Below are 56938 nucleotides of genomic sequence, written 5' to 3'. Positions count from 1 at the left end.
ACCTGACGGTGCTGTTTGCGGTATGGGGCATGGCAATCATGGCAATTGGTTTGTCGATGCAGGCCAAAGTATTGAACCTGGCCCCGGACGCTACCGACGTGGCGATGTCGATCTATTCCGGGCTGTATAACTTCGGCATCGGTGCCGGCGCACTGTTGGGTAACCAGGTCAGCCAGTATCTGGGTATGGGCAACATTGGCTTTGTCGCTGCCCCGCTGGCGTTGATCGCCCTTGGCTGGTGCCTGCTGAACTTTTACCGTAGTGAACGCCTGCAACACCACCAAATCCGCTAACTTCCTGCGCTCTGATAGTGGGCCGCCGGCTCACTATCAGGCATCTCCCCACGGCTTAAATTTTCTCTCAGCAAAACAGATTGCTGCAGTTTTTTATGCTTAATTACCTTTCATAGCCTGCTAATTAAATATTTAACTCCGACGCTGAGCCTATAGCATAGAAAAATAATAATTATGTTATGACGAGGTTAATGGTGGGTGATTTTTTGGTTGCAGGAAGCGATGCGGTGGCCCAGTCACCGATCCATGAACAGGATTTGTCAGCAAGAATTGATGCGTTGCCGACCTCGGCCGGCCTGTGGAAGTTTATCGCTTTGCTGGCGTTGGGCGGTTTTTTTGAGCTTTATGACCTGTTCCAGACCGGTTATATCAGCACTGGTTTAATTGCCGAGGGGATATTCCATACCGGCGCGCAAGGCGTATTCGGCGTCTCCGACCAGGCGGCGTTTGCCTCGGCCACCTTCCTTGGCCTGTTTATCGGTGCCAGCCTGCTCAGCCCCTACGCCGACCGTTTTGGCCGCCGCACCACCTTTATGTTTGCGCTGGCCTGGTATGGCGTGTTTTCGCTGTGCCTGGCTTTTCAGCATCAGGCAGAGTGGGTGATCTTCCTGCGCTTTCTGGTGGGAGTCGGATTGGGTATTGAACTGGTCACCATAGATACCTATCTGACCGAGTGGGTGCCTGCGCATCTGCGTACCCGGGCCTTTGCCTTTTCGTTTTTCATTCAATTTCTGTCGGTGCCAACGGTCGCGTTGATGTCGTGGTGGCTGGTACCACAGACCATTTTGGGTCTGAGCGGCTGGCGTTATGTGGTGATCGCCGGTGCCGTGGCTTCGCTGGTGATTTGGCTGGTGCGTAAAGGCTTGCCGGAATCCCCGCGTTGGCTGGCGCAGCAGCGACGTTACCCGGAGGTCAGGCAGGTAATGCTGGCGATGGAGCGTCGTTGCGGTGTTACCCAGGTGACGGAATTCCCGTTGCGTGATGCCGAATCAGCGAGCGAAACGCCCGCGCAGGGAAGCTTTAAAGATATCTGGTCGCCTCGTTACCGGGGCCGCACGCTGATGCTGGTGGTGATGAATTTCTTCCAGGCGATTGGTTTCTTCGGTTTTGGCAACTGGCTGCCGGCCTTACTGGCCGGAAAGGGCGCTTCAATCACCCACAGTCTGCTGTACGCCTTCTTTATTACCCTGGCTTATCCGCTGGGATCATTGCTGTGCAGTCGCTATGCCGACAAGATGGAAAACAAATGGCAGATTGTTCTTTCCTGCCTGGTGACGGTGATTTTCGGCTCGCTGTTTGCCATGCAGAATAATCCCCTGTGGCTGATTCTGTGCGGGTTCTTCATTACCTGGTCCAATGCCTGGCTGACCTACAGTTACCACTCCTACCAGTCAGAAGTGTTCCCGACTTATATCCGCGCCCGTGCGGTCGGATTCTGTTATTCGTTCAGCCGATTGTCGACGGTATTCAGCAGCCTGATTATTGGCATGATCCTGCAATACGGCGGTTCGGTAGGGGTGATTGCGTTTATCGTTGCCAGCATGCTGATTGTGATGGTGGTGATCGGGGTGTTTGGTCCAAAAACTCGCGGTATCGATCTGGAAAATATCTGACCGAGCCACCCGGCGTTGCGCATTGAGACAACGCCGGGATCTTCATGCTGTTATTACTTAGGCCAGATCAAAACGATCGAGGTTCATTACCTTATTCCAGGCGGCGACAAAGTCGTATACAAAACTCGCCTGAGCATCCGAGCTGCCATAGACTTCCGCCAGCGCGCGCAGTTGGGAATGTGAACCGAAGATCAGATCGGCGCGGGTTGCAGTCCATTTGAGTGCGCCGGTTTGGCTATCCTGGCCTTCAAACACGCCATCTTCGCCTGCCGCTTTCCAGGTGGTGCCCATATCAAGCAGATTGACGAAGAAGTCGTTGCTCAGTGTCTGCGGCCGTTGGGTCAGCACGCCGTGCTGGCTCTGGCCAACGTTGGCGTTTAACACCCGTAGCCCGCCCACCAGTACCGTCATTTCCGGTGCCGTCAGCGTCAGCAATTGTGCTTTGTCGACCAGCAAGGCTTCGGCCGGAATGTTGAACTGGCGCTCCAGGTAGTTACGGAAACCATCGGCAACCGGCTCCATCGCTTCGAAGGAGTCGACGTCGGTCTGTTCTTGCGTGGCATCCATACGGCCCGGAGTGAAGGGCACGCTTACCGGATGACCGGCGTTGGCTGCCGCCTGTTCGACCGCCGCGGCACCTGCCAGCACGATTAAATCTGCCAGCGAGACGCGTTTGTTGCCCGACTGGGCATTATTGAACGCCTGCTGGATATCTTCCAGCTTGGCCAGCGTTTGCGCCAGTTGCGCCGGTTGGTTGATTGCCCAATCCTTCTGCGGCGCCAGACGAATGCGCGCACCGTTGGCACCGCCACGCTTGTCGGACCCGCGGAAAGTGGAGGCTGAAGCCCAGGCGGTGGACACCAGTACCGAGATCGGCAGACCGGAAGTCAGGATGCTGGTTTTGAGATCGGCGATATCCTGATCGTTGATCAACTGATGATCGACGGCCGGGATCGGATCCTGCCAAATCAGCTCTTCGGCTGGCACTTCCGGGCCGAGATAGCGGGCGCGTGGCCCCATATCGCGGTGGGTCAGCTTGTACCAGGCGCGGGAAAAAGCATCTGCGAGCTGGTCAGGATGTTCATAGAAGCGACGCGAAATCTTTTCGTATGCCGGATCGAAACGCAGCGACAGGTCAGTGGTTAACATGGTTGGGCGCTGTTTCTTCGCCGGATCGAACGCATCGGGAATGGTCTCGCCAACGTCTTTGGCCACCCACTGGTGGGCACCTGCCGGGCTTTGCGTCAGTTCCCACTCGTATTCGAACAGGTGTCTGAAGAAGTCGTGGTTCCACTGGGTCGGCGTGGTGGTCCAGGTGACTTCCAGGCCGCTGGTGATGGCGTCCTTACCTTTACCGGTACCAAAACTGCTCTGCCAGCCGAGGCCCTGTCGTTCGAGACCTGCGGTTTCCGGATCGTCACCCACATGCGAGGCCGGGCCCGCGCCATGAGTTTTACCGAAGGTGTGGCCGCCGGCGATCAGCGCCACGGTTTCTTCATCATTCATCGCCATTCGGGCAAAGGTCTCGCGAATGTCACGGGCGGCAGCGACCGGATCCGGGTTACCGTCCGGCCCTTCCGGGTTAACGTAAATCAGGCCCATTTGCACCGCTGCCAGCGGATCTTCCAAATCGCGATCGCCCGAGTAGCGGCTATTCTGACCGCCGCTCAGCTCCAGCCAGATTTTTTCCGACCCCCAATAGACGTCATCCGGCTCCCAGGTATCGGCGCGGCCGCCCGCATAGCCGAAGGTTTTAAAGCCCATGGATTCGAGTGCGACGTTACCGGTCAGGATAATCAGGTCGGCCCAGGAGATTTTGCGGCCGTATTTCTGTTTGATTGGCCACAGCAGACGTCGGGCCTTATCGAGGCTGACGTTGTCTGGCCAGCTGTTGAGCGGTGCAAAACGTTGCTGGCCTTCACCTGCGCCGCCACGGCCATCGCCGATACGATAAGTCCCGGCGCTGTGCCAGGCCATACGAATGAACAGGCCGCCATAGTGGCCGAAGTCTGCCGGCCACCATTCTTGTGAGTCGGTCATCAGGGCGTGCAGATCTTGTTTAACGGCGGCCAGATCCAGACTGTTAAAAGCTTTGGCGTAATCGAAGTCGGGGTCCATCGGGTCGGAGAGGGAGGAGTGCTGGTGCAGTGGCTTCAGGCTGAGTTGGTTGGGCCACCAGTCCTGATTCGAAGGGCCACGGCGTGGCGTGTTCGGTTTACCGCCACCCGAAAATGGGCATTTGCTTTCAGTTGTCATGATGCGCTCTCTGCTTCTGTAGGTTCGCTCGCCAGGCCCTGTCTGCAGTCCCTGGGGAGCCGTTAGCTTGATATCGCGGGCTAATGCTCGCGTCGGGTGTTGCGCTAATGGTTTGTCTAATCAACTGATTTTAAATAATAAGAAATGAGGCTTAGCCAACCGCTGATGGGGCTCGCACTGACACTCAGTTCTAAGCTTAGTCAGTGGATGCAGATAGATAAAATAGGAATGGTTGAATGTTGTAATAGTCTATGACTATTGAAATGGTATTAATTGATAGGGTCTTTATGGTGATAAGGCCGGACGGGTTTATCGAATAGTCAAAAATAGCATTATCACCTGCCAGCCAAATGGAATCATTCGTCCTCTATCTATAGGCTATTCCCCCTATAATTGCTGCACGGGTCTAAACTATCAGCTTTGAATATATGTATTTTTTGACTTGCCGATTAAACAGGATGAAAATAATTTATTAGTCATTGCCCACCACTATCACTAAATAAATCTATGCATTGATAATAAATATCGAAACCAGGGAATTTGCTTTCAGCCAATTCTGGAACCCAATAAAGAGGAGTTTGAATATTGAGTTAATTATACTCATTATATAAGGAGGGGTCATGCTTGGTAATATTCATAACGTTGATATCCGATTGTTACAGATATTTTTGACCATAGTGCAGTGTAATGGATTCTCGGCCGCTCAGGCACAGCTGAATATGAGCCAGTCCGCCATCAGTACATGTATGTCGACTCTGGAGACGCGTCTGGGCTTTCGCCTCTGTGAACGGGGTAAAAAAGGATTCAGTCTGACAGCGGAAGGGGAACAGGTGCTGTGTTATACACAACAACTGTTCGCCAAATTAGATGCTTTTGTTTTACAGGTTCATAACCTTTCAGGGCGGTTACGCGGCGAGTTAATGATCGGGCTGTTAGACAGCACATTGACGTTGCCCGAAGCAAAAGTAGTTGAGGCAATAAGACGTTTTTATCAGCGTAATCATGAGGTAAGTCTGCAGGTTTTTATTAAATCACCAACGGAACTTGAACAAGAAATTATCAGCGGCGAACTGCATGCGGCGATATCTTATATTGGACACAGATTAGAAAACCTTGAGTATATCGATCTCTTCAGTGAAAAAATTTCAATCTATTGCGGAAAGCACCATCCGCTGTATTTATCATCAAAGGTAACCTCCGAGGACTTACTGCGCTTCAGTTGGGTGAAGCGTGGCTATCTGATGCCGTCGGATTTGGTGCCTGTAATGCCACCACTAATCACTGCCACAGCCCACCAGATGGAGGCTGTCGCCTTACTGGTTTTGGCAGGGACACACATTGGTTATCTGCCGCAACATTATGCTCAGCAGTGGGTCGATAAACAGGAAATGTACTTGCTGAAATCTGAAGAATTAAGCTATGAGGTGAATCACTGCCTTATTCTTAACCGAAGTCGCCCGCATAATGAAGCACTCGAAGCCCTGGTTTCTGACATTCTTCTGGAACATGGATGACCCTACTAAAAATAATGCATATCTATATTACAACGCTTTCCGGTTAAACATTCATAAATTATAAAGTCAGCTTTGTTTTATATCTATTGTTAGCAATGTATTTCAGTCTTACGCTCAGTGGCACATCAGTAAATATTCAGATGGGTACAGTGGCTGGAATGCTGCTATCCGTAAAATGGGCGTTTTACCAAACATCGAGGGATATGAAATGAGAGATAAATTTCGCGCCAGACACTATCTTGCCATGCAGGATTATACAGCGGAAGAGATCCGTTATTTGGTCGAGCTGGCAGCTGATTTAAAACGCAAATGGACTATGCGTGAGCCACATGAATATTTACGTGGGCGTACCTATGGCATGATTTTCGAAAAAAAATCTACGCGTACCCGTAATTCCTTCCATGCCGCCGCAACGGCGCTGGGGGCTCAGTCTATCTATCTGCGCCCGGATGAAATGCAACTCAGCCGTGGCGAGCCAATTAAAGATACCGCACGCATTATTGATCGCTATTTTGATGGTTTGTATATCCGAACTTATGGACAGGAAATTGTTCAGGAGTTTGCGCAATACATGAAAAATCCGGTGATTAACGCGTTAACGGCGCTGGAACATCCTTGCCAGGGGCTGGCCGACCTTCTGACCATTAAAGAAAAATTTGGTGAATGGAAAGGGGTAAAAGTCTGTTATGCCGGCGATGTCTATAACGTCTGTCATTCCCTGATGATCGGCTGCGGCATGATGGGAATGGATATTTACGTTGCTGCCCCTGAAGGGTACGAACCCGTACCGGAAATTCTGGCCTGTGCGCAGCAACACGCGGCGAAAAGCGGTTCTAAAGTCATCGTGACCCGGGACTTCGACGAGGCGCTGCGTGGAGCTGATGTGGTATATGGCAACACCTGGCACAGCATGGGTGAAAACGAAGCCCAGAAAGAAAAGCGCATTCAAGACTTTATGCCGTACCAGATCAACGCCCAGGCAATGGCGAAAGCGCGTAAAACGGCGGTCTTCATGCATTGCCTGCCGGGTTACCGTGGCGAAGATATGACAGACGAAGTCATTGAAGGGCCACAGTCCGTGGTGTGGGATCAGGGTGAAAACCGCATGCACACCGTGAAGGCCGTTATGGTGGCTACGGCGGTCTAGCATTCCGGCTCAAAGGCGAGGGAGCCAAAATTCTGGCTCCTCCGCGTAATGCCGTCAGATATCACTTCTACTTTTAGTCGCCATCCGTACTTCACTAAGGAGTTTGTTATGAGCCAATCTGTGGAGAATAAAACACATCTAAAAAAAGCCATTACCTTCAATGGTTTCTTGGGGATGGGTATTGGCTGCGTGTTTGGTGCTTCCTGGTTGGTACTTACCGGCACCTGGCTAAGCACCGCCGGTGGCCCATCCAATGCGGCACTGGCCATTTTGCTCTGCCTTCTCATTGAGCTTCCCCTGGCGCTGGCTTATCTGGAAGCCATCTCGGCGGTTCCGTTGGCAGGCGGAGAGGCTGCGTATTCTTACCTTGCCTTCGGTAGTTTTGCCGCGATGATTGCCGGATGGTTCGGCGTGTTGGTGAATATCATTTTATGCGCCTGGGAAGCGCTGGCGATCACTACCATGCTGGGCTACCTGCTGCCTTCCATGAAGAGTGCGGCGATTCTCTATGAGGTCGGCGGGTTTGCGGTCAGTGCTCCATTATTGATTATCGGGCTGTTACTTGTCGCGGGGATCGGCATGATGCAGCACCGGGGGGTAAAACTTTCATCAACGTTACAGACGGTCATTACAGTGACTGTTTTAACCCTGGTTATCGTCTCGCTGATTGCATGTTCATTCTATATCAACCTTGAAAATCTCAGCCCGTTACAGAGCAAACCGACCTTTGCCGGCGTGGTGGCTCTGCTGGCGCTCCTGCCATTTTCTATTGCCGGATGGGAAACCATAGCCAAGGGGGCGGAAGAAGCCTCTGCCAGCCTAAGCCGTAAAAAAACTGCTCTCGCTTTGATTATCTCTCTGGTCATCGCCACCTTTATGTATCTGATTACCATGCTGGTTCCTTCGGCCATTGTGCCGTGGCAAAGCCTGATGACCATGGATATCCCCTTTGCTCATGCAGCAGAAATAGTGACAGGTACGCCAGTTTGGGGGTTGGTATTAACGGCGGCTGCTTGCTGCGGAGTCGTGGGTGTTTATAACGCCTGTTTTTATGGCGCAACTCGTTTACTCATGTATATGAGCCAGGTGGGTTTAATTCCGGCCGCTTTCTCCCGGTTGCACCCGGTTTACCATACGCCAACGGTAGCCATCCTTTTCGTTTCATTAATAGCCGCTTCTGCCTGTCTGCTGGGTAAAGCCGTGTTTCTCCCACTGGTCACCGTGGCCGCTTTTTCCTATATCGTCTTGTGGGGGTCAACGCTGTTTTCCGTGATGCGACTGCGGAAATTGCGCCCTGAGCTTCCGCGCCCACTTCCCACTCCGGGAGGAAAATTCACCCTGGCTGTGGGGGCCATTGTGACTCTGCTTATGGCTGCGGCCATGTTGGTTCCTGGCAGCCCGGCGTCGCTTAAGTGGCCCTATGAGCATCTGCTATTGGGTGTGCTGCTGGTGATTGGCATGATCCTCTATTTGTTGCGGGATAAATCTGTTTCCGGAGAAGAACAGGCCAAATTGATACTGGAAAATATTCCTACCGAAATAGTGAAAAAAGACTGACTACTCAATATAGGCATTCGGATTAATTCTGTACTCATATCGATGAAAATACCCTGAATGTATCTTGTGAAATAAAGATAATTAAGAGGTTAAAAATGGAAAGAAGCTATGTAAAAATGCAACTAATAGACTGAAGAAGGTTTTATTATGTCCACCAAAACATTTTTCATTCCAGCCTATTAATGTCATTACTGAAGACTGGCTGGAAAAAGGCGAGTCAGCCGATATTAGCGCATTTCGGCGCGAACATGATGCGCTGGTTCAGGCTTATCGTGAAAACGGCGTTGAAGTGGTATTGATGGATCCTGATCCTGACCTTCCTTATCAGGTTTATGCGCGCGATTTCGGTGCCTGTGTCGCGGAAGGCTTCATTATGGGGAGGTTCCGCGAACCTTGCCGGCAGGGGGAAACGGCAACTTATGAGGCCAAGATGAAACAGCTTGGTATCCCCTGCGTTGCACGCTGTACCAGTGGGGCATTTGAGGGCGGTGATTTCTGGATGATAGATGAGCACACTATTGCTCAGGGCGTGGTGGCAAGAACGGACTATGACGGCTACAAGAACATTGAACGCCAGATGTGGGAACTGGGTTACACCATGGTACCTATCTTCTGTAAACGTGAAAATCTTCACCTGGACATGTGCTTTAATATTGTTGCAGAGAAAGTCGCGGTCGTTTGCAAAGCCGCGCTTCCCGATGAGTTTTTAAATCTGCTTGCCAGAAGAAAATTCACCCTGATTGATGTTCCGCAACAGGGGGTATTCCGCCATCATTGTAATTTGCAGGCATTGGGTGATGACCGGGTACTGACCTTCAAAAATAATAAAGAGACCAACCAGCAACTTGCTGCTTTGGGAATTAAAACCATTGAAATTGAATTGGAGGAAATTCTCAAAGGTGGCGGTGGGCCTCACTGCATGACTTTCCCATTAGAACGGGCATGAAATAGTCAACCATCTAAAGGGGAGGGTAGGGCTTCCCCTTTCTTATCTGTCAGGGAACAGGAGAGGATAATTATGAGAATACTTATAGCATTAGGCGGCAATGCGCTATTAAAACGTGGGGAAGCCATGACTGCGGAAAACCAGCGGAGAAATATCGTTATAGCCTGTGAAGCTATTTCCCGTCTGGATGGCAAACACCAGATAATTATCAGCCATGGAAATGGGCCACAGGTAGGATTATTAGCACTGCAGTCTGAGTCCTACGCCGATAAAGTTGAGCCCTATCCTTTTGATGTTTTGGGCGCGGAAAGCCAGGGGATGATTGGTTACATGCTGGAGCAGGAGCTACGTAATCATATGCCCGGCAGGCAGGTTGCCTGTTTGCTGACTCAGGTAGAGGTTGATATCAACGATCCTGCAGTCAAACAACCCAATAAATTTATTGGGCCGGTTTATAACGAAGAACAGGCCAAAAAATTAATGCAGGAAAAAGGCTGGATAATAAAACCAGATGGTAAATATTACCGCCGCGTTGTTCCCAGCCCACAGCCATTGGCGATCGTCGAAATTGAGACATTACGCACGCTGGTAAACAATGATGTGATTGTTATTGCCGGCGGCGGTGGCGGTATCCCGGTCACCATCCTCAGTTCGCAAAGCCGTGGGCTGGAGGCCGTTATAGACAAAGATCGTTGCTGCAGCCTAATGGCTCAGCAGCTGGATGTTGACTTACTGATTATCGCGACCGACGTCAGCAGAGTTTTCACTGATTTTGGCACGGCGGACAGCAAAGCAATTAAAGCCGCTAATCCACACGCACTGCTTGAAATGGATTTTCCGGCAGGTTCAATGTGGCCCAAGATCCAGGCTACGTGTGAGTTTTCTATCAATAGCGGCAGATCGGCAGTGATCGGATCGCTGGAGGACATTGTTGATATGGTCGATGGACGGGCGGGAACCTTGATCAATAAAGATATTGATGGCGTGGCGTTTCACTGACGAGCACCTTAAAGCTCGTTGATTACACATGGGTGTACCAGATATTGGCACCGCGGCTATTCCGGGCCATCAGCCAAAGCGACATGGCAAAGGAGACAATTGTGGTTATTGATCTCTCCCTCATTGGGCTTTACTTGTTATTGGTGTTAGGCGTGGGGTGGCTGGGCTGGAAGCGCGCAAAAACGCGAGATGATTATGCCGTGGCGGGCAGGCGTCTCGCGCCGTTGATGTTCACCGGGACTATGGCCACGACGGTGCTTGGCGGTGCGGCAACCATGGGCAGCATGGGACTTGGCTATCAATATGGTATCTCTGGGTTATGGCTGGCAACCAGCCTGGGAATGGGGCTCATTGGTCTGAGCTTGTTTCTGGTTACCCCGTTGTTGAAACTCAATTTGCACACCGTAACTCAGGTTCTGGCGATCCGTTATCGTCCCCGTGTTCGTTTGTTGGGAGCGGCTATTATGATGGTCTATGACCTAATGGTTGCGGTTACTTCCATTATCGCCATAGGCAGCATTATCGAGGTTTTGTTGGGCATCCCCTTTCTGTATGCCATTTGGATCGGTGGCGGGGTGGTGGTTATTTATGTTTTTCTGGGGGGGATGTGGTCATTAACCATGACTGATATTTTTCAGTTTATTATGATGACGGTCGGAATACTTTTTATCTTAATGCCTGCCAGTATTATTCATGCCGGTGGTTGGCAAAATATGCAGGATATTTTACCCGAGGGTTTCTTCTCTCTGAACAATATTGGCTTACCGAATATCGTTACTTATTTTTTAATCTACTGCCTGGGAATGTTTATCGGGCAGGATATCTGGCAACGCATGTTTACCGCACGAAGTGCCGGCGTTGCTCGCTGGGGAGGCTTCGTCGCCGGGGTTTATTGTATTGTCTGGGGCGTGATGGGTGCAGTTATCGGCATGAGTTGTCGGGTGTTTTTGCCCGATATTGGCAACCCGGATGCCGTATTCATGAGCGCCGTACAGACGGTGCTTCCCGTAGGCCTTCGGGGGATTGTCATTGCTGCTTCACTCGCGGCACTCATGTCTACAGCCAGCGCCTGCATGATGGCGACCTCAACCCTGTTTGTTTATGATATTTATGCCGCTTTATTCAAGAAAGAAAAATGTTCAATTAAAACAGATCGCTGCGCAACCCTGGCCTTTGGTTTCACTATACTGATCATCGCCAGTTTGATTGGCGATGTTATTACTGCGCTGACTGTCGCTTATACCATTCTGGTTGGCGTGCTGTTGGTCCCCCTGATTGGAGCCATTTGTTGGCAAAGGTCTTCAACCACCGGGGCGATATCGGCAATGGTGTCCAGTGCTGTCATCATCATCTATTTTATGGCCAGATACGGAATGCAGGCTAACAGTGTGACCTATTACGGGCTGTTGGCGAATCTGGTGACCTTCGTGACAATAAGCCTGTTATGGCCTGATTTTCGGGCACCAACCCCGCAGAATTAATCGGAAACTCAATTCTCGTGGGCTTCCTTACTGAGAATTCGGGAGCGGCAAACGTCCAAAATCTCATCTGCCAGCGCGGAGTCATCAGGGCAGGCGCGGGACAGCACCAGAGCACCGACAAGATGTGCGATGGTATCGATCAGGTCGGCACGCGTTAAGTCACCTTCGCCATTTTCATTGGCTAACAGAGCCAGCTGACGTTCAATGCCAGCCGCAAACGTCGCCTTAATCGATTCAGATTGGCGCGCCGTATCAGTACCTAGTGCCGACATCACACAACCCTTGCCCATATCATCACGATGCTGGCGGGAGAGATAGTTTTCAACAAATTGTTCCCGGTTCACACCCGCCGTATTTTCTGCGGATTGCGTAAAACCACAGCTCATCGCCTCCGCCATCAAATCAGCCTTGGAAGCAAAGTGCTTATAGAACCCGCCATGAGTTAAACCTGCCGCAGACATCAGCTCTGCTACACCCACGCCGTCATAGCCTCGCTCACGAAACAACGCTGAAGCTGTTTCAACAATACGTATTCGGTTTGCACGAACCTGCTCTTTAGAAACCCTCATTGCTCTGCCTCTTCTCCTAAAACTCATGTCGTAAGTATACATTGATGATGATCGTAATCAAACGGATTGACTTTTTAGATTATGATCATCATCATTGAGATGATCCCGTTAGCCACCACTATCAGGGTTCTACAGACATCGCAGTTTGCGAATTTTATTTACTCATTGATAAAGAAGGGTATTTCATGACCAAACCAACAGTTCTGATTACAGGCGCTTCCACAGGCATTGGCGCCGTATATGCTGAACGGTTCGCACGCCGGGGCCATGACCTGGTTCTGGTCGCCCGCGACAAGACAAAACTTGATAGCCTCGCCGAGCAGTTGAGACAAGAAAGGGGTATTGCCGTCGACGTTTTGCCTGCTGACCTCACGCAAGCGGATGATTTAGCGGCTGTTGAAGCTCGTTTACGTGATGACACGCGGATAGGCATTCTTATCAATAACGCGGGTATCGCGCAGTCGGGCAGCTTTATAGAGCAGACGTCTGATTCGATTGAGCAGCTTATCGCGCTTAATGTAACGGCTTTAACCCGACTGGCTAATGCTGTGACGCCACGGTTTGTGCTGGCTGGCGAGGGCGCTATCGTCAACATCAGTTCCGTCGTCGGGCTCGCCCCTGAATTTGCAATGTCGGTTTATGGCGCAACCAAAGCCTTTGTCCTGTTCCTGTCTCAGGGCATGAATATTGAGCTGTCGCAGAAGGGGGTTTATGTTCAGGCGGTGCTCCCTGCCGGGACTTATACGGAAATTTGGCAACGTGCAGGTATCGACACCAACACTTTGCCCCAAATGATGGAAGTGGGCGAATTGGTTGATGCAGCCCTGGTTGGGTTTGATCGGCGTGAACTCGTTACCATCCCACCTTTGCAGAATGCCGCACGTTGGGACAACCTCGATGCTGCGCGTCAGGCCCTGCTATCGGATATCAAACAAGATGAAGCCGCAGAGCGATATAAAACCCTTTAGACAATAAAGGGTCCTGCTCAGAACAATCGTTCAGCTGCCTGCACGGCAGGGGAAAAATAAATGAATAATAAGACGATGAAAGCCTTCACGTTTAAGCGTTACGGTAAATCTCCTGAATTAGGGTTTGATAACGTAGATTATCCTTCGCTCAAGGCTAATGAAGTCTTGGTTAAAGTTTACGCTGTGGGCCTAAATCCAATCGACAATGTGATCCCAACCGGAATATTTAAGCCGGTTCTGCATTTTAAGCTTCCCGCAACATTGGGTAGCGATCTGTCTGGGGTTGTTATTGCCGTGGGAAGTCGCGTGACTCGTTTTTCCCCAGGCGATGAAACCTTCGCCAGCATCTTCGATACGGGAACGGGGTCTCTTGCCGAATTTGCCGTGGTGCCTGAGAGCGCTGCGGCTATAAAGCCGGCAAATCTGGATTTTGTGCAGGCGGCTTCGCTCCCTATGGTTAGCCTCACGTCCTGGCAAGCTCTGACCGAGCGTGTCAGGCTACGGCCTGGTCAGAAGGTTTTCATCCCGGCAGGTTCTGGAGGGATAGGCACCTTTGCTATCCAACTGGCGAAGCAATTGGGCGCAACCGTGGGGACGACAACCAGTACGGGCAATATCGAATGGGTGAGGAGCCTGGGGGCTGACGAAGTCGTTGACTATAAAAAAGAAGAGTTCGAAAAAGTATTGGCTGGCTATGATGTGGTACTTGGCACCACCAGGGGAGATACGATTGAAAAATCCACCCAGATCCTTAAGCCTGGAGGAAGTATTGTTTCTCTCGTCGGGCCGTTAGATGTCAAATTTGCGCGGGCTAGAGGGTTAAATTTCTTTCTGACTTTTATCTTCAGGCTTATGAGCCGCAATATTATGCGTCTTTCAAAAAAGCGGGGCTTAACCTATACGTTTCTATTCGTTCGGCCAGAAGGTGATCAACTCAGCCAGATAGGTAAACTGGTAGAAACCGAACAAATCAAACCCGTGATCGACAAGGTATTCCCCTTTGCTCAAACAAAGGAGGCTCTTGCCTACCTTGCCCAGGGGCATGCAAAGGGAAAAGTGGTTATCAAGATGCAGGATTAATTCCTTATTCTATGCTGCCGTGTTGCCGTTGTCGGATAAGTGGCTATCATCTTTCCTTTAAACCCTTGCCGCTGCTGAAAGGATTGCCTGTCACTATGCCCGTGAATTTTGATCTCAACGATCTCTACGCCTTCCGCGCGTTGGTTGAATACGGCAATTTTCGGCTTGCCGCGGAGTCCATCTGCCTTTCTCAGTCAGCATTGAGCCGCAGGATAGAGAAGCTGGAATCCGCGCTGGGCATTAAGCTGTTCGATAGAACCACCAGACGTGTCACGCTAACCCTTTATGGACAGACCTTCGCCGAGCGTTCAGATCAACTATTGATGAACGTTGAGTTGGTATTAGCAGATATCAATAAAGTCAGTCAGGACAGAACGGGCCTGGTCACCGTCGCCACGGTGCCTTCAGCGGCCTACTACTTCATGCCCGACGTGATTCGCCGCTTCCAGGCTCGCTATCCACGAGTGCGCGTTAAGCTTATCGATAGCAGTGCAGGCAATGTCATCGAAGCGGTTACCAGTGGCCAGGCTGACTTCGGCATCTGTTTTGCGAGAAACCTGCAACCCAATATCGAATTTTTGCCGTTGATTGGGGATGTTTATGTGGCCGCCTGCAGGCGCGATCACCCTCTGGCCACTAAAAAAAGCCTGACCTGGCGCGAGTTTTATCAGCAGGATTATGTGGGGCTGGATAAAACCTCCGGCAACCGCAATCTGCTCGATCAGATGCTGGCGCATATCATCCCTGAGCGTCCCAGCCTCTGCGAAACCCGCCATGTGACGACCCTGCTGGGCATGGTTGAGGCGGGTATCGGCATTGCCGCCGTACCCGCTATGTCTATGCCGGGATCAGATCATTCGGTGCTGACTCACCTGCCGCTGACCGAGCCGGTTGTAAAGCGTACCGTTGGCCTGATCAGGCGCAGCGGACGTATGCAATCCTATCTTGCCGCTGAGTTGGAAAAATTGATTACTGAACAGTATCACTCTGCCTAGCCGGTTGTTCAGCCTTCACGGTTCTCATCCCGGTGGTGTGAATGGTTTTTTGCGCCTGCGAGGAGGACAGGAAATCCAGTAGCGCTTTGCCTTCCTGACGGTGTTCGGCTTTGGCGGTGACCGCACCGGCAAAACGGGTAATGTACTGGACATTGTCAGGCAGTTCGCCAATAAAGGTTACGCCCGGGACAGGGAGCAGTTCACTGACCTGCTGGAAACCTAGCGCATATTTTCCTTTTGCCACCTCGGATACTACCGGAATGCGTTCAACCTTATGCGCTTTCTCCTTCACCTGGTCTTCAATACCCAGTTTTTGGAACAGCTGGCTGCTGACATATCTGCCGCTAGCACTGTCAGAATAGGCAATGGATTTAGCCTGCAGCAGGGTATTACGCAGCTCTGCATCATTTTTGATATTGGGTTTAGGGTCACCTTGTTTGACCACCATGCCAATCGGCGAGTCGGCCAGTTCCACGCGCGAACCCGGCTGTATCCAGTTATCTTTTTCCAGCTTTTTCAGCGCATCGCCCACCATAATCACCACGTCGGCATTTTCGCCGCGAGCCAGACGTGCTGGGATCGCCTGGGGCGTATTGCCCATCGAGGGGCCGGACACCAAAATGATTTTGTCGCCACTCTTTGCTTCAAACTGTGGCGCCAGTTTTTCCAGTGCGGCTTTAAAGCCACCTGAAATCATGACGGTCACTTCTTTAGCTTGTACTCCCGTGCTGACAGAGAAAATCATCAACGTGGCGAGCAATGAACGATAGATTTTTTGCATGACGCAATCCCTGATTTAAGCGGCTGTTTGTAAAGATAATGGGCTGCGACGGTACAGATAGAACGTCGCCAGCAATGCACATAGCGCAGCAAAACTCATCCAGTAGCCGGGGGATGCCTTATCGCCGGTGTACTCGATCAGTGCGGTAGAAATGACCGGTGTAAATCCGCCAAAGACAGCGGTCGCCAGGCTGTAGGCCAGTGAGAAACCGGCAACCCGGACCTCCGTCGGCATGATCTCGGTTAACGCCGGGATCATGGCACCGTTGTAGAGCCCATAGATGAAGGAGAGCCATAACAGCACCGTGAGCATCATGGAGAAACTGGGGGCTTCAGCAAGCAGGCCAAGTGCCGGATACGCAGTAACCAGTGCCAGCAGGGCCATGGTAATCAGGACAGGTTTACGACCAAAGCGGTCTGACAGAGCGCCCCCAACCGGCAGCCAGAGGAAGTTGGATATCGCTACCAGCAAGGTCACCAGCAGGCTGTCAGAGGCGCTTAGCATCAGCACTTTTTTACCGAACGTCGGTGTATACACGGTGATCAAATAAAACGCGGTGGTGGTCATGGCGACCATCAGCATGCCGGCAATAACCACCTGCCAGTTCGCCAAGAGGGTTTTAAACACCTCGCGCATCGCCAGGTGGTTGCGACGGGCGTTAAACTCCTGGGTCTCTTCCAGTTTGCGGCGCAGGAAAAAGATGAAAGGGACAATCAGGCAACCGAACAGGAAAGGCAGACGCCAACCCCATTCGCGAATGGCGCTTTCTTCCATGACGGCATTCAGGGCGAAACCCATCGCCGCAGCCACCATAATGGCTACTTGCTGGCTGCCAGACTGCCAACTGGTGTAAAAGCCTTTACGGCCAGGGGTGGCAATTTCGGCCAGGTAAACGGATACGCCACCCAGTTCAGCACCGGCTGAAAAGCCTTGCAATAAACGGCCCCCCAGCACCAGCAACGGCGCCCAGATCCCGATCGTCTGATAGGACGGAATGAGTACAATCAGGAAAGTCCCGGCGGCCATGATCAACAGGGTAACAATCAGCCCTTTACGTCTGCCGACTTTATCAATGTACGCACCCAACACGATTGCACCGATAGGACGCATCAAAAAGCCCGCGCCAAAGACCGCGAAGGTCATCATCAGCGAGGCAAATTCACTGCTGGCCGGAAAAAAGGTATGGGCGATGTAGGTGGCATAGAACCCGAACAGGAAAAAATCAAACTGCTCCAGAAAGTTGCCAGAGGTAACTCGCAGTATCGCGCTGATTCTGGCCCGGCGGGTCATGGGGGCGTTAGAGGAATGCATCTTAATCTCCAGTTTGTCATTGACGCTTTTACTGCGCCTGTTTCTGCAGACTGGATCAGGTCAATAAAGTAAATAAGCGCAATAAACGCATCAGCTGATGCGTTTGCCGCATGAATCAACGTTAACAATTGAATGCGATAGGCTGTAACGGGTCGTTAACAATGATTCCCCTGTGCCGACATGTTCGCTGGACGCTAAAACTTCATGCGCGTTTTGTGACAAGCCTCATACAGGGAAAAGGGCGGAGAACGCTGAAAGGGAGATCGTGGGGAAGTTTACTGGTTGGCAAACTCACTGCCGCGATCAGATTTGATTCTCCTGATGACTATTTTCAGCCGATCTCTGCGTCTCTTTCATGTAGTCAATAAAAGCGCGTAATGGGCCGGACATATATTGGCGATTAGGATAATAGAGTTGCAGGGATGGGCGTTCGGGGAGCCAATCGTCCAGGACCTTGGCGAGCTTGCCGCTTTGCAGATGTTCTTTCACCTGTTCGTAATAGAGATAGCCCAGCCCGGCTCCGCACAGAACCGCCTCAAGCGCTGAATCCATATCGTCGAGCATGATATTTCCAACCGGAGCCACTTCAAGTTTCCCTGATGGGTTTTCAAATTCCCAGAGATACGGACGGCCGCTCTGGAAACGAAAAATGACGCTTTGGTGATGAATCAGCTCGCACGGATGCGTCGGTGCGGGATGATGCTTAAGGTATTCAGGCGTGGCGACCACCACCAGTTTGATTTTCGGCCCGATAGGGACGGTAATCATGTCTTTTTCTACCCGGTTATTCAGGCGGATCCCGGCATCGAACTCCTGTCGGACAATGTCCACCAGCTTGTCATCGGTGGTGATCTCCACTTTTATGTCCGGATATTTGCGGCTAAATCCGGCGATTATCGGCAATAGAAAAAGACGTGAGGCCAGGCGTGAAGTATTGATTTTGAGAGTGCCCATCGGGGCATCGCGAAAGCAATTCATTTCGTCGAGTATGGTATTGAATTCATCAAACACCGGGCGCAGCCGTTCAAAAAGGGTTAATCCCGCTTCAGTCAGTGCCACGCTGCGAGTGGTGCGATTAAATAAACGGACCTTTAATCTCTGCTCCAGCTGCTTGATGGAATGACTCATGGCGGAGGGGGATAACCCCAGCTCATCACCCGCCTCCCGAAAACTTTTGTAGCGTGCGACGGCAATAAACGAAGCAAAGTCTGAAAAGTTCGGCTGCATTAGTGAATTTTCCTCAATAACCCATCTCAAATACTACGTTTTACACAACTATCCTGCGGCCGTAAAGTAATAGTTCTTTCACGGAGAATTATGGTAATTATATGAAATTAAATAATATTTACTTTATCTGGGCCCATCCGCGTCCCGATTCTTTAACCGCGCAGGTGGTGGGTGAGATGCAGAGCGAGGCGGCGTGTCAGGGCTACAATGTTTCCAGCCTTGATCTCTACCGCAGCCATTTTGATCCGATACTCAGGGTGGAAGATGAGCCGGACTGGGATAATCCGCAGAAAACCTATTCTGAAGAAGTGCATCGGCTTTTCAATGAGCTGGAGGATAAGGACACACTGGTTCTGGTGTTCCCCGTATGGTGGTATGCCTTTCCGGCAATGCTTAAGGGTTATCTGGAACGCGTCTGGAACTATGGTCTGGCCTACGGCGCAGGGAGTGGCCTGAAGGATAAAAAGATCCGCTGGCTGGCTTTGGTGGGCGGTTCACAGTCAGGATTCATTAAGTACGGCTGGGAAAAGAACATGACCGATTACATTAATGGCAGCATGGCCTATCTGGGTGTGGAGGATGGAAGGATCGATTTTCTCTATAACACGATTGGCGTGGAGGAGGGGATCACCGACGGCGAGGCCCACTACCAAAAACTATTCGCCGAAGCGCGTGAGGTTGTCAGTTCTCTGAGAGCAACCAGTGAAGCCTGAGCACTAACGCCTGGCTAAAATACCAAAAGCAGACTTCCGGAGAAGTCTGCTTTTCTAATTTGGTGGGGTTATTTAGCGGCGAGTTCTCTGCGGATGATCTCAGCGCCTGCGCTTAACGCATTGAGCTTGCCTGTGGCTACCCGACGAGACAACGGGGCCATGCCGCAGTTGGTTGAAGGGTAGAGCTTGTCGGCGTCAACAAACTGCAGTGCCTTGCGTAAAGTATTGGCGACTTCCTCCGGTGTTTCTATGGCATTGGTTGCCACATCAATGGCACCTACCATCACTTTTTTACCGCGGATCAGTTCAAGCAAGTCCATTGGAACATGCGAGTTATGACATTCCAGTGAGATTATATCGATATTGGATGTCTGCAGTTTGGGGAAAGCTTCTTCATATTGCCGCCACTCTGACCCCAGCGTCTTTTTCCAATCGGTATTGGCTTTGATGCCATATCCATAGCAGATATGTACGGCCGTTTCACATTTAAGCCCTTCGATGGCTCTTTCTAAAGCGGCGATCCCCCAATCATTCACTTCATCAAAGAAAACATTAAATGCCGGCTCATCAAACTGGATAATATCGACACCGGCCGCCTCTAACTCTCGGGCTTCCTGGTTGAGAATTTTAGCGAATTCCCAGGCCAGTTTTTCGCGGCTTTTATAGTGGCTATCATAAAGCGTATCTATCATCGTCATTGGGCCTGGCAGGGCCCATTTAATCGGCTGCTTGGTTAGCTGACGTAAAAAACGGGCGTCTTCAACAAACACTGGCTTTTGACGGGCCACCGCACCGACGACAGTGGGTACACTGGCATCATAGCGATTACGAATTCTGACCGTCTGCCGTTTTTCAAAATCAACGCCGCTCAGGTGCTCAATAAAGGTCGTGACAAAGTGTTGGCGCGTTTGTTCGCCATCACTGACAATATCAATGCCTGCCCGTTGCTGATCTTCCAGGGACAAGCGCAGGGCATCTTGTTTACCCTCAATCAGTTCCTCATCCTGCAGTTTCCAGGGTGACCAAAGTGTCTCTGGTTGTGCCAGCCAGGAAGGCTTGGGTAAGCTGCCGGCAGTCGAAGTAGGTAATAATATTTTCAAAATGGATGACCTTTTATTTTTTGGTTAATCAAAGCGCGCAGTGAGCAGACCATTGCTCAAAAATAGTCTTATAGGGTTTGATAAAGTGTTCTTCAGTAAATTTCCCCTGCTCAATGGCCAACTGGCTACGCTCTTCACGGTCATAAACAATTTTTGTTAATGAATGATCCTGGTGATTCAGGGCCGGCTGATAGTATTGTCCGGCTGCAGAGTTTGCATTGTAAATCTCAGGGCGGTAAATCTTTTGGAAAGTCTCCATCGTGCTGATGGTACTGATAAGTTCAAGATCGGTGTAATCACTAAGTAAATCACCAGAAAAATAAAAGGCCAAAGGCGCAACGCTATTTTTCGGCATAAAATAGCGAACCTGCAAGCCCATCTTGCTGAAGTACTTTTCAGTCAAAGAAGAATCGTTTTGCTGGTATTCAATGCCTAATACAGGATGCTGATTCCCAGTCTGGTAATAGGTGTCTTTACTTGAAACACTTAAGCATATTACCGGTGATTTTTTAAAGTTATCTCTGTACTCATTTGAGTTGACGAAATATTTAAATATATTCCCGTGCAAGTTGCCAAAGTCATCTGGAATGCTAAATCCGGCTTGGTTATTATTGTGCTCTAACAGCAACACACTGAAGTCATAATCTCGCACGTAAGAAGAGAAATTATTCCCTACGATACCCTCAGTACGTTTGTTGGTTTTTTTATCAATAATGTTGGTTTTTAATATCTCAATGACGGGGAAGCTATGGTCATTGTTTTTAATATTCATCTCAACAGAAATGATTTCAAGTTCGACAGAATAGCGATCGCCTTTGGGGTTATCCCAATGCGCCAGGGTATTGAAACGATTGTCAATCATCACCAGAGTATTGCGCAGGTTCTCCTGACGGTTCTTGCCTCTGGCCAAATTGGCAAAATTGGTCGTGATGCGCGTATTTTCGGAAGGGTTATAGTTTTCATCGAAACTACTGCTCTTGATAGTAAATGTAAAATCTTTGTTCATCGTGATCTTGCACCCTGATTTCTGGTATGAAAACTGAATCTAACTTTTTGATTTACCAGAAACTACTGGGTTTCTCATTCGTCAGTCTTCATGTTGTCAGTAAGTTAACATTGCATCTTTTATGCCAGAGCCACGGAATGAGTGAAAGCGACTTAATTTCATTACCACATGAGGTATCTTCATGATCTGGGGTATGGAGGGGGGAAGTGTCGATAGTGGGGGCAGTGACGGGTCAAAAAGCTTTGAGAAACGCCCCCTACAAACGCCGTTGGTGTTTAGCGCTTCAACCCGGCCCCTCGCTTCCTGCTGCCAACAAAGGAACCAGGATGTCACTAATGGGGGTAGGAATACCCTGCGCATGGCCATAACGCTGCACGACGCCGTTGCGTATCTCCCATTCCAGCGGGCGATTGGCCTGGCGATCGGCGAGAATGGAGGTACCCAAGTCCGCAGGCGCACGATGAAAACCGTCAACGATCTCCTGGGGAACGTTATCGCTAAGTACCGCACCTTCGGCTCGTGCGACAGACAGACATTCATGCAGATAAGCCAGTGCCAGTTTCGTGATATCCCCGCGTGAGAACATTCCCGCACGGCGGTTTGCAAGAACCATCAGGCCCGCGACCGCATTCTGCAATAGTTTGCGCCAGGCGATCGAGAGGAAATCGGATGACAACTCAACGCTGCAGCGGCTACCGCTGAGCGCATCAACGACCCGTTTTACCTGCGGCACATCCGGGAGTGTCAAACGCGGTTTAGCCCGCAGGCGGACAGAGGAATCTGGTTCGCGCTGTGCCGGGAACCATACGACCGAAGGCAGTACCGTTGCTCCGTTAACATAGGGTTCCAACAGAGTTTTCTGTTCGACGCCGTTTTGCAGCGCACACACGACAGTGTTTTCATTGCATAACGCGGCAAGCCAATGGGCGCTCTCAGCCACCTGGGTCGTTTTCACCGCCACAAAGACCAGATCGAAGGGTTGGGTGCTGGTCGGCGGCCTGCTCAATACCGGACCAGGAACCACCACTTCACCTTCATCGTAACGAAGAATTAATTGTGGGTGCGCGGTGCGCCCGCAAAGTAGTGGCGTGCGGTCTACTTCGTGCAATGCAGCAGCGATAGTAGTACCAATCGCACCGGGACCAATCAGAGCAATAGTAGGGGAGTCAGGCATTTCAAGTCCTCCTGTTATCGTCAATCCATCAACAGCGTGCCGGTAGCACTCACCGTGCTCGCCAGTATTTTGCTGAACGTGAGTATTTCACCGAGAAACAGATAACCCAGGACTGCGGCAAACAGCAAGCTGATTTCGTGTCGCACCGATACGGCACTCATCACCTCTGGTAACCCACAAGCGAGCCTCACAGAGCCGTTGCTTTGGGATGTGTTGAGAATAGAGGGGAAAAATTGCTTAAAGCCAGGAGATGAGCATGTTTTTGCCTGGCATGTGCGATATCTGGAAAAGCAAAAAGCCCGCTTAAGTTTCCTTAAGCGGGCTTCTCTAATATGGCTCCTCTGACTGGACTCGAACCAGTGACATACGGATTAACAGTCCGCCGTTCTACCGACTGAACTACAGAGGAATCGTTTGAACGGCCGGAATCATAACGGGGTGTTGGCAGCATGTCAAAGGCGGATTACGCATTCTGTGACTGTTTGCTTACAGAATGCGCAACCCGTTGAGCTTTTGGCAGATTTAGCCCTGTTCTGCACGTTTTAGACGCAGTTGATAATGGTAATGGCTGCCGCTGAGCAGGTAGTCCTGATTAACGCTCGGGCTCCAGGAGTCGTCACCGCCCACCCCCATGTGGAAACCGTCCAGGCTGAGCCAGGTGCCGGCTTCCGGTTGCAGCAGGTGCTGGTGGCTGCACTCCATCAACTGGCGCAGGCCGTAGCGGCTGAGCGAGAAGTGGAACCGTCCGTCGATGTGCCAGCCACCGTACTGCAGGCTGCGGGTCTCGCAGCGCAGCCCGTTCTCGCCGGGGAAGATATACGGCGTGTGCAACGCTTCCAGCGGCTGCTGCCAACGTCCAAATTGCGCGGCGAGGCGGCGGTCCGGGTAGTTCTCATGTGGGCCCAGTCCCAACCATTGCGCCTGTGGATGAATTTCTTTCAATTGGCAGCTCAGGCCAATACGTGCCGGTGGCGGCAAACTGGCGGCAATATCGACGTCGACGCTGATGCTGACGGCGCCCTGGCTGTCGAACAGCCACTGTTTGCGGCTGCGCAGCAGCGTTTGCCCCTCGGCTTCGAACAGGTGTTCACTCACCACCCGCACGCCGTCACTCAATTGATCGGCCTGCAACAGCGTGCAGCGCTCCTCCAGCCGGTACATGCCTGCCAGTTTCCAGCGTTCTACCCAGGCGTTGGGATCGATGCGCTCAACTTCGCTGATGCCGATGTCGTTATCCAGCGGCGCACGGATAAAGTTATCGCGCAGTGGCGTCAGCAGTTGAGAGTGGTCATGTTGCCACCATTGGCTCAGGCAGCCGTCGTGGCGCGTAAACTGCCAGCGTTGATGGCCATGGGTGATGTCGATAGTTTGGTCATTTTGGCTCAGCTGTGGCGCTGAACCGGCCACTGCTGGTGGTGCAAAATGCAGCGTGCGTGGCACCAACCATTGGTCCCAGGCGCAGCGATGGTTGGCTTCGGACCAGTCGGTGGCCAGCGGTTGCACCACTTCGACATTCAGCCACAGTTCGCCGGGTTGATGGAGCATCGGCAAGCGTTCGAGCAGTGGGAAGCTGGCGCTACTCTGCGGTAGCAGGCTGAGATCGAAGCTGCCGCTGGCGCGCTCCGTGCCATCGAGCTCCAGCCGCCAGTTCAGCCGTTCATTATCGGTTTGGCGGAACAGATACTCGCTGTTGACGGTCAGCGTCAGCGTTTCGGCGTCGAAGGTAAACTGGAAAAATTGCTGTGCGCGTTGCGCTTCAAACAGCGCAGGGTGGGGTGTGCGGTCGGGGAATACCAGACCGTTAAGGCAGAATTGTCGATCGTTCGGCGTGTCGCCAAAGTCGCCACCGTAAGCCCAGTAAGGGTTGCCGTTTTCATCACTGCGGGTCAGTGCCTGATCGACCCAGTCCCAGACGAAGCCACCCTGCAGGCGCGGATACTGACGGAAGGCCTGCCAGTAGCGGTCAAAACCCCCGAAGCTGTTGCCCATCGCATGAGCGTATTCACACAGGATCAGCGGGCGATGCTCATCCGGCAGGCCGATCCACTTTTTGATTGACCACTTGGGCACGGCGGGGAACGGCTGCTCCTGATCCACCCGCGCATACATCGGGCAGATAATATCGGTGGCGGCGCTGTTGGCCCCGCCGCCTTCGTACTGAACCGGGCGGGTAGGATCCTGAGTTTTCACCCAGCGATACAGCGCGTCGTGGTTGCAGCCGTGACCGGATTCGTTACCCAGCGACCAGATAATAATACAAGGGTGGTTGCGGTCACGCTGCACCATGCGGGTTACGCGTTCGCTCATTGCCGGCAACCATAGCGGATCGTCAGACAAGCGGTTCATCGGCTGCATGCCGTGGGTTTCAATATTGGCTTCATCCACCACATACAGCCCGTAGCGATCGCATAACCGGTACCACAATGGATGGTTCGGGTAGTGTGAGCAGCGCACCGCGTTGAAGTTGTGTTGCTTCATCAGCAGGATGTCATGGCGCATGGTGGCCTCGTCCATCACCTGGCCGTGCTGCGGATGATGTTCGTGGCGGTTGGTACCGCGGATCAACAAGGGCTGGCCGTTAAGCTTCAGCAGTCCATTGCTGATTTCCACCTGGCGGAAGCCGACGTCATAGGCCTCCACCTCAATAATTTTTCCTTCCGGCGACAGCAGGGTGACGGTTGCGCGGTACAGCGTGGGTGTTTCCGCGCTCCACAACGCCGGTTGTTCCATTGGCAGGCGCAGGGTAGTGCGATCCTCATAGGCGCCGCGTTCGTCGATAATTTCACTGCCGAATGCCTGAGTTTTTTCCCCAACCAGCTGGCCATCACGCCATAGCTGCAACTGTACCCGGTGCTGCGCGGGCTGGTTGATGTGAACTTCCGCCACCAGTTCGCCACGGCGGAAACTGTCATACAGCGGGGTGGTGATGCGGATATCGCTCAGATGCGTGGCGGGTTTATGCAGCAGACTGACGTCGCGGAAAATACCGCTCATGCGCCACATATCCTGATCTTCCAGATAGCTGCCATCGCACCAGCGCAGCACCATCACCGCCAGTCGGTTCTCACCGGCCTGCAACCAGGGGCTGAGATCAAACTCGGCGGGCAGGCGGCTGTCCTGTGAATAACCGACCCAGTGGCCGTTGCACCACAGATAAAACGCCGAGTTGACGCCGTCAAAAATGATGCGCGTCTGGCCTTCCGCCAGCCAGGCAGGGTCGACGGTAAACTGCCGCGAATAGCAGCCGGTCGAGTTTTCCTCTGGTACCTGCGGCGGATTGACCGGGATCGGGTAGCGGACGTTGGTGTAGATCGGCGCGTCATAAGCGGCAAGTTGCCAGTTGGACGGCACCGCGAGAGTATCTGCGTCGGCCAGGTCCTGTTGCAACCAACTGTCGGGTACCGCCTGGGGCTTATCGAAATAGCTGAACCGCCAGTCGCCGTTCAATATTTGCCGGCTCTCGCTGCTCTTGTCCTCACGGGCGGCATTCAGGTTGCGCCAGCTCGAGAAAGGCGGATGTGCAGCCAGCCGCTGATAATGGGTACAGGCCGGATTTTGCCAGTCCCGGCGGGCGAGGAGGTCTTTCAGGGAAGGAAGGGGCAGGCTACTCATCGGCGATCGTCCTGTCGGCAGATTATAGAGGCATCATGCCGAATAAGATGCTGATGAGTACCAAAAAAGTAAAGCGGTTACATTCAACCTTGCAGGGGCGATCAAATAACCGCTTATTCTGGCAGGTTGGGGCGATAAATCCGCTGCGGACGGCCCACTTTGCCGTAAATGATTTCTGCACGCAGCTGCTGGGCGGCGGTACAAAACTCCAGATAGCGGCGTGCGGTGGTCCGGCTTAGCCCCATTATTTGCGCAACGCTTTCAGCGGTGTGGCTGCTGGAGGCGTGCTCGAACAAGGCGCGGACTTTTACCAGCGTCAGTTCATCAATGCCCGCTGGTAGTGCCGCCTGCTGTTCACCGCGTGCGTAGGTGTTGAACATCTGATCGATGCGGTGCTGGCTAAGTCGCGCTTTGTCTTTCAGCGCCAGACGCCGCTGGCTAAAGCGCAGCAGCGTGTGGGCCAGACGATCATAGGCCAAGGGTTTGATCAGGTAATCGAACACCCCGTAACGCAGCGCTTCGGCTACGGTATCCATATCGCTGGCGGCGGTGATAAACACGATGCCGCCGACATAACCACTCAGGGTCAGCTCACGCAGCAGCTCAATGCCCTGGCCATCGGGCAGGAAGTTATCCAGCAGGATCAGATCCGGTTTGAAGCGCTCAGTCATCATACGGGCTTGCGCCAGGGTACCGGCCAGCCAGATTTGCCGACAACCGCCGTTCTGCCGGATAAACTCCGCATGCATCTCCGCCAGCGGCGTCTCATCTTCGACGATCAGTATATTCAACCATTCCATAGTGAATCTCGTCTCCCCATCGTCTTTAAATATGCAATCAACATGCTAATAAAATGTAAGTTAATTGCCGCGTAAAATAAAGATTATCTCAATAATAAACACCATTAAAATAATTAAGTAAATAAAGAACATTAAATAACTTATTAACCAGAGGTGGTTTGTGAAACAGGTCAATAATTGGCTATTTTTTTCTGATTACTATCGTTTAATCAAATGCGGGTCATGATTTTAACTGTTTTATCTTTATGGTTTTTAAGGTTTTAATTCCTCGTCGAAATATTAATTGATGTTCGTTTTCTGTTTTATTTGTTATTTATTAGTTAACCCAGAGAGTGTGATATGTTGGGCGATGCCATATTTGACCGAGTGAAAAGATCAGATCATAAAAATATTGCGCAGATTAATGCCTTCCTGCGGAGTAACGATCTGAATATTGATACGACGGTTGAAATATTTATTACCGTTACACAGAACGATAGGTTGGTCGCCTGCGGCGGTATTGCGGACAATATTATCAAATGCGTTGCCATCAGCCCACAAATGCGCGGCGAAGGCTTGGCACTGCGGCTGGCGACCGAACTGGTGAATCTGGCGTATGAACGCCACCACACCCAGCTATTTATCTATACCAAAATCCAAAATGAACCGCTGTTCCGCCAGTGTGGTTTTTATCCGATAGCCCAGGTGCCGGGCATCGTGGTGCTGATGGAAAACAGCCCGTGCCGCCTGAAGCGCTATGCCGCCCAATTGGCGGGTCAGCGGCAGCCGGGCAAGCGCATTGGCAGCATTGTGATGAATGCCAACCCCTTTACCCGTGGTCACCAATATCTGGTGCGCCAGGCGGCCGAAAAGTGCGACTGGCTGCACCTGTTTTTGGTCAAGGAAAACACCTCGCGTTTCAGCTATGAAGACCGGCGGCGACTGGTGCTGGCAGGCACGGCAGACATTGCCAATCTGACGGTGCATGAAGGCTCGCAATACGTCATTTCCCGCGCCACTTTCCCTTGTTACTTCATTAAAGATCAGGGCATTGCCGACGACTGCTACACCGAGATCGATCTGAAGATCTTTCGTCAGTATCTGGCACCCGCGCTGGGCATCACCCACCGTTTTGTCGGCAACGAACCGTTCTGCGCGGTCACCGCGAAGTACAACCGCGATATGCGTTATTGGCTGGAAACCCCGGCGTTATCCAGCCCGCCAATCGCGCTGGTAGAAATTGAGCGTTTGCAATATCAGGGCACGGCAATCTCCGCCTCCTGGGTGCGCAAGCTGTTGGCCGCGGGTGATTTTCACGCCGCCGCGCCGCTGGTGCCACCGGACACCCTGTATTACCTGCAAGATTTGCAAACGCAGCGCCGGGCCAAACCGGCGGCCACCCCCTTTGAATCCGCACAATCAGGTGAAAGATGAAAATTATCCGAGAAGCAATGGCCGGCACGCTGGAATCCAGCGATGTCATGGTGCGCATCGCCCCCGCCGAGGGGCCGGAACACGACCTGCTGATCGCCAGCAGCGTGGAAAAACAGTTTGGCGAAGCCATCCGCCAGACGCTGTTGCAGGTGCTGCAGCACTACCAGGTGGAGCCGGTGCAGGTGATGGTGGACGACAAAGGGGCGCTCGACTGCGTACTGCGGGCCCGACTGGAAACCGCGCTGATGCGTGCCTGCGACAATGGCCAACTGCCTTGGGGAGCGCCTAATGAAAACGCTGAATAAACACCGCCTGCGTCGCAGCATGCTGTTCGTGCCCGGTGCCAACGCGGCGATGGTAAGCAACGTCTTTATTTATCAGGCCGATGCGCTGATGTTCGATCTGGAAGACTCGGTGATCCTGCGTGAGAAAGACGCGGCGCGGCGGCTGGTTTACCACGCACTGCAACATCCGCTGTATCAGGAAGTGGAAACCATTGTGCGGGTTAACGCGCTGGATTCCGCCTACGGTCTGGCAGATCTGCAGGCGGTGGTGCGGGGCGGTGCGGACATTGTGCGCCTGCCGAAAACCGACAGTGCGCAGGACGTGGTGGACATGGATCGCGAGATTGCCGCCATTGAAGCCGACTGCGGACGCCCGGTCGGCAGCACCGGCCTGCTGGCGGCGATTGAGTCGGCGGCGGGTATTACCCAGGCGGTGGCGATTGCCCATGCCTCACCACGGCTGATCGGCATTGCGCTGGGAGCGGAAGACTACGTGCGCAACCTGCGTACCGAGCGTTCTCCGGAAGGCATCGAACTGTTGTTCGCACGTTGTTCATTGCTGCAGGCGGCTCGGGCGGCTGGCATTCAGGCGTTCGACACGGTTTATTCCGATGCCAATAACGAAGCCGGTTTCCTGCAGGAGGCGGCGCTGATCAAACAGCTCGGCTTCGACGGCAAATCCCTGATTAACCCCCGGCAGATCGAACTGTTGCACAACCTGTATGCACCCACCGCCAAAGAGGTGGCCCATGCCCAGCGGGTGGTGGATGCCGCCGCAGCGGCGGAGCAGGAGGGGCGCGGCGTGGTGTCGCTCAACGGCAAGATGGTCGACAGCCCGGTGATTGAACGCGCACGGCTGGTGTTGCAGCGTGCAGCGCTTTCCGGCATCCGCGAAGCCTCGGTTCAGCATGGAGAGGAAGCATAATGAAACGCCAACAACGACTGATGACCCTGAATAACCTGGCGGAATTACGCTGCTATCAGGCGTCCTCCAAGGCTAACCAGCAGGCGAGCAAACCCCGTGATATCAAACGCTGCGACACGCTGGAACAGGCGGTGCGCCGCAGCGGGTTGCAGGACGGCATGACCATTTCTTTCCACCATGCGTTTCGCGGTGGCGATCTGGCGCTAAATCAGGTGATGGAAACGCTGGCGGCGATGGGGTTCCGTAACCTGACGCTGGCTTCCAGCTCGCTGAGCGAATGCCATGCGCCGCTGGTCGGCCACATCCGCAACGGGGTGGTGAGCCGCATTTATACCTCCGGCGTGCGCGGTCCGCTGGCGGACGCCATCTCACGCGGCCTGTTGGCCGAACCGGTACAAATCCACTCCCACGGCGGTCGGGTCAACCTGATCGAGTCCGGCGAATTGAGCATCGACGTTGCCTTCCTCGGGGTACCGGCCTGCGATGAGTTCGGTAATGCCAATGGCTACAGCGGCGAAGCCTGCTGCGGCTCGCTGGGTTACGCCAAAGTGGATGCCGACGCGGCGGGCACCGTGGTGCTGCTGACCGAGGCGATTGTGCCTTATCCGCATCATCCGGCCAGCCTGGCGCAGGATCGGGTGGATCTGATCGTTCAACTTGAGCGAGTGGGCGACGCCGACAAGATTGGTGCCGACGCCACGCGCATGACCTCCAACCCGCGTGAACTGCTGATTGCCCGCCGGGCCGCCGAAGTGATCGCCGGTTCCGGCTACTTTACCGAAGGTTTCTCGCTGCAAACCGGCACCGGCGGCGCCTCACTGGCGGTGACGCGTTTTCTGGAGGACAAGATGCGCGCCCGCGGTATCCGCGCCGGTTTCGCACTCGGTGGCATTACTTCGACCATGGTGGATTTGCATGAAAAAGGGCTGATTACCCGCTTGCTGGACGTGCAGAGCTTTGACCGTGCGGCGGCGATGTCGCTGGCGCGTAACCCCAATCACATAGAAATCAGTGCCAATCAATACGCCAACTTCAGTTCGAAGGGGGCTTCAGTCGACAGGCTTGACGTGGTGGTGCTGAGCGCGTTGGAAATCGACACCGGTTTTAACGTTAACGTGCTGACCGGTTCCGATGGTCTGCTGCGCGGAGCTTCCGGTGGCCACTGTGACACCGCAGCCGCGGCGCGGTTGGCAATCATCGTGGCACCGCTGGTGCGCGGGCGTATCCCAACGCTGGTTGAGCAGGTCACCACCTGTGTCACGCCCGGCTCCAGCATCGACATTTTGGTTACCGATCATGGTATTGCCGTTAACCCGGCGCGGCCGGAATTGGCGCAGCGGTTGCAAGCGGCCGGTTTGCCGGTGGTCAGCATCGACTGGCTGCGCCAGCGCGCGCTGCTGCTGACCGGTGAACCTGAGCCGATCGTCTTTACCGACAAGGTGGTGGCGGTAGTGCGCTATCGCGACGGTTCGGTGATCGACGTGGTGCATCAGGTGGCGGAGTAATCCTATGGCTAACGTCCCTCCCGAACTGGCCGCCAACCGCGCAGTCAGCCTGCCGGAATTGCTCACCAGCCGTGAATGCCGTCAGGCCCGCCAGCAGGCATGGCTGGCGCAGCATCAGTCCACCTTGCTGGTGCTGACGCTGGTGGTGCCCGGCGCGGTAAAAGACAGCGCGCTGACGCGCAATATCTTCAACCTGGGCTGGCAGGCGCTGCAGCAAATGTGGGGCGAGCAGGGCTGGCACTGCCTGCAGGCAGAAACGCTGGCGTTGTCCACCGGCTGCGAGGGTTTTGTGGCGTTGCAGGCAGACGCACAGCGGGTGAAAGACTGCGCTATCCAGTTGGAGGTGCAGCAGCCGATTGGCCGACTGTGGGATATCGACGTGCTGGACTCACAGGGGCGCATTTTGTCGCGCCGCGATCTGGGGTTGGCGGAGCGTCGCTGTCTGCTGTGCAGCCAACCGGCCAAACTCTGCGCCCGTCAACGGCAGCACGGCAGTGAAAAGCTACTGCAGGAAATGGAAAGGATGCTCAATGATGCACTCGCTACCCGCTGAGCCGGTCAGCTATGCGCCGCAAACGAAGATCGGTGACTTCGCCCACGCCGCCTACCGCGCGCTGTTGGTGGAAGTGAATCTGACCCCCAAACCGGGGCTGGTGGATCGTCACAACAACGGGGCTCATCGGGATATGAACCTCGGGCATTTCTACCGTAGCGCCCGCGCCATTGGCATCTGGCTGCCGCGCTTTGTCCGCCAGGGCCGCGACGATGCCTTCCGCCCGGTGGCCGAGCAGCTATTGCGGCTGCGGCCGCTGGGGCTGGCCTGTGAAACCCACATGTTCCAGGCCACCGGCGGCGTCAACACCCATAAAGGCAGCGTGTTTTCTCTCGGCCTGTTGTGTGCCGCCTTCGGCCGTCGTTACCAGCGACAACACCCTATTAACGCCAAAACCTTGTGCGCCGAGGTGGCGGCAATGTGTCACGGGCTGGTAGCGCGTGAGCTGCAACAGCACAACGCGTTACAGACTGCCGGTCAGCGACTGTTTGCCGAACATGGCCTGAGCGGCGCTCGCGGCGAGGCCGAGTCCGGCTTCGAGCGGGTGATCAACGGCGCGCTGCCGCTGTATCGACAACGGCTGAACACCGGCTGTGATGAGCAGACGGCGCTGATGGACAGCCTGCTGTGGTTGATGGCCCACAACGATGACACCAACGTCGCGTCACGCGGCGGCATCGAAGGCTTGCGCTGGTTGCAGCAACGCGCCGCAGAGTTGTTGGCTAAGGGCGGGGCGCAGGGCGAGCAGGGCATTGATCGCCTGCGGCAGTTCGACGCCGAATGCATCACGCGCAATCTCAGCCCCGGCGGTAGCGCCGACCTGTTAATCGTCACCTGGCTGCTGGCGCAGTTAGCGAACTAAAAACAATAACCCGTCTTCAGGAGAATTTTATGTCCGAAACCAAGGAAAAAGTCTGGAAAACGCTGGCACCGCTGCTGGTGTTGGCGATCCTGCTCTGGATACCCGCCCCGGAAGGGATGCCGCCGCAGGCCTGGCGTTACTTTGCCATTTTTGTGGCAATGATTGTCGGCATGATCCTGGAGCCGATCCCGGCGACGGCGATCAGTTTTATCGCCGTGACCCTCAGCGTGTTGAGCGCCAACTGGGTGCTGTTTGGTGCGCAGGAACTGGCAGAACCGGGCTTTAAGGCCGGTAAGGAAGCGCTGAAATGGGGGCTGGCGGGGTTCTCCAGCACCACCGTTTGGCTGGTGTTCGGTGCCTTTATCTTCGCGCTTGGCTACGAAGCCACCGGGCTGGGGCGGCGTATCGCGCTGTTTATGGTGAAGTTTATGGGCAAGCGTACCCTGACGCTCGGCTATGCGGTGGTGATCATCGATATCCTGCTGGCGCCTTTTACGCCGTCCAATACCGCGCGTACCGGCGGTACCGTGTTCCCGGTGGTGAAAAACCTGCCGCCGTTGTTCGACTCGTTCCCCAATGACCCGTCCTCACGCCGTATTGGCGGCTACCTGATGTGGATGATGGTAGTGGGCACCAGCATCAGCTCCTCAATGTTCGTCACCGGTGCCGCGCCCAACGTGCTGGGGATCGAGTTCGTCAGCAAGATTGCCGGCGTGCATATCAGTTGGATGCAGTGGTTCCTGGCCTTCTTGCCGGTTGGGCTGTTGCTGTTGATTATCGCGCCGTTGATCTCCTATTACCTGTACAAACCGGGCGTGACCCACAGCAGTGAAGTGGCAACCTGGGCCAATACCGCGCTGAACGAGATGGGCAAGCTGACGCGTCAGGAAATCAAGCTGATTGGCCTGGTGCTGCTGAGCCTGTGCCTGTGGGTGTTTGGCGGCAAGGTGGTGAATGCCACCACGGTCTGCCTGCTGGCGGTTTCCCTGATGCTGGCGTTGAATGTGGTGTCGTGGAAGGCGATCACCCAATATTCCAGCGCCTGGAACACGCTGGTTAACCTGGCGACGCTGGTGGTGATGGCCAACGGCCTGACGCGCTCCGGCTTTATCGACTGGTTCGCCGAGACCATGAGCACCCATCTGGATGGTTTCTCGCCGAATATGACGGTGGCGGCGCTGGTGCTGGTGTTCTACTTTGCCCACTATCTGTTCGCCAGCCTGTCGGCGCACACCGCTACCATGCTGCCGGTGATCCTGGCGGTCGGCAAGGGGCTGCCGGGGGTGCCGATGGAGGAACTCTCGATGTTATTGGTGCTGTCGATCGGCATCATGGGCGTGCTGACGCCTTACGCCACTGGTCCGGGGGTGATCATCTACGGCTGCGGCTATGTGAAATCGAAGGATTACTGGCGCATGGGCGGCATTCTCGGCGTGGTGTATATCGCCGCGCTGCTGATGATCGGTTGGCCAATCATGCGTTTGTGGCTGTAAGTTTTTGAGTTAATGGCGGCCATCTGCGGATGGCCGCTGGGCAGACCTTTCCTTGTGATATCCATCACACACTTTCCCCGTTAACCTCTCCATCATAGCGAGGCAAACGCTAACACACTAAAAATAATCATATTCCTGGAGCCTCTGCGGATGAAAAGAAAAGCCTTATTGCTGTGCTTGCCGTTATTAATCACCGGGACTGCCCTGGCAGAAACCAACGACTATCAATTGGATCAGGTGCTGGTGATGAGTCGCCATAACCTGCGTGCGCCGCTGGCCAATAACGGCAGCGTGCTGGCACAGTCCACGCCCAAAGCCTGGCCGGCCTGGGACACGCCGGGTGGCCTGCTGACCACCAAGGGTGGGGTACTGGAAGTCTATATGGGCCACTATTTTAACGCCTGGCTCAAGCAAACCGGCGTTCTGCCGCAGGAAGGCTGCCCAACGGCCGGCAGCGTTTACGTTTATGCCAACAGCCTGCAGCGCACGGTAGCGACCGCGCAGTTCTTTACCAACGGCGCTTTCCCAGGTTGCGACATCAGCGTGCATCATCAGGACAAAATGGGGGAGATGGATCCAACCTTCAACCCGATCATCACCGACAACAGCGACGCTTTCAATCAGCAGGCGCTGGGGGCGATGAACAAAGAGCTGGCCTCGCTGAAGCTGGATACGGCCTATAAACAGCTGGCGAAAATCATCGATTACAAAGACTCCAACAGTTGTAAGACCGACAAGCGCTGCGATCTGACCAAAGAAGCCAGCAAAATGAGCGCAGTGCCGGGCAAAGAGCCGGGCGTCGCCGGCCCGTTACGGGTGGGGAACTCGCTGGTGGATGCCTTTATGCTGCAATATTACGAAGGTTTCCCGATGAAGGACGTGGCCTGGGGCAAAATCACCACGCCGCAGCAGTGGAAGCAGTTGGCGCAGTTGAAAGACGGCTATCAGGATTCGCTATTCACCTCGCCGGTGGTGGCGCAGAACGTGGCCAAACCGCTGCTGACTTACATCAACGGCGCATTGATTGGCGAGCGCAAGCCGGACTCCCCGAAAGTGACGGTATTGGTGGGCCACGACTCCAACATCGCATCGCTGCTGTCTGCGATGGAGTTCCAGCCATATCAACTGCCGCATCAATACGAGAAAACGCCGATTGGCGGCAAGCTGGTGTTCCAACGCTGGCACGACAAGAAAAACGATCGTGACCTGCTGAAGATTGAGTACGTGTATCAATCGACCGACCAGTTGCGCAATGCCAGCCCGTTGACGCTAAAAACCCCGCCGCAGCGCGTGACGCTGGCGCTGAAAGGCTGCCCGGTGGATAAGCAGGGCTACTGCGCCTGGAGCGACTTCGAAAAAACCATGAAAGACATTCTGTAATCCCGCAGCTCCTCTTCCCCGGTTGCGGGGGAGAGGATCCTGTTTGGATGATTACGCTTGAAACACCCCCGCCAATCACCTAGCATTTCAATAAGTCTCGCCTGGGAGGGTTAACCAATGCGGCCATCAATTGCACTTGCTGAAAAACGCCATGCTGTTCGTGAGGTGGTGGGGCTTTTTCATTCTGCCAATCCACGCGTTTTTGGTTCGGTACTTTATGGAACAGACAGTGACGGCAGCGATCTGGATCTGCTCGTTGATGCGTTGCCCGGCGCGACCCTGTTTGACTTGGGCGGCTTACAGGCTGAACTTGAGGCTTTGCTGGGTATTCAGGTTGACCTATTGACTCCTGGCGATTTGCCAGTCAAATTCCGCGCTAAGGTTCTTGCCGAGGCGCAACCGGTATGAATGAAAATCGACTTAGCGATTATCTTGCCCATATGGTGCGGGCTGCGTCAGATGCATGCAGTTTTGTTGATGGTGTGTGCCAAGAAGATTTTCTTGACGATAAACGCACCCAACAGGCAGTAATAATGAGTCTGATCATCATAGGTGAAGCCGCCACCAAAGTGATGGACAATAATGAGCTATTTACTCAACAGCACCCGGAAGTGCCTTGGCGCAGTATGCGAGGCATGCGTAACCGAATTGCACATGGCTATTTTGATATTAACCTCGATGTGGTTTGGGCTACGGTGCAAACGGCCTTACCGGAGTTATTGATCCAGTTACGTGCCTTACGTCAAGAGGTTGATGACAAAAACTAAAGCGTCATTGCTACGCTCCCAACATGGACAACCTGTGTTCTCTTCTTTTATCCCCAGCATTGAATGGCTGAACCTGGAGGATTACCCAGGGCGGGTTGCCCGTTGCCGCTTTTCTTTGGCGAACTATCAGGATGGCTGTTTCGACGCCATTGGCATGAGCATCCCCGAACATCTGGCGCGGGCGGTGCCGAAGCGGCGGGCAGAGTATCTGGCCGGGCGTTACCTGGCGCGGGAGTTGCTGGTTCCGCTGGGGTTTGCTGATTTCACGTTGCTGCGTGGGGAAGACCGTGCGCCGCAGTGGCCGCAGGGCATCGCAGGGGCAATCAGCCATAATGCGGATACCGCGCTTTGCGCCGTACACCGGGAGAACGCTCTGGGTGGCGTGGGGTTGGACGTTGAAACGTTAATCCCCACGGCACGGGCGGAGGAGCTATGGGGGGCTATCATCAGCGAGACGGAATATGAATACCTGCGCGCCCAACCGCAGGCATTCAACTGGCTGCTGACGCTGGTGTTTTCCGCCAAAGAAAGCCTGTTCAAAGCCTTGTACCCACAGGTGCGTAGCTATTTTGATTTTCTCGATGCACATCTGGTGGCGGTTGATATACAGCAACAAACCTTTGCATTCGAACTGCTAAAACACCTCACGCCGCATTGCCACGCTGGCCGCCGTTTTGGCGGTCGTTATTGGCAACAAGGTGACGATGTCACAACTTTTATCTGTTTATAATCAATGGAATGAAAAAAGTTGCACTGTCACATTAATCACAAGGCCCGCCGCCGTCGAACCAGGTGGCGGGCGCCCTCCGACACCAGTAACAGCAATGCCAGCCAGATCGGAATATAGGTCAGCCATTCATCCCGGCCGATGCTTTCGCCAAGTAGCAGCGCCACGATCACCAGTAGCACCGGCTCTACGTAGCTCAGCAGGCCGAACAGGCTGAACGGCAGCAGGCGGCTGGCCAGGATATAACACACCAGCGCGGCGGCGCTGATTATCCCCAGCAACGGAACTTGCCAATAGAGCGCCGGGCTGATGCTCAGCGCCGCCAGCGGCCCGTTGCCACCGAAGGCGAACCAGGCGGCCACCGGTAACATCAATGTCAATTCACACCACAGCCCACCGAGGTTGTCGGTGCCGAAACGGCGGCGCAAAATAAAGTAAACCGGATAGCCCAGCGCCACCACCAGCGTGGTCCAGGAGACGCCGCCCACCTGATACAGCTCATTACCAACGCCGATAATCGCGCAGGTAACCGCCAGTTTTTGCAGTAAAGAAAGCCGATCGCGGAAGATCAAACGCCCCGCCAGCACCATGGTCAGCGGCAGCAGGAAATAGCCCAGTGACACCTCCAGCGCTTTGCCGTGCAGCGGCGCCCACAGGAACAACCACAGCTGAACCCCCAGCAGCGCCGAGCTCAGCGGCAGAAACAGCAGGCGGCGCGGTCGTTGTTTTATCCAGCACAGCGTCTCGCTGACCTTGCGCCAGTCGGCGGAAAACAGCATAAACAGCGTCAAAAACGGCACGGTCAGCAGGGTGCGCCAGCCAAACACTTGCTCACCGTCGAGCGGCGTCAGAGTGGAAGTGTAGTAATACATCACGCCGAACAATATTGAGGCGATAACGGAAAGCGCTATTCCTTTAATCACGGGCCGTCCTGAAAAGTTATTGATTTTATTGCCGCTACTCTAGTGAAGTTTGGTGCTGACAACAATGCCGCGTATCACACTGGACAATCGGCAGTGGCGAGTTAAAATAAATACTGTGTATTAATACAGGTGTTATGCGATGACCCTCGATCTTTTTGAAGACTCCGTACCGCCGCCGTGGCGGGAACAGATTGCTCCCGGCGCGGTGGTGATGCACGGTTTTGTGCGCGATCACGGTCCGGAGTTGCTGGCGGCAGTGAATGGGGTGATCGCTCAGGTGCCGTGGCGGCATATGACCACGCCGGGCGGCCACGTGATGTCGGTGGCGATGAGCTGGTGCGGCAACGGCTGGAGCAGCGACAGCCGCGGCTACCGTTACTCAGAGCGCGACTCGCGCAGTGGCAAACGCTGGCCGCCGATCCCGGCTATCCTGATGGCGCTGGCGGATGAGGCGGCGCAGCAGGCGGGTTTTGCCCCTTTCGTGCCGGATTCCTGCCTGATGAACCGCTACGATCCGGGCAGCAAGCTCTCGTTGCATCAGGATAAGGACGAGCATGATTTCGGCTCGCCGATCGTTTCCGTCTCGCTGGGGTTACCGGCGGTGTTCCAGTTCGGCGGCATGCAACGCAGCGATCGCGCCCAGCGCATACCCTTGGCGCACGGCGATGTGGTGGTGTGGGGAGGTCCGTCGCGCCTGTGCTTCCACGGGATTATGCCAATTAAAGAGGGTTACCATTCGCTGGTGGGGCCACACCGTATCAACATCACGCTACGTAAGGCGCTTTAGCTGCGGCTCTTTTGCCAAACAGGCAACCAGATAGTCGATAAACACCCGCAGCTTGGGCGGCAAGTGCTGGTTGGGGCCATACAGTAGCCACAGGCCGCCGTGGTAACTGCTGAGAAAGTCCCATTCCGGTAACACTTGCACCACTTCGCCGCTGTCCAGCGCCTGCCGGGCAGTAAAGTACGGCAGGCTGCCAATGCCAATGTGCTGTTTTACCGCATCCAGCCGCACGCCGGTGTGGTTGGCGGCATAACGCCCGTGCACGTTTACCGTCACCGATTTACCCTCTCGCCGGAATTTCCAGCGTGCGTCGTTGGGCGTTTCCCCCAGATAAATGCAGCTGTGCTGCGCCAAATCCTGCGGATGCTGTGGCGTGCCGTGCTGCGCCAGATAACCGGGGGTGGCGCACAGCAGGTGTTCGATAGTCATCAATTGGCGGCCAATCAAGCCGGGAGAAGGGCGCTCGGTAATACGCAGCGCCAGATCGACCCGATCGTCAATCAGATCCATATAGCGATCTTCCAGCCGCAGGCGAACGTCTACCTTGGGATAACGGCGTAAAAACTCCGGTATGTGCGGGTGCAACACAAAGCGACCCACCGCCTTGGGGACGCTGACGCTGACCAGCCCTTCGGGTTCCACCGCTCCGCGGCCGCTGAACGCCATGACCGAGTTCGCGGCGTCTAACATGCTGCGACAGCGCAGAAACACTTCTTCGCCTTGTTCACTCAGGCGCAGCTTACGCGTGGTGCGGTGCAGCAGTTGCAATGCCAACGCCTGTTCGAGTTTGGCAACGCTGCGGCTGGCAGCAGAAGGAGAAGTGCCCAGCCGACGGGCAGCGGCGGAAAAACTGCCACTTTCCACCACCTGAACAAAAACGGCCATTTCGGCCAGCAGCGAATGAGAGAGATTTGTGCTCACGGCGCAAAGGTCCATTGTATCTTTGATGGATTATGCTTTGATTATGGCATGAATATAATGGAGCCACTAACCAGGAGAAAAACCATGACCGAACGGCTTTATTATTATAGCGATGACTTACAGGGCGAAGCACAGGTGCTGGCCTGTACTCCGGTTGAAGACGGCGGATACGCGATAGAGCTGAACGCCACGCTGTTCCACCCGCAAGGCGGCGGACAACCGGCAGATGGCGGCCTGCTCGGTACTATCCCGGTGCTGCGTGTGGCACAACAGGGCGAAAAAGTGCTGCACTTTACCGCCGAGCCGCTGCCCGAAGGGCCGGTGAGCGTAACGGTTGATGGCGAACTGCGCCGCTTGCATACCCGTTGGCATTCCGCCGGACATCTGATTGGCTGGTTGGGTGAAACGCGCGGCTGGCAGCCGGTCAAGGCGCACCACTGGCCGGGTGAAGGACGTATTACCTTCGTGCCGGAAGCAGAACCCCAAACCCTGGATCAGGATTTCCTGCATGCGGAGTTGGCGCGGCTGATTGCGGCGGATTTCCCACGCAAACAACTGACGGTTGACGGCCTGCGTCAGGTAGGTTTTGGTGAATTGCCTACATATGGTTGCGGCGGTACCCATGTCCATTCCCTGGCTGAACTGGGTAGGGTAAATATTACCGCGCTCAAGATGAAAAAAGGGCAGTTGATTGTGCAGTATGAGCTGGGCTGAGGTTTGAGCCGGAGCGATTATTTCGTCGGCCCGGCCTGTCGCAGCATGGTGCAGAATGCGCACTGGCATCCCGCCTGCGGCAATGCTGCGCAGGTGCCGATGTTGACCGCTTGCGCATCCAGCGCGTGAAATCCGTAAAACAGATTCTCCAGGCTGTTTTCCGCTGAGCGCGTCTGTTCCGGCTGCGTCTCGGGCACTTTGGACTGAAACGCGGCGGCGCGTCCGGCTAACAAGCCAAGGAACAACAGCGAGAGCTGAATTTTCATTTTCGTCTTCCCGGTTTGATTTCTGATACGTTATAACAAAACATCTCTTCTGCCAACCACCGATGCCTTGTGCATTTTCCGCCATTGGTTAGCGAAATTAGTTCGTTCAACTCCCCGCCGATTTGGTTTGTTATCTAACCCATAACATTCCGAAATAAAGAAGGCGTGGCACACAATGTTTAATTTCTCTTTCAATCGATTAACCAGTGGGATAACAGTGGCATTGGGACTGGCGGCGGCGATGAATCCGGCGCTGGCGTCGGTGCAGGGCGGCACGCTTGTCTACCTGGAGCAGCAGGCGCACACCAACCTTTATCCGCCTTCCGGCGGTTTCTACCCCAACGGCGGTATCCTCAATCAAATCACCGACAAACTGACCTACCAGAACCCGCAAACGCTGGAGATTGAGCCGTGGATTGCCGAGTCCTGGAGCAGCAACGCCGATAAAACCGAATACACCTTCAAGCTGCGGCCTGGCGTGACTTTCTCCGACGGTACACCGCTGGATGCCAATGCAGTGGCGAAAAACTTCGATACCTATGGCCTGGGCAATAAAGAGAAACGCCTGCCGGTGTCCGAGGTCATCAATAACTACGACCACAGCGAAGTGATCGACCCGTTAACCGTCAAATTTTACTTCAAGCACTCGTCTCCCGGCTTCCTGCAGGGCACCGCCACCATTGGTTCTGGCCTGGTTTCGCTCAGCACCCTAAACCGCAGCTATGACCAACTCGGCGATGCGCGCCATATCATCGGTTCCGGCCCGTTTGTGGTCAGCGCCGAGACGCTGGGGCGTGAGGTCAGCCTGAGCGTTCGCAAGGATTATCACTGGGGCCCGGCCAAATTGGCTCAGCAAGGGCGCGCTAATCTGGATGGCATCAAGGTGATTGTCACCGGCGAAGACAGCGTGCGCATCGGCGCACTGCAGGCCGGGCAGGCGGACTTTATTCGCCAGATCCAGGCCTACGACGAGAAGCAGACACAGGAACAGGGCTTCACGATTTACGCGGCCCCCACGCGTGGTGTCAACGATAGCGTCGCCTTCCGGCCGGATAACCCGCTGGTAAGCGACCTGCGCGTGCGTCAGGCACTGCTGCACGCCACTGACAGCAAGCAAATTGTCGATACGCTGTTCTCGGTTAACTACCCACAGGCTAAATCGGTGATTGCTTCTTCCGCCGCCGGTTTCGTCGACTTATCCGCCAAGCTGAAATTCGACCCGGAGCTGGCCAACCGTCTGCTGGATGAGGCGGGCTGGAAAAAGGGCGGCGATGGCCTGCGCGAGAAGGACGGCAAAAAATTGCTGCTGAATGTCTATGAATCGCTGCCGCAGCCGCAGAACAAGGCGGTGCTGCAGCTGGTTTCGCAGCAGTGGGGCAAGGTCGGCGCGCGCTTGAACATTCTGGCGGGCGACGCCGGCAGCAAGGTGGCGGATAACCTCGATCCGCAGAAAACCCCGGCGGCGGTGGTGGAGGTGGGACGGGCGGATCCGGACGTGATTAAGAGCCAGTTCTACCCGACCAACCGCGATGCGCTGTTGCAGCAGGGCGGGACGGGCAAAAACAGCGCATTCAAAGATGACAAGCTGAACGCGCTGCTGCTGGGCATCGCCTCTGAGGTGGACCCGCAAAAACGCCTGCAGATTGCCGGTGAGGCGCAGAATTACCTGCTTGATCAGGCCTATGTGATCCCGTTCTTCGAGGAGCCGCAGGTGTTTGCCGGTGCACCTTATCTGAAGGGGGTTAGTTTCGAAGCGGTCGGTCGCCCGAGTTTCTACGGCGCCTGGTTAGAGAAACACTGAGGAGGCGATGATGAGCCGATATCTGGCGCGGCGCATCGGGCAGGCGCTGCTGGTGCTGTGGGCGACCTTTAGCCTGTCGTTTCTTCTGCTGCAGGTGCTGCCCGGCGATGCGATCCTGATTAAGTTCCAGAACCCGGATATGGGGCTAAGCCCGGCGCAGATCGCCGATATGCGTGCCGCCTATGGTGCCGATGTGTCGCTGTGGCAGCAGTATCTGCATGCGTTAGGTAACGTGCTGCGTGGGGATCTGGGGTATTCCATTCAGGCCGGGGTGCCGGTCACCGAACTGTTGGCCACCAACCTGCCCGCCACGCTGCAACTGGCGGTGCTGGGCTTCACGCTGGCGCTGCTTCTGGCACTGACGATTGCCTTTATCTCCAACCTGACCGGTTTTGGCTGGCTGAGAGCGGCACTGCAGTCGCTGCCGTCATTGTTTGTCTCGGTGCCGACCTTCTGGCTGGGGATTGTGCTTATTCAGGTTTTCTCGTTTCAACTCAAGCTGATCCCGGTGATCAACCCGGGTGAATGGCAGGGGCTGATCTTGCCGATTGTGACGTTGGCGGTACCGATCTCCGCCCCCTTGGCGCAGATCCTGATCCGCAGCATTGATCAGGTGCAGACTCAGCCGTTTGTCGCCGTGGCGCGGGCCAAAGGTGCCAGCCGTAGCGGGGTGCTGTGGCGGCATGTGGCGCGTAACGCCATGCTGCCTGCGCTGACCATCGCCGGCATTCTGTTGGGTGAATTGATAGCCGGGGCGTTGATTACCGAAACCGTATTTGGCCGTAGCGGGCTGGGACAACTCACCTTACAGGCGGTGCTGAACCAGGATGTGGCGGTGTTGCAGGCGATAGTCGTCATTTCCGCCGCCGCTTTCGTCAGCCTCAATCTGCTGGTCGATCTGCTGTTCCCACTGTTGGATCCACGGCTGAAAACCCATACAGGAGCCGCCGTATGAGCAGTATTTCCTTTGAAAAGACCGTCGTGCCGGAGCGTGATCTGGGCGTTCTGGAAAGCGAAGGCACGTTATCGACCAGCCGTTCACGTCGTCGACGCGTGCCGCTGACGTTGCTGCTGGCCTGGACGGTGATCGCCATCGCGGTGCTATGGGCGCTGGCCCCTCAGTTATTCACCGCTTACAGCGGCACTGAAGGCATCGCCGGGGCGCAGCGCCTGGCGCCGGGTGGCGCACACTGGCTGGGTACCGATCAACTGGGCCGCGACCTGTACGCACGCATTGTCTATGGTGCCTCGCAAACGCTGTCCGCGGCGCTGGTGGCGGTCGCATTGGGCTTGCTGCTGGGCACGGCACTGGGGCTGATTGCCGGTGCGGTGGGGGGCATTGCGGACGAGGCGGTGATGCGCTTTGTCGACGTCTTGCTGTCGATCCCCGGCCTGCTGCTGTCACTGAGCATCATTATTTTACTGGGATTTGGCACGGTTAACGCCGCCATCGCCGTCGGTATTACCTCGGTCGCCAACTTTGCCCGCCTGGCGCGTGCCGAGGTGGTGCGGGTGCGCCACAGTGATTACGTCGAGGCGGCCTATGGCAGCGGCGGTACCTTCTGGGCGGTGCTGTGGCGGCACATCCTGCCGAACTCGCTGACGTCGGTGATCGCCTTCTCGGCGCTGCAGTTCGGCAGCGCTATTTTGGCGATCGCTACCCTGAGTTTTCTGGGTTATGGCACTCCGCCGCCGACGCCGGAGTGGGGGCTGTTGATCGCCGAAGGGCGCAACTATATTTCCACCGCCTGGTGGTTGACCACTTTTCCGGGGTTGGCGGTAGTGGCGGTGGTGCTGGCGGCCAATCGCATTAGCCGTGCGCTGGGGAGAGGGCAACCATGAGTATTCAGACGGCATTACAACGGGCGGCGGCCACGCCGGTGCTGGAGCTGGAGCAGGTGTCGATAGCCTATCAGGGGGCAACCGGCAGCCAACGGGTGGTGCATCAGGTGTCCTTCGCCATTCAACCGGGGGAAGTGGTGGCGCTGGTCGGTGAGTCCGGTTCGGGGAAAACCACTACCGCGCAGGCGATCATTGGCCTGCTGACGGAAAACGGCCGTCTGGAGCAGGGCGCCATCCGTCTCAACGGCACCGATATCAGCCACTGGTCTTCCCGACGGCTGGACGCGGTGCGCGGCGCGCAAATCAGTTTGATCCCACAGGATCCGTCCAGCTCGCTCAATCCGGTGAAAACCATTGGCGAACAGGTGGCGGAGATCCTCAATATTCATCACAGGTTACCGCGTAAGCAGGTGCAACAGCGGGTGGTGGCCCTGTTGACCCGCGTAGGTCTGACGCACCCGGAGCTGCGGGCTCGTCAGTATCCGCATGAGCTTTCCGGTGGCATGAAACAACGGGTGTTGATCGCTATTGCTATCGCGCTGCAGCCGGCGCTGATTATCGCCGATGAGCCGACCAGCGCGCTGGATGTCACGGTGCAAAAGCGCATTCTCGATCTGATCGACGAGCTGCGGCAGGAATTTGGTACCGCGGTGTTGCTGGTGACCCACGATCTGGCGGTGGCGGCAGAGCGTGCCGACCGGCTGCTGGTGTTTCGCCATGGTCGGGTGCAGGAACAGGGCGTGACCGCAGAAGTGCTGCGTGCACCCACCAGTGACTACACCCGGCGGCTGTTTGCCGACGTGTCGTCGTTGACCCGTGCCGCCGTGCCAAAACCTAGCGAGGGCTTGCAAGAGTTGGCGATCCAGGTGAATGGGCTGGTGAAAGATTTCCGCCTGGCTGGTGTCGGGGGAAAAACTTACCGCGCGCTGGATCAGGTGTCGTTCAGCGTGCCGCGTGGCACCACCCATGCGCTGGTGGGGGAGTCCGGTTCCGGCAAGACCACACTGGCGCGCTGCCTGCTCGGTTTCCAACGGCCGGACGCCGGGCAAATCATTATCGACGGCGTCGATTTCACCCAGTTGAAGGGCGAAGCACTGCGGCAGTTCCGTCGTCGCATTCAGTTGGTGTACCAGAACCCGTTCGGCTCGCTTGACCCGTCGCAGACGCTGTATCAGGTGATTGAAGAGCCGTTGCTGAACTTTGAGCCGCTGGGTAAAACCGAGCGCTATCGCCGGGTTCGTGAGCTGTTTGAACGGGTGGCGCTGCCGGACGAGCTGCTGAGCCGTAAACCCCGCGAACTGTCTGGCGGCCAGCGCCAACGGGTGGCGATTGCCCGGGCACTGGTGCTGCAACCCCGGGTGCTGGTGCTGGACGAAGCGACCTCGGCATTGGATGTTACGGTGCAGGCGCAGATCCTGCGGTTGTTGCAGGATTTGCAGCAGGAACTGGGGCTGACCTATTTGTTTATCTCACACGATCTGGCCACGGTGCGGCAGATTTCACACAGCGTTTCGGTATTGCACCGGGGGATACAGGTGGACAGCGGCGCGACCGGCGAGCTGTTCGCCATGCCGGGCAGCGATTACACCCGTCAGTTGATTGAGGCCATTCCCGGCCGTCAGTTTTATGCCGAACAGCCCAAGAGTGAGGACGTATTCTATGAGCAGTAAAAAACTGGGGTTTTTCACCCGCCTGTTGGATCAGGGCAGCGCGCAACAGCGCTACCGGTTGGCGACAGAGCAAATCCTGCATGCCGAACGGGCCGGGTTTGATAGCGCCTGGGTGGCGCAGCACCATTTTCATGAAGATGAAGGCGGTTTGCCCTCACCATTGGTGTTCCTGGCGCAGGTGGCGGCACGAACTCGTCATATCCGGCTGGGCACCGGGGTGATCACGCTGCCGATGGAGTCGGCCATTCGGGTGGCGGAGGATACCGCGGTGTTGGATCTGCTATCCGACGGCAGGCTGGAGGTAGGGATTGCCGCCGGGGGGACACCGTCTGCGTTTGGCGCCTTCGGTTTGGATGCCCAACAGCGCCATGCGGTGTTTGCCGACAACTTCAGTACCTTGCTGCGCGCCTGGCGCGGTGAGGCATTGGGTGGCGAAGATAACCGGTTGTACCCGGCAGCGCCACAGTTGGCAGAGCGGGTGTGGCAGGCGACCTTTTCTGTCGAGGGGGGTGAACGTGCGGGGCGGGCCGGCGATGGTTTAATGCTGTCGCGCACGCAACCGCGCCCGGCGGATGCGCCAGATCTGCCGCTGGACGAATTGCAGAACCCGATTATTGATGCCTATCTGGCGGCGCTGCCGCCCGGCATCGCGCCGCGCATTATGGGCTCACGTACTGCATTAGTGACCGATAATAGCCAACAGGCGCGGGATTTTGCCGCACAGGGGCTGGGCCGGGGGCTTGAACGTCTGCGTGCCAGCGGCCACCGACCGGCTGACGAATCGCTCGATGGGCTGATCCGCGCCTTTGACGTGCATCTTGGCACTCCGGATCAGGTGATTGCTTCGTTGCAGAAAGACAGCGCGTTGGCGCGCGTGACCGACTTGGCCTTCCAGGTGCATTCCATCGATCCGCCGCATGCCCACATTCTGCGTTCTATTGAGCTGATTGCCCGTCACGTTGCCCCTGAACTGGGCTGGCAGCGTCGCACTCCTGTTTCGAACTCCTACGAACATCACGCTGAGGAAAAGGTATGACTGCAACATTGAATAATGACGACCTGCTGGCCGTGCTGGCAGAGATCGCACCCGATTCCGCATTGGCGCAGGCCAGAGTGACGCGGCAGGCGGCGACGGATGCGATTCAGGCCAGCTATCTGGCGTTGTTCGCACCCGCCGATGCCGGCGATTTTCCGATAGCGCAGCGGCTGCAGACAGCGCAGCGCATCAGCGAATGGCATGCGGACAACCCCCTGGCGGCCCATTATGCGGCGTTGCTGCAACAGCAGGGCGGTGCAGAGGATAGCCCGCGCTTGCAGGCGGCGCTGGATCATGCCGAACGGCTGGCGTTCAAACCCGCCAGTGCTGACGCGCAGCATTTGCAGGCATTGCAGCAGGCCGGTTGGTCACTGGATGATATTGTCACCCTGTCGCAACTGATCGCTTTTGTCAGCTTCCAAAGCCGTTTGCTGACGGGCTATCGGCTGCTGGGTGGCAAGCCGGTCGAGAAGGCCGGGGCTGCCACGGTCAGGGCCGGCAGTTGGCGTACCGAGTCCGCTACCCTGAGCGGCCGCCATGCTCCGCCAAAGTTCACCCGTCAGGAGTTGGGTTGGGAACCGTGGATCGCCGCCAAACCGCTGGCGGAGTTTGACGCATCAGGCCAGGCGTTGTTAACGCGTTTCGGGCATAGCGACTCGGATTATTTTCGCCTGTTGGCACGTAACCATCCGGTACTGGAACAGCGAACGCTGGCGGACCGAGCCATTTTCTATACTCCGGGCGGGCTGGAACGTAAGGATCGCGAACTGGCGGCGACGGTCGCCAGCAAGGTGAATGGTTGTATCTATTGTGCCTCTGTACATGCACGCAAGGCGGCCCAGTTGTCCAAGAAAACGGACGAGGTGCAGCGCCTGCTGGACGTGGCTCCGGGGGACGTGTTGAGTGAGGGGCAAGGGGAGCCGTGGCGCGCACAGATCGATTTTGCCGCGGCGTTGTCCGCCACGCCGCCGCAGGCTAATGCCGATCATCTGGTAGCGCTGCGTGCGCAGGGCCTCGACGAGCTGGCGCTACTGGACCTGGTGCAGTCGACGGCGTTCTTTGCCTGGGCTAACCGGCTGATGCTGACCCTGGGTGAACCCTTCGACGACCAATAAGCCTGCTGCCAACCACCGCTATATAAACCGGGGCGAAAGTTTTCGCCCCTAAGCAATTTAAGATAATAATTACCTTTTCAGGCATATCTTTAACGTTATTAACAAAGCGACATAACTCTTTTCGAAATTATAACGAAGAACTCAAACTGCATAAATTGCTCGCCGTCATGAATGCTCCGATACTGATTCCATCAATGAATTTAATTTATATCAGATAAATTTTTGTTGGCGTGGATGCATTTTTTGATGGGAAATTGGCTCGATGGGAAGTTTTTTTAAGCAGATATATCGTTATTCTCATTCTCGCCCTTACAGGCATAATGAAAATCTCTGGCCCTATGTAAAAATAGAACGTGCAGCCAGTGGAGAGATTTCCGTATTCCATTATAAAAAACAGCTTATTCCTACAGTGACGTTGTCAGCGCTGAAAGACAGTTGCCAGGGGCCGATACTGTTGACGGCGACTGGGCCATCGGTGAACACCATTTGCTTTGGCGATATTCCTGAAATGCCGGCTCTCGGGGTCAATGGTGCTTATTACTTAAGCTCGAAGGTGAGTTTTCGCTTTTATGTTATTGTCGATATGGGATTTATCGATCAACGACCGGATATTATAAAAGAGATCATTCTGGCAACGGGTTTAACCCTGTTCACTACGGTCCACGGCGTGGCGAAAATAATTGACAGGTTCTCGCTGGCTGGCGTGAAGTGCCAGTTCGCCGTAATCGAAGATGCGACCTTCAAAATCTATCGCCCAAAAATAAGTCCGTCGGCACTCTGGGATCATTACCGCCACGACGGCAACGTTCATTTTTCTTCTGTCTGTAAATCCATCGCCTTTAGCCATGATATTCGACGCGGCATCTTCGATGCGGGGACGGTGGTTTATTGGGCCTTGCAGATCATTTCCTTCCTGGGGTTTAAACAACTTTTTATTGCCGGGCTGGATATGAACAATTTCCATTTACCGCGCTTTTATGAAACGCCAGAGAATAAATTGCCGACACTTTTGCCTGAGAAAGTGGATGACCTGATCATTCCGGCTTTTAGCCATGCGAGTGAAAGAATGAAAATCAACAATATCGCTATAAAGAATTTTTCATTGGCGAGCGCCATAGACACCCGTATTTTTGAAAAGGTTGATTGCAGTGATTTTTTCAAAAAAAACTGATGTCACCAACCTGATCGCTGTTTACGCTTTTTTTGCCTTTTCATTTTTTAGCGCCATTTATTGCGGCCACACCCGGGTGAATAATTTATTCCATATCTCGGCGATTTTTTTCCTGCTGACGCTGTCCACCCGACCGGAATTCCGTCAGGCCTGGCTTGGCAGGCGTGCTGCACTCATCGGTATAGCCTTGGCAGCGTATTTTTTGGCGTACTACTCCGCCAGTAATTTCTGGGGAGGCACGCCGGAAGATGCGCTGTCTGCCCTGACGCACAGCGCTTATATTCTGATTTATCTCGGCCTGTTGGTCTCGGTGTTGGATAGCCCTCGCCGCAATCTGTTACTTTGCGCCGTGGTTGCCGGTATCACCTTGCTTTGTCTGTATCTGACATGGAGGGATTACCACGAAATTTATACCCTCAGAGAAACGTCTGACGCCAATCCCGGCCCGCGCAATGTGATCGATCTTGCCGGTTATGCTGCATTGGGCATTATTTTAAGCCTGATGGTTTTCCGTGAAACCCAACAAAAAAAGGTCCTGCTGACGATCCCGTTGCTTTTTGCCTTTATGGTGCTGACACAAAGCCGCGGGCCTTTGATTGCCTTAATGGTGGCGCTGGTGATAACCACGCATTACCGAGCGCTGAATAAAAAGTCGGCAATGCTCATTGTGGCGATGATGATATTTACTGTAGGCATGGTGCTATGGTCGTCCATTGGTGAAATGCTGATAACGCGCTTTGCCGAGTTGTATCAGCAGAGCTTTGTGCGGATGAGCATTTGGCTACATAGCCTGGCGTTGGTAGAGCAGGCACCGTTTTTTGGCTATGGGTTTGATAGAGAGCTGACTTTTACCAACTATACCGGCGAGTTGATTCATACGACTCACAGCCTGTATCTGGGCGCGTTGCTCAAAGGCGGGTTGGTGGGCTTTTGCCTGTTCATCGCGTTGCTGACGTTTGGCGCGCGGCTTGCCGTGGTTCACCTTAAGGCAGGGCGACGTCTGGAGGCTGCGTTATACCTGTTTATGCTGATCTTCTACTGCTCACAGGGCATGTTTGTTATCGCGAATCCGGCCGAATTTTGGTACCTGTTTTGGTTCCCCTTGGCTGTAGTGTTCGCCCAACCCACCTCAAATGCGCGTTAGTGCCAACGCGATCGTCACTTTTTCAAACACCTGACTTTCAGTGATGATGCTGAGGGGTTGGCGGCGTTGAGCCGTAGTGAGCGTTTGTGCATCAACCGACACGTTCATAACCTGATGCAGTTCGCGATTTTGATAAGGGCCGGTGTGCTGCGGATTGGCGGTGACAAACAGGCTGATAGTTGGGGTTTTCAGGGCAATGGCCAGATGCAAAGGTCCGGTGTCGCCAGTGACCAATACCTGCAGGTTTGACATCACCGCCAGCAGTTGCGGCAGGGTGGTTTTGCCGATATGACTGACCACGCGTTGCCGTTCGGCCTCTGTCAGCCCCGCGATAAATTCTTGTTCAATGGACAGCTCTTTCGGTGAGCCGATTAATTCGATTTGGTGGTGCGGCGACTGCACCAGCAGCAGTTTTGCCAGGCGAATAAACTGACCGACGGGCCAGCAACGCAGCGTTTCAGAAGCCCCCATTTGAAAACCGATCGGGATTTTATCCGCGGTTTTATTCATCGTTGCAAACTCAACGGGAATAAACATTTCGCTGTTATCGGTGTCGCAACCCAACTGTGCCACTAAATCCAGCTTACGCTGAATTAAATGGCCGCCGGTACTTTGGCTCACGCCGCTCAACCAGGGTTCCATGCCGGTGGCCTTGTTGCCATAGGCGTCCTTGAACACATATTGGCAACCGGCAGTAATGGCGACAATCACGTCGTAAGGGGATTTTGAGTGCAGGATGATCGCCAGTTGCGGCTTATGTTTACGCAACTGGTGAATAATGCTGAGCATGTCTTTGGCTTTATGATCCCAATAAATGACGGCATTAAAGTAACGGCTGGTCGCGACCAGCTGTTTATTTTTATGGCTGGAAATCAGGGTGATACTGGCCGTTGGGTAGCGTTCGCGCACCGCGCGGATGGCCGGGGTATTAAACATCAGGTCGCCAAGGGCGGTGGTAGAAAAAATAACGATACGCTCAAAGGCCAGTTCCGGCTTGAAACTGGCTTTCTGCTGGAAGTTGCCGCCCAACCGGGTGTACATCTTAAGACAGGCGTTTGCCGCTGTTATTTTCCACTGTTTCGACATCTTGTTTCACTTCGAGTTAATTGGCGCGCCGGTCTGGCATCTGCATCATATGATGTTTGTCCTGGTGGGCCAATGGTCGGCAATAGTTTGCTACATATGCTTGCGCAACCTTGATAAAGGGGCAGCAGACGTGCCCCATGTATTGAGTCAATCTTGCCAAACCTGTGGGCTACGTGGCGTATCCATCCGGTAATCAGAATAGTGACGCGTGAAAATTTCGCGGCCCAGATCGCGGGCGGCCTGTAGTGGATTACGCGGATCACGGCTGACTTCACCCCGATTGTTGCCCGCACCCTGAACCATCCCGACAAACTCGCAATGCGAATAACGGCTGAATTCCTGAATTTGATGCACGATCCCCATAGCTCCGCCGGGGTAGGTTTCCTCCGAGGCTACCGTCAGCCCGATGCGTTTGCCACTCATACGCTGATGTACCTGTTCGGCATCAGGGTAGGCGTTGGAGTAATAGCTGAAAGAGCGATCGAAAAAGGCTTTGGTTTGCGCCGACATGCCGTACCAGTAGAGCGGGGTACAAAATACCGCCGCATCCGCCGGCAAGAAATGCTCCAGAAACAGTTCGCCATAGCGATCGGCTGGTGGCGCGGCATGGCGTTCATCCGTCAGAAAACCGCTGATGTAATCATCCAAAAAATGCAGGCTGGCTTCGGTGCCGGCTTCGGCGGCTCCTGCCATCACGGCCTGTGCCAATGCTGCACTGTTGCCGTCACGCCGTGGGCTTCCGACCAGGACGATAAGGCGCTTGGGTTGTTGAGATGAATTCATGTCACTCTCCGTTTTATTGGTCATGGATATACGATTGCCAATTTACGGTGCTCAAAGAGTCAGTGACAAATGATGGCTATTCTTTCAGGATGAGTTAAATTCATCTGTATGGGAGTTGATCATGTTTGCCACGCTTCCGGTTACTGCATTGCGCACCTTTGAATCCGCCGCCCGCCTGCGCAGTTTTAAACAGGCTGCACTGGAGCTGGCTGTAACCCCGACGGCGGTATCGCATCAGATCAAGGCGCTTGAGCAGCAACTGGGTTTTGCCTTGTTCGATCGGGTGCCGCGCGGTGTGCGGTTAACGCAGAAGGGCGAGCGTTTGTTCGCTGGGGTGCATACCGCTTTGCTCGATGTGGCAACCACGCTGGATGCGCTACGACCGGTTCCCAGTACCGGCTCACTGTGTGTTTCCGTCACCCATTCTTTCGCTGCATTGTGGCTGGTCCCGCGCCTGGGGCGCTTTTATCAAGCTTACCCGCACTACCTGGTACGCTTGGAGGCCTGCGGTGAGGTGATTGATCTGCAGCAGGACGCCAGCGTGGACATTGCCATTCGCTACAGCAGCACTGACTATCCGCAGTTGCATCGGGCAGCGCGGTTGGAAGAGAGCTTTGGCGTCTACGGCGCCCCGGATTTGTGTGCAACTGAGCAACAAGCGCCCACGCTGATCACCGTTCACTGGCATGACTCCACTCTGTATGAAACCGGCTGGCGCGAGTGGTGCCAGGCTGCGGGTGTCGACTGGTGGCAACGGCATACCGCGTTGCGGGCTTATGACGAAGAGCATTATGCTTTGCAGGCAGCGGTGGCCGGGCAGGGGCTGGTGCTGGCCAGTTCGGTGATGGTGTCGGATCTGGTGCGTAACGGATTGCTGGCATCCTATCGGCCGGAAATTTGCGTACCGGGTGCGGCTTATAGCGCACTTTGCGTGCCTGGGCGCGAACGGCATCCGCCGGTACGGGCGTTCCTGGCCTGGTTGCAACAGGAGATCTTGCGCTGAACCACAGCACAAAATAGAAATTCTTCTGGCGTGAGGCATGGGAATATCAGATAACTTTGTTATTCCCTTCCCATGAGAGAGATGTCCATGAGCCAGCCAAGAGTTTCTGATTACCCCATTGATGCACAGTTTATTGAACGTTGGTCGCCGCGCGCGCTGGCAAATGATGCTATCGACGATGAGACCCTGCTGAGCTTCTTTGAAGCGGCGCGCTGGTCACCTTCGGCCTATAACATTCAGCCGTGGCGCTTTGCCTACAGCAAGCACGGCTCTGCCAGCTGGGACAGCTATCTGGATTTCCTGGTTGAGTTCAACCGCGGTTGGGCGCAGCACGCTTCGGCGCTGGTGGTGGTGATCTCCAAAACCACCAGTCTGAACGGTGACAAGGAAGTCAGTAACCCGAGCCATGCCTTTGATGCCGGGGCTGCCTGGGCCAACCTTGCGCTGCAGGCGCATCTGAAAGGTTGGCTGACCCACTGCATGGGCGGTGTTCATCACGACAAAATCAAGGCTGCGTTGAACCTGCCGGACAACTATCAGGTACATGGCATGGTGGCGATCGGCAAAGCGGGTGATAAATCCCTGCTGCCGGAGTTTCTGCAGCAAAAAGAGATCCCTTCAGGGCGCTTGCCGCTGGAGCAGACGGTGGTGGAAGGGCTGAACTTTACCCTGTAATCATCCGGATTTAAGGCTTACAAGCCCGCTGAGTTTCGCTCTGCGGGTTTTTTTATGCGCTAACATAACGAGGTAAAACTTTGTGAGTATGTCCAGTGGCGCAATAATCGTTATATAATTAATTATATAGCGATTATTGAAAGAGGGGATGTCATGAACAATCACTTCGGCAAGGGGCTGATGGCCGGTTTGGCCGCGCAGAACGCCGGACCGGCTTCGGAGCTTTCCCGGTTTTGTTGTGACTACAAACGTGGCTTCGTGCTGGGATATGCACACCATTTGGCGGAAAGCTTGGGTGACGAAAATCAGGCTGCATTCGAAGCAGGCTTGCTGTGCCGGGCGTATAGTCTCAATGGAGAAGTGATGAGCGAGTTCTTTTCCGGCGGCGCTAATCGTCTGGCCGAAAAGTTTTTCTGCGCCGGATATAACCGCGAGCAGTAAAACCAGGCCTGACTATCTTATGGCCTGACGGCTCAGGCCATATTCAGTGCTGGGGCGAACGCAAGTTTCAGGATAAGGCAGCGGCAACATTGCGTAGCTCCGGCAAAATCCCCAGGTTTTTTTCCTGCACCAGATCCTGGTAAATTTTAAGGATCACCGCTTTCACCACATCAGAATTCCGTGTCAGGCTCTGTTGTTCCATTATGCTATTTAATTCAGCCAGTTGCTTTTGACTGACTTTCATCGACAAGCGCTTCGATGATTTTGCATTCGCCAGTTCGCTGCCTAACAGCGTTTTCAGTTCTTGCTGCTGATAGCGGCCGGTGGTCAGCGCATGGAGGTAGTAAAGGATCAGCGTTTTATGAAAGTTTTCATCCAGCGAATCATCTATTTTCTGCGTGGCAACGTTCAGAATGTCGAGATAGTGCGCCGGAACTCGCACTTCCAGCGCTGATTTAGCCTGCTCAAACTCGCTTTTAATGCGCGGCGTGGACTGGGCAGGGACACTGACCACCGCATTACACTGGTTGCAGACGGCAGCTAGAATATTTTTTACTGTGCCGCAGCGATCGCTGAAGTCCACATCACGTAAACGATAAGTTGCCATTGTTCGGCCGCAGTTTTGGCACAGAACGCTGCGCGTATCGCCTTCTTTAACAATTCTCATTGTGAGCTCCTTGCTGAGTTATTGATGCACGCTGATAAAGATGATGTCGGGTTCTATGAAATAAAATTTCACGTACCAATAGCAACCTGACTTCCAGGGGCGAAGAATGTGGACATCAGTAGTGGCATCTTGATGATGCGGGCAGCACTGATACGCATCTCCACCCGTTTTCCTGATAAGTTCAATCACCCAGTTTTCATCAACCTGGCCGGTAGCGAACAGGTTTTTTACATCGATATTGCCACGTGCCTCATGGTCATACGCCCCTTGCTGAAGACAGCGTATGGCGAGTTGTTTTACGTCCTTGAATCCCATCTTGCCTCCCTATAGTGTACGATAATTTGCGTACATGCAAGCCGTTAGAAGAATTTCATCGCAGCCAAGTGTACTGAGGGAAGAGGCAGGACAGCCAAGCAATGTGGGTGAATAACCGGAGAAAAAGATGAAAAGGCGGGATGCCTCGCAGACTAATGTAACGGGCATTTCCCTGCATACTCAGTTTGACGGGCAACAACAGCCCAGTTCAAACATGAACTGGGCTGCAAACACTATCTGGCGTCAATAATTGATGGTTTCCTGGGAGACCGAATTGGCCTGGACATCAGTGTCGCTGAGCCATGTACGTTTGTTTTTCAAATCACCGAACAATGACAGCTGATCGTCAAAATGTTTTGAGCGTTTCCCGTCTGGAGCAATAAAACCGGACTGGCCTGGAGGGGTCACCTCGACACCGGTAACTCCTTCATGGGTAAAGACCACCATGTCATTTTCGGTCCCGCGGTTCATGGCAAGACGATTTTGAAGGTGTTCGTCTGAGCCTGCTTGCGGAACATTCAGGAAGTTTTTGGTTTGATAAGTGATGTTTGACACCCTGGTCTGCCACGCAGACATCTTCCCGCCTTGTGATTTGTTCAGATCGTTAACGGCGAGCCGCAGTGCTTCCATCATCAGGCTATCGACGTCCCTGCCTTTGAAGATATCAAAGCCCGAGCTCTTGCTGCCGGCGGTCATGCCCTGATACAGAATTTTGGTACCCACCGAAATATTCTGGCTGCCCGTGGTGCTCTCTCCCGGCGTCATATAGCCGGTATCAAGGAACCACGAGGCCTGTTCCGCAGGCAATATTCCGCCCAGCGACAGAGTCAGCATATGTTGCAGCCAGGCGCGGAAAATGGGTGTCGCCGGGGTATCGTAATAACCGTCGTTATTCAGATCCCGCTCCTCATAGTCCCATTTACCGAGGATAGCGGCAGCTTCGCGCAGTTTCGGGTTATCACTTTTGCCGGCGACCTTGACCAGGTGGGGCACAAAAAAGCGCGCGTTAGGATCTTCGAATGCGGCATCCATCAGCAAATCCCATAGCTGCGTGGGGGTAAAGCGCGGCTGACTATCAATACGGGTGAATAACGACTGGATACGGTCGGCGGTATTCCAGGAGTACCACCATTCGTCCGGGTTGGGGAAGCCTTCCGCCGGGCGGTTGTTCCAGTTGGCGATGTAACCCGTTTTGGGATTGTAAACCTGAGGATTGGTGGAAAATGGCATGAAACCTTGCCATTCGGAGCTGCCGTCGCCAGGCATAGGTAGCCGGTTATCGTGCCCCTTAAGGCGTATTGGATAACGTCCGCCCAAGGCATAACCGATGTTGCCTTTTTTATCGGCGTAGTACCAGTTGACGTTGATGGCGGAATGTTGGACCTGATCGAGCCATTGTTGATGGTTTTTCGCTTTGCCAACTTTATTCCAGGCCAGTAAAGTGGCGACTTCTTCGCCTTCCCAGCCACGGCGTTTGGCATAGGCCAGACCCTGCCTGGGATTGTAGTCGATGACGGCACCTTGCACGCT

The 56938-nt window shown here is 54.5% G+C and carries 55 protein-coding genes and 1 tRNA gene (2 of these 56 only partly in view); 36 read left to right on the top strand and 20 right to left on the bottom strand.

Annotated elements, in window-relative coordinates:
* Both ACSOSI_RS17125 and ACSOSI_RS17120 read left to right on the top strand, forming a co-directional pair.
* On the top strand, nucleotides 1-293 hold the 3' portion of the coding sequence (locus ACSOSI_RS17125; RefSeq protein ID WP_041418615.1) for a sugar transporter. It extends 898 nt beyond the left edge of the window; 293 of the gene's 1191 nt are visible here — the last part of the coding sequence; the start codon falls outside the window, past its left edge; it ends in the stop codon at nucleotides 291-293.
* Nucleotides 294-472: 179 nt separating this feature from the next.
* Nucleotides 473-1906, top strand: a complete 1434-nt coding sequence (locus ACSOSI_RS17120) for an MFS transporter (protein ID WP_476705850.1) — start codon at nucleotides 473-475, stop codon at nucleotides 1904-1906.
* A gap of 57 nt (nucleotides 1907-1963) precedes the next feature.
* Here the strand turns inward: ACSOSI_RS17120 and katG are convergent, their stop codons facing one another.
* Nucleotides 1964-4162 (bottom strand): catalase/peroxidase HPI, encoded by a 2199-nt coding sequence (gene katG, locus ACSOSI_RS17115; RefSeq protein WP_476705849.1) that lies wholly within the window; start codon nucleotides 4160-4162, stop codon nucleotides 1964-1966.
* A 620-nt stretch (nucleotides 4163-4782) separates the two neighbouring features.
* Here katG and ACSOSI_RS17110 point away from each other — a divergent pair.
* From ACSOSI_RS17110 to ACSOSI_RS17085, 6 genes are all read left to right on the top strand, one after another.
* Complete coding sequence (locus ACSOSI_RS17110) at nucleotides 4783-5676, top strand: LysR family transcriptional regulator (protein ID WP_476705848.1); 894 nt, start codon at nucleotides 4783-4785, stop codon at nucleotides 5674-5676.
* Nucleotides 5677-5884: 208 nt separating this feature from the next.
* A complete protein-coding gene (gene argF / locus ACSOSI_RS17105) occupies nucleotides 5885-6823 on the top strand; it encodes an ornithine carbamoyltransferase (protein WP_017893408.1) in 939 nt (312 codons plus the stop codon).
* A gap of 108 nt (nucleotides 6824-6931) precedes the next feature.
* Complete coding sequence (locus ACSOSI_RS17100) at nucleotides 6932-8380, top strand: APC family permease (RefSeq protein WP_012145905.1); 1449 nt, start codon at nucleotides 6932-6934, stop codon at nucleotides 8378-8380.
* 130 nt (nucleotides 8381-8510) lie between these two features.
* Nucleotides 8511-9326 (top strand): dimethylarginine dimethylaminohydrolase family protein, encoded by an 816-nt coding sequence (locus tag ACSOSI_RS17095; RefSeq protein ID WP_476707277.1) that lies wholly within the window; start codon nucleotides 8511-8513, stop codon nucleotides 9324-9326.
* 72 nt (nucleotides 9327-9398) lie between these two features.
* Entirely contained in the window at nucleotides 9399-10325 is a 927-nt protein-coding gene (gene arcC, locus ACSOSI_RS17090) for a carbamate kinase (RefSeq protein WP_218216791.1), read from the top strand.
* Between the two features lie 101 nt (nucleotides 10326-10426).
* Nucleotides 10427-11806, top strand: coding sequence for a sodium:solute symporter family protein (locus ACSOSI_RS17085; protein ID WP_017893405.1), 1380 nt, complete (start codon nucleotides 10427-10429; stop codon nucleotides 11804-11806).
* Nucleotides 11807-11814: 8 nt separating this feature from the next.
* Here the strand turns inward: ACSOSI_RS17085 and ACSOSI_RS17080 are convergent, their stop codons facing one another.
* On the bottom strand, nucleotides 11815-12375 hold the full coding sequence (locus ACSOSI_RS17080; protein ID WP_026142447.1) for a TetR/AcrR family transcriptional regulator: 561 nt from the start codon (nucleotides 12373-12375) through the stop codon (nucleotides 11815-11817).
* Nucleotides 12376-12560: 185 nt separating this feature from the next.
* Between ACSOSI_RS17080 and ACSOSI_RS17075 the strand changes: the two genes are divergently transcribed.
* The 3 genes from ACSOSI_RS17075 (at nucleotide 12561) to psrA (ending at nucleotide 15418) form a co-directional block, all read left to right on the top strand.
* Entirely contained in the window at nucleotides 12561-13343 is a 783-nt protein-coding gene (locus ACSOSI_RS17075; protein ID WP_476705847.1) for an SDR family NAD(P)-dependent oxidoreductase, read from the top strand.
* Between the two features lie 60 nt (nucleotides 13344-13403).
* On the top strand, nucleotides 13404-14423 hold the full coding sequence (locus ACSOSI_RS17070; RefSeq protein WP_476705846.1) for an NADP-dependent oxidoreductase: 1020 nt from the start codon (nucleotides 13404-13406) through the stop codon (nucleotides 14421-14423).
* A 95-nt stretch (nucleotides 14424-14518) separates the two neighbouring features.
* Nucleotides 14519-15418 (top strand): L-proline-binding transcription factor PsrA, encoded by a 900-nt coding sequence (gene psrA / locus ACSOSI_RS17065; RefSeq protein ID WP_012145899.1) that lies wholly within the window; start codon nucleotides 14519-14521, stop codon nucleotides 15416-15418.
* Here the strand turns inward: psrA and ACSOSI_RS17060 are convergent.
* The 3 genes from ACSOSI_RS17060 to ACSOSI_RS17050 form a co-directional block, all read right to left on the bottom strand.
* Nucleotides 15393-16199, bottom strand: coding sequence for a substrate-binding domain-containing protein (locus ACSOSI_RS17060; RefSeq protein WP_476705845.1), 807 nt, complete (start codon nucleotides 16197-16199; stop codon nucleotides 15393-15395). The two genes, psrA and ACSOSI_RS17060, sit on opposite strands and share 26 nt — an antisense overlap.
* Before the next feature lie 15 nt (nucleotides 16200-16214).
* The gene (gene tcuC, locus ACSOSI_RS17055) at nucleotides 16215-17510 is read right to left on the bottom strand and encodes a tricarballylate/proton symporter TcuC (protein WP_476705844.1); all 1296 of its coding nucleotides are present in this window, start codon (nucleotides 17508-17510) and stop codon (nucleotides 16215-16217) included.
* A gap of 303 nt (nucleotides 17511-17813) precedes the next feature.
* A complete protein-coding gene (locus tag ACSOSI_RS17050; protein WP_261137142.1) occupies nucleotides 17814-18737 on the bottom strand; it encodes a LysR family transcriptional regulator in 924 nt (307 codons plus the stop codon).
* A gap of 101 nt (nucleotides 18738-18838) precedes the next feature.
* Between ACSOSI_RS17050 and ACSOSI_RS17045 the strand changes: the two genes are divergently transcribed.
* Nucleotides 18839-19450: an NAD(P)H oxidoreductase gene (locus ACSOSI_RS17045; RefSeq protein WP_476705843.1), complete on the top strand. Its 612-nt coding sequence runs from the start codon at nucleotides 18839-18841 to the stop codon at nucleotides 19448-19450.
* A gap of 68 nt (nucleotides 19451-19518) precedes the next feature.
* Here the strand turns inward: ACSOSI_RS17045 and ACSOSI_RS17040 are convergent, their stop codons facing one another.
* The 7 genes from ACSOSI_RS17040 to dpiA form a co-directional block, all read right to left on the bottom strand.
* A complete protein-coding gene (locus ACSOSI_RS17040; RefSeq protein WP_026142445.1) occupies nucleotides 19519-20550 on the bottom strand; it encodes a methionine synthase in 1032 nt (343 codons plus the stop codon).
* Between the two features lie 28 nt (nucleotides 20551-20578).
* Entirely contained in the window at nucleotides 20579-21556 is a 978-nt protein-coding gene (locus ACSOSI_RS17035; RefSeq protein ID WP_218217047.1) for a DUF1852 domain-containing protein, read from the bottom strand.
* A gap of 283 nt (nucleotides 21557-21839) precedes the next feature.
* On the bottom strand, nucleotides 21840-22730 hold the full coding sequence (locus ACSOSI_RS17030; RefSeq protein WP_476705842.1) for an oxidoreductase: 891 nt from the start codon (nucleotides 22728-22730) through the stop codon (nucleotides 21840-21842).
* Between the two features lie 20 nt (nucleotides 22731-22750).
* Entirely contained in the window at nucleotides 22751-22891 is a 141-nt protein-coding gene (locus ACSOSI_RS17025) for a hypothetical protein (RefSeq protein ID WP_198010398.1), read from the bottom strand.
* Between the two features lie 172 nt (nucleotides 22892-23063).
* Nucleotides 23064-23139 (bottom strand) — tRNA-Asn (locus tag ACSOSI_RS17020).
* A gap of 113 nt (nucleotides 23140-23252) precedes the next feature.
* The gene (locus tag ACSOSI_RS17015; RefSeq protein ID WP_476705841.1) at nucleotides 23253-26342 is read right to left on the bottom strand and encodes a beta-galactosidase; all 3090 of its coding nucleotides are present in this window, start codon (nucleotides 26340-26342) and stop codon (nucleotides 23253-23255) included.
* Nucleotides 26343-26455: 113 nt separating this feature from the next.
* Nucleotides 26456-27142: a two-component response regulator DpiA gene (gene dpiA / locus ACSOSI_RS17010; RefSeq protein ID WP_261133484.1), complete on the bottom strand. Its 687-nt coding sequence runs from the start codon at nucleotides 27140-27142 to the stop codon at nucleotides 26456-26458.
* Between the two features lie 339 nt (nucleotides 27143-27481).
* Between dpiA and citC the strand changes: the two genes are divergently transcribed.
* The 11 genes from citC (at nucleotide 27482) to ACSOSI_RS16955 (ending at nucleotide 37054) form a co-directional block, all read left to right on the top strand.
* Nucleotides 27482-28555 carry a [citrate (pro-3S)-lyase] ligase gene (gene citC / locus ACSOSI_RS17005; RefSeq protein WP_476705840.1) on the top strand — a complete coding sequence of 358 codons (1074 nt, stop codon included), beginning with the start codon at nucleotides 27482-27484 and terminating at the stop codon, nucleotides 28553-28555.
* Complete coding sequence (gene citD / locus ACSOSI_RS17000) at nucleotides 28552-28860, top strand: citrate lyase acyl carrier protein (protein ID WP_012145888.1); 309 nt, start codon at nucleotides 28552-28554, stop codon at nucleotides 28858-28860. Before citC ends, citD begins: the two co-directional genes overlap by 4 nt.
* Nucleotides 28844-29764 (top strand): citrate (pro-3S)-lyase subunit beta, encoded by a 921-nt coding sequence (citE, locus tag ACSOSI_RS16995; protein ID WP_476705839.1) that lies wholly within the window; start codon nucleotides 28844-28846, stop codon nucleotides 29762-29764. Before citD ends, citE begins: the two co-directional genes overlap by 17 nt.
* Nucleotides 29764-31269, top strand: coding sequence for a citrate lyase subunit alpha (citF, locus tag ACSOSI_RS16990; RefSeq protein WP_476705838.1), 1506 nt, complete (start codon nucleotides 29764-29766; stop codon nucleotides 31267-31269). Before citE ends, citF begins: the two co-directional genes overlap by 1 nt.
* Before the next feature lie 4 nt (nucleotides 31270-31273).
* Nucleotides 31274-31822: a citrate lyase holo-[acyl-carrier protein] synthase gene (gene citX, locus ACSOSI_RS16985; protein ID WP_476705837.1), complete on the top strand. Its 549-nt coding sequence runs from the start codon at nucleotides 31274-31276 to the stop codon at nucleotides 31820-31822.
* Nucleotides 31800-32684 carry a triphosphoribosyl-dephospho-CoA synthase CitG gene (citG, locus tag ACSOSI_RS16980; RefSeq protein ID WP_476705836.1) on the top strand — a complete coding sequence of 295 codons (885 nt, stop codon included), beginning with the start codon at nucleotides 31800-31802 and terminating at the stop codon, nucleotides 32682-32684. The genes citX and citG overlap by 23 nt, the downstream gene beginning before the upstream one ends.
* A gap of 29 nt (nucleotides 32685-32713) precedes the next feature.
* Entirely contained in the window at nucleotides 32714-34177 is a 1464-nt protein-coding gene (locus tag ACSOSI_RS16975; protein WP_012145883.1) for an anion permease, read from the top strand.
* Between the two features lie 150 nt (nucleotides 34178-34327).
* A complete protein-coding gene (gene agp / locus ACSOSI_RS16970) occupies nucleotides 34328-35557 on the top strand; it encodes a bifunctional glucose-1-phosphatase/inositol phosphatase (RefSeq protein ID WP_218217054.1) in 1230 nt (409 codons plus the stop codon).
* 117 nt (nucleotides 35558-35674) lie between these two features.
* Complete coding sequence (locus ACSOSI_RS16965) at nucleotides 35675-35965, top strand: nucleotidyltransferase family protein (protein WP_261423344.1); 291 nt, start codon at nucleotides 35675-35677, stop codon at nucleotides 35963-35965.
* Nucleotides 35962-36324, top strand: a complete 363-nt coding sequence (locus tag ACSOSI_RS16960) for a HepT-like ribonuclease domain-containing protein (protein ID WP_476705835.1) — start codon at nucleotides 35962-35964, stop codon at nucleotides 36322-36324. Before ACSOSI_RS16965 ends, ACSOSI_RS16960 begins: the two co-directional genes overlap by 4 nt.
* Nucleotides 36311-37054 carry a 4'-phosphopantetheinyl transferase family protein gene (locus ACSOSI_RS16955; RefSeq protein WP_476705834.1) on the top strand — a complete coding sequence of 248 codons (744 nt, stop codon included), beginning with the start codon at nucleotides 36311-36313 and terminating at the stop codon, nucleotides 37052-37054. Before ACSOSI_RS16960 ends, ACSOSI_RS16955 begins: the two co-directional genes overlap by 14 nt.
* A gap of 35 nt (nucleotides 37055-37089) precedes the next feature.
* On the opposite strand, the gene rarD is transcribed toward ACSOSI_RS16955, so the two are convergent.
* Nucleotides 37090-37974 carry an EamA family transporter RarD gene (gene rarD, locus ACSOSI_RS16950; RefSeq protein ID WP_476705833.1) on the bottom strand — a complete coding sequence of 295 codons (885 nt, stop codon included), beginning with the start codon at nucleotides 37972-37974 and terminating at the stop codon, nucleotides 37090-37092.
* 139 nt (nucleotides 37975-38113) lie between these two features.
* On the opposite strand from rarD, the gene alkB reads away from it, so the two are divergent.
* Entirely contained in the window at nucleotides 38114-38761 is a 648-nt protein-coding gene (gene alkB / locus ACSOSI_RS16945) for a DNA oxidative demethylase AlkB (RefSeq protein WP_012145879.1), read from the top strand.
* On the opposite strand, the gene ACSOSI_RS16940 is transcribed toward alkB, so the two are convergent.
* Nucleotides 38744-39679, bottom strand: coding sequence for a LysR family transcriptional regulator (locus ACSOSI_RS16940; protein WP_261097941.1), 936 nt, complete (start codon nucleotides 39677-39679; stop codon nucleotides 38744-38746). The two genes, alkB and ACSOSI_RS16940, sit on opposite strands and share 18 nt — an antisense overlap.
* Nucleotides 39680-39763: 84 nt before the next feature.
* On the opposite strand from ACSOSI_RS16940, the gene ACSOSI_RS16935 reads away from it, so the two are divergent.
* Entirely contained in the window at nucleotides 39764-40393 is a 630-nt protein-coding gene (locus tag ACSOSI_RS16935; protein WP_476705832.1) for an alanyl-tRNA editing protein, read from the top strand.
* Nucleotides 40394-40410: 17 nt separating this feature from the next.
* Here the strand turns inward: ACSOSI_RS16935 and ACSOSI_RS16930 are convergent, their stop codons facing one another.
* Nucleotides 40411-40659: a hypothetical protein gene (locus ACSOSI_RS16930; protein ID WP_012145876.1), complete on the bottom strand. Its 249-nt coding sequence runs from the start codon at nucleotides 40657-40659 to the stop codon at nucleotides 40411-40413.
* 175 nt (nucleotides 40660-40834) lie between these two features.
* Between ACSOSI_RS16930 and ACSOSI_RS16925 the strand changes: the two genes are divergently transcribed.
* The 8 genes from ACSOSI_RS16925 to ACSOSI_RS16890 all read left to right on the top strand — a co-directional run bounded on the left by ACSOSI_RS16925 (nucleotide 40835) and on the right by ACSOSI_RS16890 (nucleotide 50438).
* A complete protein-coding gene (locus ACSOSI_RS16925; RefSeq protein ID WP_026142441.1) occupies nucleotides 40835-42460 on the top strand; it encodes a TIGR04028 family ABC transporter substrate-binding protein in 1626 nt (541 codons plus the stop codon).
* A 10-nt stretch (nucleotides 42461-42470) separates the two neighbouring features.
* Nucleotides 42471-43415: an ABC transporter permease gene (locus ACSOSI_RS16920; RefSeq protein WP_476707276.1), complete on the top strand. Its 945-nt coding sequence runs from the start codon at nucleotides 42471-42473 to the stop codon at nucleotides 43413-43415.
* Nucleotides 43412-44302 carry an ABC transporter permease gene (locus ACSOSI_RS16915; RefSeq protein WP_476705831.1) on the top strand — a complete coding sequence of 297 codons (891 nt, stop codon included), beginning with the start codon at nucleotides 43412-43414 and terminating at the stop codon, nucleotides 44300-44302. The genes ACSOSI_RS16920 and ACSOSI_RS16915 overlap by 4 nt, the downstream gene beginning before the upstream one ends.
* A complete protein-coding gene (locus ACSOSI_RS16910; protein WP_476705830.1) occupies nucleotides 44299-45972 on the top strand; it encodes a dipeptide ABC transporter ATP-binding protein in 1674 nt (557 codons plus the stop codon). Before ACSOSI_RS16915 ends, ACSOSI_RS16910 begins: the two co-directional genes overlap by 4 nt.
* Nucleotides 45962-47008, top strand: coding sequence for a putative FMN-dependent luciferase-like monooxygenase (locus ACSOSI_RS16905; RefSeq protein ID WP_476705829.1), 1047 nt, complete (start codon nucleotides 45962-45964; stop codon nucleotides 47006-47008). Before ACSOSI_RS16910 ends, ACSOSI_RS16905 begins: the two co-directional genes overlap by 11 nt.
* Nucleotides 47005-48123, top strand: coding sequence for an alkylhydroperoxidase domain protein (locus tag ACSOSI_RS16900; protein WP_476705828.1), 1119 nt, complete (start codon nucleotides 47005-47007; stop codon nucleotides 48121-48123). Before ACSOSI_RS16905 ends, ACSOSI_RS16900 begins: the two co-directional genes overlap by 4 nt.
* 262 nt (nucleotides 48124-48385) lie before the next feature.
* Nucleotides 48386-49294 (top strand): sugar glycosyltransferase, encoded by a 909-nt coding sequence (locus tag ACSOSI_RS16895; protein WP_476705827.1) that lies wholly within the window; start codon nucleotides 48386-48388, stop codon nucleotides 49292-49294.
* A complete protein-coding gene (locus tag ACSOSI_RS16890; RefSeq protein WP_476705826.1) occupies nucleotides 49272-50438 on the top strand; it encodes an O-antigen ligase family protein in 1167 nt (388 codons plus the stop codon). Before ACSOSI_RS16895 ends, ACSOSI_RS16890 begins: the two co-directional genes overlap by 23 nt.
* Here the strand turns inward: ACSOSI_RS16890 and ACSOSI_RS16885 are convergent.
* Both ACSOSI_RS16885 and ACSOSI_RS16880 read right to left on the bottom strand, forming a co-directional pair.
* Nucleotides 50424-51524, bottom strand: a complete 1101-nt coding sequence (locus ACSOSI_RS16885) for a glycosyltransferase family 9 protein (RefSeq protein WP_476705825.1) — start codon at nucleotides 51522-51524, stop codon at nucleotides 50424-50426. The two genes, ACSOSI_RS16890 and ACSOSI_RS16885, sit on opposite strands and share 15 nt — an antisense overlap.
* A gap of 147 nt (nucleotides 51525-51671) precedes the next feature.
* Nucleotides 51672-52307, bottom strand: coding sequence for a flavodoxin family protein (locus ACSOSI_RS16880; RefSeq protein ID WP_112362498.1), 636 nt, complete (start codon nucleotides 52305-52307; stop codon nucleotides 51672-51674).
* A gap of 121 nt (nucleotides 52308-52428) precedes the next feature.
* Here ACSOSI_RS16880 and ACSOSI_RS16875 point away from each other — a divergent pair, with 121 nt between their 5' ends.
* From ACSOSI_RS16875 to ACSOSI_RS16865, 3 genes are all read left to right on the top strand, one after another.
* Nucleotides 52429-53310, top strand: a complete 882-nt coding sequence (locus tag ACSOSI_RS16875) for a LysR substrate-binding domain-containing protein (RefSeq protein ID WP_259189844.1) — start codon at nucleotides 52429-52431, stop codon at nucleotides 53308-53310.
* Nucleotides 53311-53397: 87 nt separating this feature from the next.
* Nucleotides 53398-53985, top strand: a complete 588-nt coding sequence (locus ACSOSI_RS16870) for a nitroreductase family protein (protein ID WP_259189843.1) — start codon at nucleotides 53398-53400, stop codon at nucleotides 53983-53985.
* Nucleotides 53986-54138: 153 nt separating this feature from the next.
* The gene (locus ACSOSI_RS16865) at nucleotides 54139-54426 is read left to right on the top strand and encodes a DUF2623 family protein (protein ID WP_017893365.1); all 288 of its coding nucleotides are present in this window, start codon (nucleotides 54139-54141) and stop codon (nucleotides 54424-54426) included.
* Between the two features lie 67 nt (nucleotides 54427-54493).
* On the opposite strand, the gene ACSOSI_RS16860 is transcribed toward ACSOSI_RS16865, so the two are convergent.
* The 3 genes from ACSOSI_RS16860 to ACSOSI_RS16850 form a co-directional block, all read right to left on the bottom strand.
* Nucleotides 54494-55093 carry a hypothetical protein gene (locus ACSOSI_RS16860; protein ID WP_012145862.1) on the bottom strand — a complete coding sequence of 200 codons (600 nt, stop codon included), beginning with the start codon at nucleotides 55091-55093 and terminating at the stop codon, nucleotides 54494-54496.
* Between the two features lie 18 nt (nucleotides 55094-55111).
* Nucleotides 55112-55408: a hypothetical protein gene (locus ACSOSI_RS16855; protein ID WP_261133526.1), complete on the bottom strand. Its 297-nt coding sequence runs from the start codon at nucleotides 55406-55408 to the stop codon at nucleotides 55112-55114.
* A gap of 243 nt (nucleotides 55409-55651) precedes the next feature.
* Nucleotides 55652-56938 carry the 3' portion of a penicillin acylase family protein gene (locus tag ACSOSI_RS16850; protein WP_476705824.1) on the bottom strand. Its footprint extends 1152 nt past the window's final position, so 1287 of the gene's 2439 nt are visible here — the last part of the coding sequence; the start codon falls outside the window, past its right edge; the stop codon is at nucleotides 55652-55654.

Source organism: Serratia sp. AR11, from assembly GCF_056376275.1.
The sequence above is the reverse complement of the archived record's forward strand: the minus strand, read 5'-3'. Positions and strand labels throughout refer to the sequence as shown.

Excerpts from the sequence above, each read along its gene's own strand:
- ACSOSI_RS17120 (WP_476705850.1), top strand. The coding sequence starts at position 473 with ATGACGAGGTTAATGGTGGGTGATTTTTTGGTTGCAGGAAGCGATGCG.
- katG (WP_476705849.1), bottom strand. The coding sequence starts at position 4,162 with ATGACAACTGAAAGCAAATGCCCATTTTCGGGTGGCGGTAAACCGAAC.
- ACSOSI_RS17110 (WP_476705848.1), top strand. The coding sequence starts at position 4,783 with ATGCTTGGTAATATTCATAACGTTGATATCCGATTGTTACAGATATTT.
- argF (WP_017893408.1), top strand. The coding sequence starts at position 5,885 with ATGAGAGATAAATTTCGCGCCAGACACTATCTTGCCATGCAGGATTAT.
- ACSOSI_RS17100 (WP_012145905.1), top strand. The coding sequence starts at position 6,932 with ATGAGCCAATCTGTGGAGAATAAAACACATCTAAAAAAAGCCATTACC.
- arcC (WP_218216791.1), top strand. The coding sequence starts at position 9,399 with ATGAGAATACTTATAGCATTAGGCGGCAATGCGCTATTAAAACGTGGG.
- ACSOSI_RS17080 (WP_026142447.1), bottom strand. The coding sequence starts at position 12,375 with ATGAGGGTTTCTAAAGAGCAGGTTCGTGCAAACCGAATACGTATTGTT.
- ACSOSI_RS17075 (WP_476705847.1), top strand. The coding sequence starts at position 12,561 with ATGACCAAACCAACAGTTCTGATTACAGGCGCTTCCACAGGCATTGGC.
- ACSOSI_RS17070 (WP_476705846.1), top strand. The coding sequence starts at position 13,404 with ATGAATAATAAGACGATGAAAGCCTTCACGTTTAAGCGTTACGGTAAA.
- psrA (WP_012145899.1), top strand. The coding sequence starts at position 14,519 with ATGCCCGTGAATTTTGATCTCAACGATCTCTACGCCTTCCGCGCGTTG.
- ACSOSI_RS17060 (WP_476705845.1), bottom strand. The coding sequence starts at position 16,199 with ATGCAAAAAATCTATCGTTCATTGCTCGCCACGTTGATGATTTTCTCT.
- tcuC (WP_476705844.1), bottom strand. The coding sequence starts at position 17,510 with ATGCATTCCTCTAACGCCCCCATGACCCGCCGGGCCAGAATCAGCGCG.
- ACSOSI_RS17050 (WP_261137142.1), bottom strand. The coding sequence starts at position 18,737 with ATGCAGCCGAACTTTTCAGACTTTGCTTCGTTTATTGCCGTCGCACGC.
- ACSOSI_RS17045 (WP_476705843.1), top strand. The coding sequence starts at position 18,839 with ATGAAATTAAATAATATTTACTTTATCTGGGCCCATCCGCGTCCCGAT.
- ACSOSI_RS17035 (WP_218217047.1), bottom strand. The coding sequence starts at position 21,556 with ATGAACAAAGATTTTACATTTACTATCAAGAGCAGTAGTTTCGATGAA.
- ACSOSI_RS17030 (WP_476705842.1), bottom strand. The coding sequence starts at position 22,730 with ATGCCTGACTCCCCTACTATTGCTCTGATTGGTCCCGGTGCGATTGGT.
- ACSOSI_RS17025 (WP_198010398.1), bottom strand. The coding sequence starts at position 22,891 with ATGAGTGCCGTATCGGTGCGACACGAAATCAGCTTGCTGTTTGCCGCA.
- ACSOSI_RS17015 (WP_476705841.1), bottom strand. The coding sequence starts at position 26,342 with ATGAGTAGCCTGCCCCTTCCTTCCCTGAAAGACCTCCTCGCCCGCCGG.
- dpiA (WP_261133484.1), bottom strand. The coding sequence starts at position 27,142 with ATGGAATGGTTGAATATACTGATCGTCGAAGATGAGACGCCGCTGGCG.
- citC (WP_476705840.1), top strand. The coding sequence starts at position 27,482 with ATGTTGGGCGATGCCATATTTGACCGAGTGAAAAGATCAGATCATAAA.
- citD (WP_012145888.1), top strand. The coding sequence starts at position 28,552 with ATGAAAATTATCCGAGAAGCAATGGCCGGCACGCTGGAATCCAGCGAT.
- citE (WP_476705839.1), top strand. The coding sequence starts at position 28,844 with ATGAAAACGCTGAATAAACACCGCCTGCGTCGCAGCATGCTGTTCGTG.
- citF (WP_476705838.1), top strand. The coding sequence starts at position 29,764 with ATGAAACGCCAACAACGACTGATGACCCTGAATAACCTGGCGGAATTA.
- citX (WP_476705837.1), top strand. The coding sequence starts at position 31,274 with ATGGCTAACGTCCCTCCCGAACTGGCCGCCAACCGCGCAGTCAGCCTG.
- citG (WP_476705836.1), top strand. The coding sequence starts at position 31,800 with ATGATGCACTCGCTACCCGCTGAGCCGGTCAGCTATGCGCCGCAAACG.
- ACSOSI_RS16975 (WP_012145883.1), top strand. The coding sequence starts at position 32,714 with ATGTCCGAAACCAAGGAAAAAGTCTGGAAAACGCTGGCACCGCTGCTG.
- agp (WP_218217054.1), top strand. The coding sequence starts at position 34,328 with ATGAAAAGAAAAGCCTTATTGCTGTGCTTGCCGTTATTAATCACCGGG.
- ACSOSI_RS16965 (WP_261423344.1), top strand. The coding sequence starts at position 35,675 with ATGCGGCCATCAATTGCACTTGCTGAAAAACGCCATGCTGTTCGTGAG.
- ACSOSI_RS16960 (WP_476705835.1), top strand. The coding sequence starts at position 35,962 with ATGAATGAAAATCGACTTAGCGATTATCTTGCCCATATGGTGCGGGCT.
- ACSOSI_RS16955 (WP_476705834.1), top strand. The coding sequence starts at position 36,311 with ATGACAAAAACTAAAGCGTCATTGCTACGCTCCCAACATGGACAACCT.
- alkB (WP_012145879.1), top strand. The coding sequence starts at position 38,114 with ATGACCCTCGATCTTTTTGAAGACTCCGTACCGCCGCCGTGGCGGGAA.
- ACSOSI_RS16935 (WP_476705832.1), top strand. The coding sequence starts at position 39,764 with ATGACCGAACGGCTTTATTATTATAGCGATGACTTACAGGGCGAAGCA.
- ACSOSI_RS16930 (WP_012145876.1), bottom strand. The coding sequence starts at position 40,659 with ATGAAAATTCAGCTCTCGCTGTTGTTCCTTGGCTTGTTAGCCGGACGC.
- ACSOSI_RS16925 (WP_026142441.1), top strand. The coding sequence starts at position 40,835 with ATGTTTAATTTCTCTTTCAATCGATTAACCAGTGGGATAACAGTGGCA.
- ACSOSI_RS16920 (WP_476707276.1), top strand. The coding sequence starts at position 42,471 with ATGAGCCGATATCTGGCGCGGCGCATCGGGCAGGCGCTGCTGGTGCTG.
- ACSOSI_RS16915 (WP_476705831.1), top strand. The coding sequence starts at position 43,412 with ATGAGCAGTATTTCCTTTGAAAAGACCGTCGTGCCGGAGCGTGATCTG.
- ACSOSI_RS16910 (WP_476705830.1), top strand. The coding sequence starts at position 44,299 with ATGAGTATTCAGACGGCATTACAACGGGCGGCGGCCACGCCGGTGCTG.
- ACSOSI_RS16905 (WP_476705829.1), top strand. The coding sequence starts at position 45,962 with ATGAGCAGTAAAAAACTGGGGTTTTTCACCCGCCTGTTGGATCAGGGC.
- ACSOSI_RS16900 (WP_476705828.1), top strand. The coding sequence starts at position 47,005 with ATGACTGCAACATTGAATAATGACGACCTGCTGGCCGTGCTGGCAGAG.
- ACSOSI_RS16895 (WP_476705827.1), top strand. The coding sequence starts at position 48,386 with ATGGGAAGTTTTTTTAAGCAGATATATCGTTATTCTCATTCTCGCCCT.
- ACSOSI_RS16885 (WP_476705825.1), bottom strand. The coding sequence starts at position 51,524 with ATGTCGAAACAGTGGAAAATAACAGCGGCAAACGCCTGTCTTAAGATG.
- ACSOSI_RS16880 (WP_112362498.1), bottom strand. The coding sequence starts at position 52,307 with ATGAATTCATCTCAACAACCCAAGCGCCTTATCGTCCTGGTCGGAAGC.
- ACSOSI_RS16875 (WP_259189844.1), top strand. The coding sequence starts at position 52,429 with ATGTTTGCCACGCTTCCGGTTACTGCATTGCGCACCTTTGAATCCGCC.
- ACSOSI_RS16870 (WP_259189843.1), top strand. The coding sequence starts at position 53,398 with ATGAGCCAGCCAAGAGTTTCTGATTACCCCATTGATGCACAGTTTATT.
- ACSOSI_RS16865 (WP_017893365.1), top strand. The coding sequence starts at position 54,139 with ATGAACAATCACTTCGGCAAGGGGCTGATGGCCGGTTTGGCCGCGCAG.
- ACSOSI_RS16860 (WP_012145862.1), bottom strand. The coding sequence starts at position 55,093 with ATGAGAATTGTTAAAGAAGGCGATACGCGCAGCGTTCTGTGCCAAAAC.
- ACSOSI_RS16855 (WP_261133526.1), bottom strand. The coding sequence starts at position 55,408 with ATGGGATTCAAGGACGTAAAACAACTCGCCATACGCTGTCTTCAGCAA.